Consider the following 54,023-nt stretch of genomic DNA (forward strand, 5'->3'; position numbering starts at 1 on the left):
GCCGCCCAGGCCGAGCCCAACCCCATCCGCGCCATCGGCCATCGCCTGGATGCCGAACAGTGGGAGCAGGCAGCCGCAGACATCGTGGCGGATGGCCGGGGATTGCTGGTGGCTGGCGCCTGGCGGGCGCTTGTACGCCTCATCCACCGTGTGCCTGCAGATGTCATCGAGGCGGACCCGGAGCTTTGCATCCTGCTGGCGTCTTGCGCCTGGTCCACGGGCGACCTCATCGAGGTGAGGCAGCAACTGCGAAGGGCGGCGGCCCTCTACCGCAGCCGGGAGGACGTGGCAGGTGAAGGGCGAGTCAACCTCCTCCTCGTCCTGCCGCTATTCGCCCTTGGTGACACCAGCGGCGCGAAGCGGCTGCTGGACTGGTGCGAGGCGGAACTTCCGCAAACGTCGCCGCTGCGCCGGCTTCTGCCGTACCACCAGCTTTGGCATGGCGTCGCGTCCGGCCGATTCGAGCACGCCCGTGATCGCTTCGAAAGCGTTCTCGATGTCGCCCGCTCACCGGATGCGGACGTGCTGTTCGATTGGATGACGCTGGTCGGCAGTGGCTTCCGCGGTCATTTCCTTGGATTGCCTGGCTGGAGCCGTTTCTATCGCGAGTTCGACGAACTCGCCACTTCGAACTTGCGGCTTGCGCATCGCCAGCCGCTGCTGGTCGCCACGCTGGCCCAGCGCGCTTGGGGACAGCTGTGGCGCGGCGAGGTGCAGCCGGCAGTCGTCACCGCGAAGCAGGCGCAAACAGAGAATGACAAAGCTGGCGGCCTGCGTGGCGCGCGCATCGACCTTCTCCAGTTGCATGGCTTGCTGGCGGCCATCTTGGGGCAAGCGGCCGACTTCGAAGCCCGCATGCGTGAACTGTTGGCCGAAGTCTCCGAATGCCGGGGCTACCGGGAATCCTGGCTGCCGACCTTCTTGCTGGTGAAAGCGAGGGGGTGGTGGATCCTCGGACGCCGGGAGCCGATGGTCGAAGCGTGCATGCAGGCTTTCCACTCCGACTTTTCGACGGCACTGCCCTTCTTCGAAGGCGCTCTCCATCTGGTGATGGCCTATGCCGCCTTGGAACGAGGTGATCTTGCCGCCGCGCGCAGCGAAGTGTCAGCCGCTTCGGCAGTGCGAGAGCTGCCACTTCCCTCTGTCTACGGCAGCGTCGATCTGATTCGCGCTTATGTCCATCTGCTGGAGGGCGAGAACGATCGCGCGATCGAGATCTTCACGACGCTGCTGGACCAGGTCGCGGCCGAACAGAGCCTGGGTATCCTGGTTGTCGAGCGCAAGGATGTCGTGCAAAAGCTGCTGAATGCGGTTCCCGTCGGTCACCCGGCGCGTGCGCTCGCTGATCGGTACAAGGAAATGCTGGTTCGCGCGCACTTGCCGCCAGCGTCCATCGTGCATGAGCCCTCTGGCCTAAGCTCCCTCTCGAGGCGCGAGCTTCAAGTGCTGGATTTGATCGCTGCCGGCGCGAGCAACAAGCGGATAGCCAACGAGCTTTTCCTGAGCATCCACACGGTCAAGCGTCACGTGGCGAACATCAACGCAAAGTTGAACTCCGATTCGCGCGGGGAAGCGGCGGCGATGTACCGGCGTGCCAAAGGTTGAGTCGACGGTAGACGCCGCTCCTTGCGTACCCGCGGCGTTCGGCTCGGACGCCACCAGGTCAGAGCGGAGTCAAGTCGGTCGAATACGTGCCACTTGGCAGCATCAACGGCGGAAGATCCGCCATCGAGCCTTGGCCTTCGCGCGCAGCGGCGCGGATGTCCCTGGCAAGAGCGACATAGTCGGCAAAAAGCTTTGCCTCTTCCGCGTTGAGCCGCGCATCGGGTACCGCGGGGTATTCCTCGGTGTCTGCGGCGATGCGCCAATAGACTTCCCGAACGAGCAAACCGAAGCAGTCGGCGGCCTCGTTGATGATGGCGCGTCCGATGTAAGTCAACCGCATGTGCTTGGCCAGCGCCGCGGTCAGGTACACCTTCGACAGTTCGATGAGCACCAGGTAGGAGTGGCCTCGCTTGTCGAGGGCGACCAGCCTGGCGCGGTAGCGACCCCGCGTGATGCCCCTTTCCTCCACTGCGGACTTCACCGCCTCGAAAAGCAGGGCCCGACGCAGAGCTTTCCTGTCTTCCAGCTCCATGGCAGGGAAATCCACGGACTTGGGATCTGCGCCTTTTTCCGGGAGCCTGGAAGGGCTCAGCAGTCGCTTGAGCATTTTCGTTCTTCTCCCTGCACCCTTACTCAGTCGTGGATGGCGCGCGCCTCTGTGTGCTGCCTGCCACCCTGAGGGATGTTGAGCCGGTTGTCCGGTTTGCGATTGAGAAAATCCGGCATGTCGTGCGCGACGCACCAGTAGACGTTGTTAACCTGCAGGCCGAATGTGGTTCTGGCGCTTTGGACGATGTGTTCCGCCAGTCTGGCCAGAAGGCCGTTGGGGCCAAAGCCTTCGGCCGCATGCCTTGCGCACAACGTGACTGTCACGATGTGCGCGTGACCCCGGCGATCCACCGGCACAACTGAAAAGCGATAGTGCTCCGGGTAAAAGCCGTGAGCCGTGAAGCTTGCCCGAATAGACTCATAGAGCATCTCTCGCCGCAACGCCTGCCGCTCGTCGGCAGACATGAGCTGCGTGTTCGTTGATGGTGCGAAGGCCGCCTTGCGGCCGGCGCGGATCAGACCCAGGATGTCCATGGATGTGGGAATCTAGGGGCAGCGATTGAAATGCTCTGCCGTCGAAAGAGCCATGCCTGTTAGCGGCATTTCGATGCGGCTGCACCTGAGTCGCCTTCAAAGGCGGGCACGTGGAAGCCATGTGAATTCCGGCTCGCCGTCTCGTGAAGCCTTGTGGCTCCGGCCCGCTGTGTCGTGCTGGCTCCTCCGGATGATCCTGAAGCCCTGCGCTGCCGGAACACTGATCCGGAGCGCGAGGTGCCGGCATCATGCCGTGCCCCGTCTAGCGCCCAGCTGGAAGGATCATGGAGTCAAGATTGAAACGCCATCGCGCGCAGTTCAAGCTGCGCCACGTCGCCGTTGCCGTCTTGCTGCTGTCCGGCGCATGGGTCCGTGAGAGTTGGGCTTTGCCGGCCGGCGGCCGCGTCGCCGGCGGCTCGGGCAACCTGCAGACATCCGGCTCCACGCTGGTCGTCAACCAGACGACCGACCGGCTGATCGTCGACTGGGACAAGTTCAACGTCGGCGCCGGCGAAACGGTGCGCTTCGTGCAGCCGGGCGCAGGCTCCGCGGTCCTCAACCGCGTCACGGGCAGCGACCCTTCCACCATCTTCGGCCGCCTTACCAGCAACGGCCAGGTTTTCCTCTCCAACCCCAACGGCATCCTCTTCGGCCGCACGGGCAGTGTCGACGTCGGCGGCCTGGTGGCCACCACGCTCAAGATCGGCAACGCCGACTTCATGGCCGGCAACCTCAAGCTCACCGACGGCGCGGCGGGCCAGTCGGTGGTGAACCAGGGCACCATCACGTCCAGTGCGGGGGGCTACGTCGCTCTCGTTGCGCCGGAAGCCAGGAACGAAGGCACCATCCGCACGCCCGGCGGCACCACGGCGCTGGCGGCGGGCAACGCCGTGACGCTGAGGATGGCGTCCAACCAGCTCATTGGCCTGACGATCGATCAAGGCGATCTCGGCACCTTGGCGGCCAACCACGACCTTATCGAAGCGGACGGCGGCAAGGTCATCCTCACATCGCGTGGGCGTGATGGTGTGCTCTCGGGAGTGGTGAACAACACGGGCATTGTTCGGGCCTCAACAGTTGGCAGCAAAAACGGCGTCATTCAGCTGATCGCCGCAGGCGGGACAGTCGAAGCAGACGGCACATTGAAGGCGAATGCGCCTGATGGCGGTCAGAGCGGGTCGGTGGAGACCTCCGGGACGAAGCTGCAGTTTGGCCCTTCCTTGCGCGTGGACACCACCAGCACGCAACCTGCCGCACTCAGTGTTTCGACGGCTGCGGCTTCCGGCGAATGGGCGATATCGGTTGCGGGCGACTTGATCGTGGGTTCGGGAGTGGGCGAAACGCCGGGCGATGTCGTCGCAGCCAACTTGAACACGACCAATGTGCGCCTGGAGACAACCGGCGCTTTGGGAGTTCAGCCCGGCGACATCGTGATCAAGGAATCCATCGGGTTCCCCGCCGCGGGACGCGTTGCATGGACGAGCAACAACAGCCTGACCTTGCGTGCGTTCCACAGCATCTACGTCAAGGATCACATCCAGACCACCGGCTCCGGGAACATCACGCTGCGCGCAGATTCCACAGGTACGTGCGTCGTGGGGGCAGGGGCCTCAGCCTGCGGCGTGGTGCAAATCGATCCGGGCAAGTACCTTGCCGTGAATGGCGGAAAGATTAGCATCCTGTACGACGCGGCGGGTGCGAACGGCACGCCAATCCCCCCAAGCACGAATCCTGGGAGCCAAGGCGGTGGAACTGGCAGCTCTGTGTTCGATTCGGAGGGGTGGATTTCCGGCTTGTACGCCACCCCTGTGTTCTACGGCAACAACGTCTCGCTGAACGGCGGAACGCTGTTCGATGCAATGCTGGTCAACGACGTGTACCAGCTGCAGTCGATGCGCAACGCTCAGGGCAACGGATGGAACTTCGCGTTGGGGCGGGACATCGACGCCTCGGTGACCAAGGCCTCGAATGGTGGCACTGGATGGAACAACGGCGCAGGATTCATTCCCATCTTGCCGACCGGATTCAAAGGGGTGCTGGACGGGGATGGACAGGATGGTTCTCCAAAACACTCCATCAGCAATCTTTACATCAACGATAACTCCACCGGGACCGGGCTTATATCGGCGCTTTTTGGGACTCTTAAGAACATCACGTTCGTCGACGCGGATGTCACCGGAACCAGCAAAACGGGGATCGCCGCCGGACGCGGGAACTTTCAGTTGCGGGTATCGAACGTCGACGTAGTTCACAGCCGCGTCGCAGCCAGCGGCGGCGTTTTGGGCGGAGTGGTGGGAGATGTTTTTGGGGGGCAGATTCTGAATAGCCGCAGCGCGGCGATCGTGGATGGCGGACCCGGCGTCACGGGCGGCGGGATCGCTGGAAGCCTCTTTTTTTCATCGGGCGGGTTGATTGATTCCTGCGTTGCCACGGGGGGTGTCAGGGGTTTTGGAGGAGGGCTGCTCGGGATCCTGAGCGGGGGGACCGTATCGAACTCTCACGCCACGGGCGCCGTGCAAGGCGGCACCGTATTTTTCGAGGATTCCTTACACAGCGTCGGTGGCTTGGTAGGTCGAGCGATCCAGTCTGCTGGGCGGACCGCCACTATCACGAACTCGTATGCGACAGGTGATGTCGAAGGCGGTGGCGTTGCAGGTGGACTGGTCGGCTACGCCGACGGGGCCGCTATCAGCAACGCCTATTCGACCGGCAACGTCATCGCGCATGGACTCGTCGCGGGCGGGGCAATCGGAGTAGTGGACACCGCACTTGGTTCGTCGATCACCAATGTTCATGCATTCGGAGATGTTCGTCTCGATAGCTCGGCGGCCTCCAACAGCACACGCCACGGTGTTGGGGGACTCATAGGGGTCGTCGCCGATGGCGGAACGTCGATTGCCGACGCGTCCTCACTGGGAAGTGTGTGGACGAATGGAACTGCGAGCTACATCTACGCGGGCGGTCTCATCGGCAGCGCCGGAACGGGAACCACCATGAACCGTGTCCTCGCTGCGGGTCTGGTTCAAGGCCAGGTGGCAGCTAACACGGGCGGCCTTTTCGGGGCGTGGACCGGGGCCGCGGCAAGCAACGCATTCTGGAACGTACCTGTCAGCGGGCAGGCGCGTGTCGTGGGCACCGGAACAGCTCCAGGAACTGGCAAGACAACCGCGGAGTTGATGCAGGCGTCCACTTACGCCGGCTGGGACTTCTCGAGCTTGTGGGACATCACGGGCGGTGTGTCATATGCGACGCCGAAAATCGCGTTCTCCTCCGGCGCGCAAATCCTCTCCGGAACTGGCGCGGGCCTGAGCGCTGGGAGCAGCGTCGGATTTGGACTGGATGGCACGGTCCTTTTGCCAAAGGCGACTGTGGGCGCGGACGGTTTTTTCTACAAACCTGTTGCACGAGGTACCGTGGGGGCGGGTGACCTATTCTCCTACTCGCTCGACGCTGCAACTCCGGCAGTCAACGTGCGGCGATTCGCCGGCGGCGATGCCACGAACCTGGATTTGACGGCCAAGTTCGTGCGCGGCAGCGGCTCCAGCTTGGGCGTCGCCGATTTCATTCAGGCCAAGGGTGCACTTAGTGACCCGCTGATAGCGTTCTCGGCGGCAGGGGGGAATCTTTTCACCAGTAGCAGCATCGGATTTGCTACCGACTCGGGGACATCATTCAGCCTGGCGGGCACTGTTCAGGCCGACGGAATCAACTTGCGCGGAACGACTGTCCTGACTGGCGCGAGTATCTTGGACGCGCGCTCCGGTATTCTGGCCATCGACGGCGCTGTGGCCGGCGGAACGCAGGACTTGACGCTGAAGACGACGGGCTCCGTTACGCAGTCCGCGGCGGTGGTGACAGGCGGCCTGCTGTTGCAGGGCGGGAACGTCGTGTTGACCGACGCCGGTAACGACTTCGCGACGATCGCGGGGAACGCGGCTTCCATCAATCTCACTGACGCCAACTCGCTGACGGTGGGCACCGTCCAGGGCACGCCGGGGCTGTCCAGTACGGGGCCGGTGACGTTGGTTGCCTTGGGCGGGGTCGGTGACTTGGTCCTGAATTCCGCGGTGAACAGCGGCGGCCAGGCGGTGCTCTCTGCAGGCCGCAACTTCGTGAATCACGCGGGCACGGCGGCGGTGAGTGCCGGCACCCGCTGGCTGGTCTACACGAGCGATCCCGGCAGCGCGGTGTTTGGCGGGCTCTCCAGCGGCAACACCGCCATCTGGGGCGCGACCTACACGTCCAGCCCCCCGTCCAGCGTTCCGCAGTCGAACAGCAACCGCTACCTTTTCGCTACCCGCCCGACGCTCACCGTCACCGCGGACGACAAGACCAAGGTCTACGGTGATACGGTTGTATTGACCTCTTCCTTCTCCGGGCTGGTTAACCCCGCTGCGTACGGCAACGTCTTCCTGGGAGACGTGGTCACCGGCGCACCGGGCCTGAGTTCGGCGGGTGCGGCGGCAACTGCCAACGCCAGCACCACGCCTTACATCATCACCGTTTCGGCGGGCGGCTTGACGGCTCCTACTGGGTACGCCGTCAGCTTCGTCAATGGCAATCTGACGGTGAATAAGCGGGGGCTGACGGTCGATGGTGCGACAGTGAGCTCCAGGACGTACAACGGCCAGACAGATGCCACGATCAGCAGCTACGGCACGCTCGGCGGGGTGCTCGCCGGCGATGGGATCAACGTCACGCTCAACACCATCGGCGTCACAGCCGCCTTTGGGGACAAGAACGTCGGCACGAAGACAGCCACGATCACTGGCTATTCAATCGGGGGCACCCAGGGCGGCAACTACACGATCACGTCGCCGGTGACCGCCACTGCCAGTATCAGCCCGGCCACGTTGACGGTCAGTGGTGTGACGGTGGCTGGCAAGACGTACAACGGCGACGGTGCGACCAGCGTTACGGGCATCGCCAGCCTGACCAACACAGTGACGGTGGGCGGCGAGATGGTGTCGCTCACCGCGAACTCGCTGTCAGCGACGTTCACTAATTACCACGTTGGCAATCGGACCGCCACGATCACGGGGTACGGGCTGACTGGACTGGACAAGGACAACTACGTGCTGGCGCCAGCGAGTGCGACGGCCAGCATCACGCCGAAGACGCTGAGTGTGCAGTCGGTGACGGTCGCCAGTCGCACTTACAGCGGCGACAACTCGGCCACGATCACCAGCTACGGCACGCTCAACGGTGTAGTGGGGCTGGATGACGTGTCGCTGCGCACGGTGACTGGCTCGGTGACGGTGTCGGCCTACTTCGACGACAAGAACGTGGGGCCCACCAAGGCCGTGACGGTGAGCAACTATGGCCTGGGCGGCTCGGCAATTGGCGACTACGTGCTCGCCTCGCCGACGGTGATCGTCACTGCGGCCATCACGCCTGCGACGGTGACCGTGGGCGGCGCGCGGGTGGCCGACCGGACGTACAACGGCCAGACGGACGCCACGATCAGCAGCTACGGCACGCTCGGCGGCGTGCTAGGGCTGGATGCGGTGTCGCTGAACACAGTGGGCGTGGCGGCCGACTTCGGGACCAAGAACGTCGGCATGAGGACGGCCACGATCACAGGCTACTCGCTCGGTGGGGCGGACGGCAGCAACTACATGATTGCGTCGCCGGTGACCGCCACTGCCAGTATCAGCCCAGCCACGCTGACGGTCAGTGGTGTGACGGTGGCTGGCAAGACGTATAACGGCGACGGTGCGACCAGCGTTACGGGCATCGCCAGCCTGACCAACACAGTGACGGTGGGCGGCGAGATGGTGTCGCTCACCGCGAACTCGCTGTCAGCGACGTTCACTAATTACCACGTTGGCAATCGGACCGCCACGATCACGGGGTACGGGCTGACTGGACTGGACAAGGACAACTACGTGCTGGCGCCAGCGAGTGCGACGGCCAGCATCACGCCGAAGACGCTGAGTGTGCAGTCGGTGACGGTCGCCAGTCGCACTTACAGCGGCGACAACTCGGCCACGATCACCAGCTACGGCACGCTCAACGGTGTAGTGGGGCTGGATGACGTGTCGCTGCGCACGGTGACTGGCTCGGTGACGGTGTCGGCCTACTTCGACGACAAGAACGTGGGGCCCACCAAGGCCGTGACGGTGAGCAACTATGGCCTGGGCGGCTCGGCAATTGGCGACTACGTGCTCGCCTCGCCGACGGTGATCGTCACTGCGGCCATCACGCCTGCGACGGTGACCGTGGGCGGTGCGCGGGTGGCCGACCGGACGTACAACGGCCAGACGGACGCCACGATCAGCAGCTACGGCACGCTCGGCGGCGTGCTAGGGCTGGATGCGGTGTCGCTGAACACGGTGGGCGTGGCGGCCGACTTCGGGACCAAGAACGTCGGCATGAGGACGGCCACCTTTAGTGGTTACTCGCTTGGAGGCACGGACCGCGACAACTACACGATCGCGCCGGTGACCGCCACGGCCAGCATCAGCGTTGCGACGCTGACGGTCACCTCCCTGGGCGTGGCCGACAAGACCTACGACGGCAGAACCACAGCCACGGTGGCCACGGTCGGCGGCTTGACCAACACGGTGACGGTGGGTGGCGAAATGGTGTCGCTCGTGCCTGGTGCGCTCACCGGAACGTTCGGCAACTACCACGTGGGCAACCAGACGGCCACAATCTCCAGCTTCGCGCTCGGCGGGAGGGACGCAGGCAACTACACAGTCGCCACCGCCTTGGGCACGGCCACCATCCGCCAGGCCACCGTGTCCGTCACGGGCGTGGTGGCGAACGACAAGGGTTACGACGGCACGGTGACGGTCAGTCTCTCCGATGCCGGCACGCTGTCCATCCCGGTGTCAGGCGAGACACTGCGGTTGGGAACCGGCGCCCTGACCGCCACCTTCCGCGACCCCGCGATCGGCAGCGGCAAGATTGTCGATGTCAGGGGCTACACGCTGGCGGATGGCAGCGGCCGCGCTTCCGACTACACACTGGCGCCCGTCACCACGGCCGCCAACATCACGGCGGCGCCTCCTCCTCCTCCTCCGCCACCACCGACGGCGCCCCCGCCCTCTCCGCCGCCTGTGACCGCGCCTCCGCCGGCACCCGTTCCCGCCCCAACGGCCGCGCCGGCCGTGCAGGAACCGCGCATCAATCGTGACCAGCTGATCGTCGTCGAAGCGGAGTCGGGGTTGACCTACCCGACATCCGACGTGAACTGTTCACGAAAGGGTGGCGAGCGCGGCGGAAGCCGCCCGCAGTCCATCGACCGGTCGGCCTGTTCTCCCATGACCGCGCGCAATGCGCCGCTTTTCCGCATCGAGGCACCCGGCCTTCGCCTCGCACAACAAAACCTCTGACGGAGTTTTCCCGGTATGACGAATTTCAAGCGGCGGCCGCTGGCCGCCTTGCTGGCCGCGCTCGGCTGCACGGCCGCCATCGCCCAAACCCCGCCCGATGCAGGCACCGTGCTGCGCGAAATCGAACAGCGGCCGCGCGTGCCCCTGGTGCCCATCGGCCCGCCGCCCACCATCTCCATCCAGGGCGAGAGCACCAAAAACCTGGCGCCCGAGGCAGCCGCAGCCACCCTGAAGTTGAACGGCGTGCGCGTCACGGACAGCACCGTCTTCCCCGCGGAGGAACTGGAAGGCCTGGTCGATGCGAGCCTGCATGGTGTCGTGTCATTGGCCGACGTCGAGCAGGCCGCCGAGCGTATCACCCAGCATTACCGCGAGCGCGGCTACATCCTGGCGCGGGCCTACGTCCCTCCGCAGGACATCGCCGACGGCCGCATCCGCATCGCGGTGGTCGAGGGCAGGTATGGCGCGATCCAGGTGGCCAACCAGAGCCGGGTTCGTGAGGCGACGCTGGAGCGCTACGTCGACCGCGCGCATCTCGGCGAGGTGGTCAACGAAGACGCCCTCAATCGCGCGCTCCTCGTGCTGCGCGAGGTGGTTCACGGCGCGCCGGTGACGGCGACGTTACGTCCTGGCGCCGAAACCGGCACCTCGGACCTCATCGTGCTGGTGGCCGGTGAACCGTTCGTGCAGGCACGCGTCGAGGCTGACAACTACGGCGGCCGTTCCACCGGCCGCTACCGCGTGGGCGGCGCGGTGCAGCTGAACGAGCTGTTCGGCTTTGGCGACCAGCTGGAAGTGCGCGTTCTGACGTCGACCCAAGGACAGGACTATCTGCGACTGGGCTGGAGCACGCCGCTGGGTAGCAGCGGCCTGCGAATGGAAGCGTCGTTCGCCCGCTCGCTCTATTCGCTCGGCGGCGATTTCGCGGCGCTGGATGCATCGGGCAATGCCGACGTCACGGGCGTCACTTTCAGCTATCCGGTGGTACGGGGTCTGGGCTGGAACGTCACTGCACAGGGCGGTGCCGAATACAAGTCGCTGGAGGACCGCGTTGGTGCACTCGGCACTGTCGCGCGCAAGTCAACCTCGGTCCTGTCGCTGGGCGCCAATGCCGAGAGGTTCGGGGACGAAGGGGATGCCACATCCGGCTCGCTGCGGCTGGAGTCAGGCCGGCTGAACCTGAAGGACGCGGTTTCCCAGGCAACGGACGCGGCAGGTCTTGGAACCCGCGGCAGCTTCTCGAAGCTGGCATTCGCGGCGCTCCACAGCATGCCGCTGGCCGACCGCTGGACCTTCCAGGCTTCCATTTCCGGCCAGTCCGCGGGCAAGAACCTGGATTCCTCGGAAAAATTCTCACTGGGCGGGCCCTTCGGCGTGCGCGCCTACCCGGTCGGCGAAGCGACCGGGGACTCCGGATGGGTGTCTTCAGCAGAGCTGCGGTACTTGTTGGCAGGGCTCTCGGGTGGCGTGGGGGTGACGTTGTTCGGCTTCCTCGATTACGGATCGGCCAAACTCAACGAAGACCCGCTGCCCACGGCCGCGGTGAACCGGCGTGATCTGAGTGCGGCAGGCGTCGGCGTGTCGCTGGTCCGCCCGGGTGACTATGCGGTTCGCGCGATGTACGCGCAGCGCCTGGGCAGCGAGCTGGCCACCAGCGATCGCCGCGGAGGCCGCGGCCAGCTGTGGCTGCAAGCGACCAAGAGCTTTTAAGTTGCTCGCTGCCCAGCAGCTTGCACCGGCCAGGCATGCCGAGGCACCGGCCGAGGCGCTGCCGATCGAGCGGTCGCATCCGGACGCGATGGCGTTGGTGGCGCGCTTATTCGGACTGCTCTCAGCCGCTCCCGCCACAGCCCGAATCCTGGAGATGGGTTGCGCGGATGGCGGCAACATCGTTCCGCTCGCTGCACTGCTTCCCCGGGCGCAGTTTGTCGGCATGGACACCAGGCCGAACGCGCTGCGGGAAGCAGCTGCCTTCGCCGCACGAGTCGGCGTCCGCAACGTCACCTTCCTGCCGCGGGGGCTGGAGAGCATGCCCGCCGAGATCGGCGAGTTTGACTACATCATCTGCCACGAACCGTTCTCGTCCTTGCCGGCGCATGTGCAGTACCTCGTCTTGCAGCAGCTGAAGCAGAGGCTGGCGCCTAACGGCGTCGGCTATCTCAGCTACCAATGCGGCGGGACTGGTCATCGTGGGCCTGCAAGCGCGAGCGGCCAGCGTCCTGTCACAACGGATCGTGGCTTGCGGTTCACCCAGGTGGCAGACCGTTTGATGAAAGCCGGCCTGCAATACCTTGGCGAAGCCGACTTCGTGACCATGCTGCCTTCCAACCTCGGCACCAGCGCCGAGCAGGTGATCAAGCGGGTATCGCAGCGCGGCATCGTTGCCGCGGAGCAGGCGATGGACTACCTGCGGCGCCGCTCCTATCGTGAAACGCTGGTCTGCCACGGCGACGTCCGCCTGAAGCGGCGGATATCGGTGGAAGACATCGCGCCGCTGTACCTGAGTGCGGCGACGCAGGAGATGCGTTCCAGCACACCTGGCGGTGCCGCCCGCTACCAAGCTGCGAACGGCGCGTACGTGACGACGTCAAGTCCTGCCTTGCAGCACGCGCTGAAGATCCTGCAAGCCAGATACCCAGCCCGGCTCACGATGCGGCAACTCATGGGTACCGTGGGACCTGTTCACGAAGCAGATCGCACGCGGCTGGCGTACTCCATCTTCTCGGCCTGCATGTCCGGCGTGGTTTCGCTCGCCTTGAGCCCATTGCCTGTCGGTGCCGCATCCTCCCACCCCGTCGCGTGGTCTGTGGCGCGTGACCAGGCCGTGCGCCAGCGATGGGTGTCCAACCTGCAGCATCGGCTCGTCCTGCTCGAGGATTTTCCGCTGCACTTGCATGCCATCTCGCTTCTCGACGGCAAGCTGGACCTTGACCAACTCGCGGCATCGCTTGCCGCGCTGGTCGCTTCCCGCGCGTCCACGCTGAGTACCGGAGAGCAAACATTTCGCAGCCATTCCGGGATCCGGGCGCAGTTGATGCGTGCGGGGCCGCTGCTGGTGCGTGACCTGGCCAAACTCGGCCTGATCGCCGACGAACCCGCGCGGCGGCTTTAGTCCGCAAGGTTCCGCTTCTATTCCGCTCGGGGCTCGGCGCCGGCCGACTTGGTGGAGCGGCAACCTTTCTGCAGGTACATGCCGACAAGGTGATCCTTTCGCGCTTCCGCGCGCGCGATGTCAGTCTGCATCAGCGCGGCACGTGCCTGCATCGCTTGCATCTTCCGGTTGTATTCGGCCGTGGCGTTGAGCCGGTTGCTGCTCGCCGATTGCGCCAGCAAGCTGCCTGCCACCGATCCTCCGGGCAGCATGCTGATCAGGCCCATCCCCGCGGTGGTTGGTACGGCGCTGCGCATTGCCGACACCAACTCTTCCTGCGACTTCCTGAATTCCGCATTGAGGGCATCGGACTGCTCGCGCTTGGCGGTCGCTTCTTGCTCCAGGGCGGCAACTTCCGTCTCCATCGCCGAGCAACTCAGCTCCGAGTCGGTGAGCTTTCTGACACCCGATGTCGTCGGCGTACCAGCCGAAGGCATTTGCGGAATGGTGAGCAGGCCTTGTGCCGTCACGTCAGCCAATGGAAGAAAAAGGACCGCGCACACGGCCGGAACAACAAGTGATTTCAACTGCATCGAGACATTGTTGAATCCGACCTGCCGCGATCGGAACTTCGCGAAGCGCCATCTTTGCAACAACCTTGTCGTGGCTCTTCCCGGTGATGGTGGCGCGCCAGCCCATCAAGAGACTGGGCGGGAGGAGATCGTTTGTGAACAGCGCCATTACCCCGCAACCGCGTCCCGTGCAGGACGTCGAACGAAATGCCAACCCATTCGCTGGCCAAGGCATCTGCATGAGCTGTGTCTTCTGCGGCAAGCACCGACCGAGGACAAGTCTTGTCGCCGTTCGTCGCGTCCAAAGAACGTTCTACCGATGCCGTGATGGCTGTGCACTGTCATGAACAGCAGCCTCGAAGCCCCTTGCCGTTCGCTGCATTGCCATTGCCTGAATCTGGTTCTCGCCAGGGTGACGGCGTTCTCCTGGGAGCTTTATCCGCAGCCGGCTCGCAACAGCGTCTTGACCATCATCGAGGCCATGGAGGACGTCTGTGCGGCCAGCGGCCCGGCGAGTGCGGAACAGGCTTCGCGACGCATGCTCGGATCGATCGGCAGCGCGGCCGTCGGTGCCTTTTTCGAGGCCGCTGAGCCGGTAGCGGGATTCCTCGTCGACGTGGTCCGCTGCGGCGAGCATTGGACGTGCATGGCTGCCTTGGCTGTCCTGAAGCAGTTGGGGGTCTGGTCGGTTTCCTCGCCGCCGCTGGATCGCGTGCGGCGAACCGCGGAAGGAGTTCCCTTGAACGTGGCGCTGTTGTGCGTGCTGGAAGAAGCCGAGCCCGTCTTCCGCGCCGCCGCGCTGGCGGACGCCTCCCATGCCGGCTTGGCAGCCGAATTGCTGATGCTCGTCGGCACCGCGCCTGAGGGAAAGTTTGCCCATGCCGGGTAGACGGCTTGCCTCACTGCTCAGTGCCCTGCTTGCGGGGTGGGCCCTGCTGGTCATGGGACCACCTCTGGCGCGTGCCGCAGGCGCGAACTTTCCCGAACGAGTCTCACTGGGGCAGCACGAAGTCATCCTGAATGGGGCGGGGGTGCGCTATCGCGCAATCTTTCAGGTGTACGCGGCGGCTTTCTATTCGTCCGACCGCAAAACGAAAGAGTCCGAGGTTTACTCGCGTGAACCACGCCGCATGGCGATGGTCATGCTGCGTGAAGTGACGAGCGACGAGCTCGGCCGTGCATTCATCAACGGTGTCTACCAGAACACCGATCGCGCCGAGGTGGCCCGGATGGTTGGTCCGATCGCCCGATTCGGTGCCATGTTCGGCACCGTCGCCAAGCTGCGGACGGGGGACACGTTGACGGTGGACTGGATTCCCGGGGCAGGCACTGTCGTGCAGCTCAACGGAAAATCGTTCGGCGAGCCGGTGCCCGACCCCGCGTTCTACAACGCGTTGCTCAGGATCTGGTTCGGAGAGCGTCCTGCCGATCCGTTGCTCAAGAAGGCATTGTTGGGTGAGCGCGCGGGCCAGGAATCATATTGAAATGGGCCATCGACGGCGCTGGCTCCTTGCGTCGATTCGAGCGTTCACCCGGGGGAACAGAGTGCGGCACGTAGTCGCGGCATCGGCCGCTCAGGAGCTAGCAGTATGTTCCACGCATCTTGTGATTCGGCGTCGAAACAGTTGACGGTCCTCGTGGCCGACGACAACAAGGACGCTGCCGACACTCTCTCCGACTTGCTGACCATCTCGGGTCACACCGTGCTGACGGCGTACGACGGGCTCGAAGCGCTTCTGCGAGCGGACGATCAGCCGGACGTCGCGATCCTCGACCTGGGCATGCCCGGCCTTGGTGGCTGGGAAGTGGCGCGAAGGCTGCGAGGCCGGAGACCGGACATGTTGCTCATCGCGGCAAGCGGCTGGGGTTCGACCGGGCATCAGGCCGAGAGCATCCGAAGCGGCTTCGACCTGCATCTGACCAAGCCCGTGGACCCGGTTCGGCTGCTGGCGCTCCTGGAGGCAAAGGCAGCCAGAGCGGTCGACGCCGAGGTGTCTCAGCGCTGCAGTGAGTGCGCTGGGATGCGCAACCTTGCTGAGCAACGGATGAACATCGAGGCAGATTCGCCGAGGATCGATTGCTAAGCGGAGACAAGCGCAGGCTTCTCGCGCTGCAGCACGAACTGCCGTTCCTCCTCTCCGGCCGAGGAAGGCATGCGTCCTCCGCGCAGGCGCTTGCCCTGCAGACGATCGCCGACGCCACGACCATCGGCGACGTCCGGCGCGCCGTCGGGCGCTCGCAGCAGGACGTGGCCGAGGCAATGAAAATCTCGCAGAAAGCGGTCTCGCAGCTGGAAAACCGGCGCGACCTCCGCCTGTCCACCGTGTGCCGGTATTTCGCGGCCCTGGGCATGGAGCTGCGGATGACGGTTGCTGCGGGTGGCACGGAAGTCAAGCTGCGCCGGCTCGCGATGCCTGACGACGGCTCGCAAGCGGCAACTGGAGAAGGCTCATCTGCCGCAGGACACGCGGTGGCCCCATCAGCCGATCATCCCTGAGCGGAGCGTTCCTAAGCTTTCGTGTTCTTGTCATTGAAAGGCTTGGAATGGGAATCGTGTTGAAAGGGGCGGCGCTGCTGGCCGCCGTCTTGCTGGCTGGGTGCGCTGCCGACACAACTGCGCGCGGGGCTCATTGGTCCCCCGAGCCGTCCATGCGTCCGTTGCTCATTTTCGCCGCCGATGGCCAAGGGCATGTGATCAAGGTTCCGGCGGCCGGCTCTCCAGGTGCTGCAGCCACTGCTGCTCGTTTGCACCAGGGTGTGGTCTACCTGGATTCGAAAAAGCCCGGCACGCAAGTTGCGCAAACGCCTGTCGATTGAGTGGCCGGAAGATCGAACGCTCAGCTGCAGTCCGTGCGCCGGCGCGGAGAGTTCAGGCACCGATCAAGCCGCAACGACGGGCCTGGTTCCTGGTCTTGTGCGATGGGTTTGGTGGGGGCGGTTCTTGCCGGCGCCTGCGCCGGCCGCTGCACACGCACCAGCCAGATTGCGGCGACAGTCCCCAGGCTGACGAGCAGCAACAACAGCGCTGGCCGGATCGATGGCCAGATGGATCGCGTTGTTTGCTGAAGCACGGGGAGCGGATCGGGCCTGACGGCGGCCCCGATCGATACCAAGCCGTGTGCCGCCCTTCGAATGGAACGCAGCGCCATCTCGGACCAATGGCTGCGTCGTAGCGCGTGCAGACCGTGAAGGCCGGTGCGCCGGGCTCTGAAGAGGTGACCTCTCATCGTCGCGTGGTGGTGAAGCTGCGCGATTCTTCTTTCCCGTGCGCACTTGCCGATGCCCGCAAGGAGCCAGCCGGCTCTCTGACGACGCGCAGCGCGAGGAGCATGCGAAGGGAAGGCACTGGTTCCAATTGGTCAAGATGCCTTGCGATCCTCTCGGTAGAGTTCCCGCCCTGACCGCCGGAAGGAACGTTCAAATGCAGCCTGAGCACTTCGTGAACGAGCTTCCGGCCGAGGTGGAAGCGTTGCGGCGCGAGGTGGAGCGCCTATCGCGCCGCATCGACCGGGGCAACGGCCTCCTGGACGCCATCCTGTCCGAAAGCCCTCACGGCATTCTCGTTTGCGATCGCGACGGCAAGCTGACCTTGCACAACCGTGCCGCGGAAAGCATCTGGGCGGGAAGTGCCACCACCCATGGCGTTCAGGACTGGAGCCGGTACCGGGCGTTCCATCAGGATGGCCGTCCCTTCGCGCCTGAAGACTGGTCCATGGCGCGCTGCCTGCGCGAAGGGGTCACCATCCAGGCGGAAGAAGTCCGGATCCAGAAGTTCGACGGCTCGCACGGGATGTTGCTCGGCAGCTGCGCGCCCATCCGGGATGCAGGCGGCGCCGTGGAGGGCGCGATCTCCGTCTTCGCGGACATCACCCGTTTCAAGCAGGTCGAAAGATTGCGCGACCAATGGGTCGCCATGGCCGGCCACGAGCTGCGATCGCCACTGCAGGTGCTGCAGAACCAGCTGCACGCGGCGCTGCGCAGCCGCCGGCCGGTCGACCTTGAGCAACTCATTCCATCCTGCATCGCGCAGGTTCGGCGCATGAGCCACCTCGTGGAGGACATGCTCGACGTGTCACGGGCCCAAGCCGGTTCCTTGCGAGTCAACGTCGAGAGCGTCGATCTGAAGTCGTTGATCCTCAAGGTGGGTGGCGACATCCTGGCGCCAGCTGCGCAGCACGTACCCCTGTACGAACTCGATGACGTCTTCGCGATGGCAGACGCCGGGCGCACCGAGCAGGTCCTGGCCAACCTCCTGACCAATGCCGTCCGCTACAGCCCTCAGGGAGGCCCGATCCGGGTGCGCCTGCGCGCGCTGCAGACCCACGCTGAAATCGTGGTGGAAGACCAGGGCATCGGGTTCGATCCGCAGATCGCGGAAACCCTGTTCGAGCCGTTCCTGCAGGTGCAGCCTGACACCCGGCGCGGCACGGGGTTGGGACTGGGTTTGCACCTGGCGCGCGAACTCGTCACACGCATGGGCGGTTCCATTGCCGCGAAGAGCGAAGGCCCCGGATCGGGCGCGGTCTTCACGTTCCAACTTCCGCTTGGGCCGAGGCCGGCGTGAACCTCCGTTCCCGCCGCGCTGACTCCAAGGCGCGATGGGTTCCGCCAGATGGCGCGGGACGATGCCCGATCACGTACCGCCAACCGACGCCATGACCAACAAGCTCAGCGGCTTTGTCGCTGCCATCCTGGGCGGTGAGCCCCCCTCTGAATCGCTCGAGCGCGCGCCACATTCGCAACCCGATTCCGGGGGCGGCGAAGACTTCCCTTTCGAGCGCCATGTCGAAGTCGAATTGCGTTTCTCTTCCACGGTGCGGCCGCCGGCCGGGCGCGACACATTCCATGGCCTCTTCGCCCTCGACGACTCGCGCTATTCGGTGCGCGTGCAATCCGCGGGCGGCCAGAGCTTTCGCGCTCCCGCCGAGTTCCTGATCCCATCCCGCGCCGTGCCCGCGTTCCGTCCGGGCACCAGGTTCAAGGTGGTGTCGGGTACCGGTGTATCCGGCACCGGTGAAGTCAAGGCGGTGTACGGCGCCAGCCGGTATTGACCCCGCTGGGCTGGCTCTTCCGCCCGATGCTTGCGTGCACTTGCACGGCGAAGCTGGCGTTTGCAGGCGGTATTTGCCTACTGTCCCTTTTGTCCTCACCGCTTGCATTCGGGCCCGGCTTTGCCGGGCCTTCTTTTTTTGCCCCCCGTCAATGTGGTGCGAGCACGCTCGTCGCTACCAGGGCCACCAGCGCCAGGCACTCGGCTGCGCAGATGCGGGTGGCTGCCCGCAGCGCGGCCATCGCGGCGCGCCGGTCCGTCGTGCCGCGAGCCACCGCCGTGAGAACGGCCGACAGCTTTCGCGTGGACGGCTTGGCCAGCCAGAGCGCCACCCCGCTCAACGCCAGAAACGCGACCGCCTTGGCAAGAAGCCAGCCCTTGCCCCAGTCACTCCAATCGCGAGCAGCCATGAGCAGGGCACCTGTCACCAGCATCAACAGCGCCGACCTGCTGGCCGCGTCGGCGAAGGTGGAGCACACGCGGCTCAACCCCGCCGCCTGCTGCACCGATTCGCGCATGACGCGTTGAATGCATATCAGCAGCAACAGCGCGCCGACCGCGCCTGCTGCGACTCCCAGCAGGGCGATGAGGTGCAAGGTGCGTGCGAGCGGATAGAGCATCGCGGCACCTTATGCACCGGAGGTGCGTCGAACTTCGCTCCATCGAGCCAGCGGCATTCCCCTTCGGATGGGCGAATCCGTTGAGACGATGAGTGTCGGGTTATGGCCCCAACGGCGCAGTACGAAACAAGAGGACCCTTCTAGATTCATCCAGTTGCAAGCGGGCGTCATGTCCGCGCAGAACGAGGAGGAGTCGAAGATGTCGTCAGCGTTGGAGCTGGAGGATCGGGGCATGCCGCAGGCCGGCATGCCTGCCCCGTCGGAGCGTTCCTCGGGGCGCACCGACCTGACGAGCCCCGTGCTCCAGGTGCTCTTCGACGTCCTGCCGGACGGCGGCTTGCCGGCGGGCACGTTCTGCGCGATGGTCACCAGCAGTGATCTGGAGCCCGGCACATGCGTCGTTCTCGTGCAACTGGCCCCCATGCACCTGCGTTCCCGGCCTGCCAAGCGTTCGCACCTTGCGCAACTGGCCGAGAAAATCCAGCACCTGTGCTTCCAGCGGCACCGGGTGAGCGTCACCGAAATCTACTGGTCCATGGCCGGCAGCACTTTCCAGCCCACGCAAGCGCCGCTTTCGCTCGACGAGCGGCAGCGTATCGACGACGCCACCTACCTCATGCTCGAGCGCGCCATCAAGGAAGGCCCGGACCGCCACAAGCGGGCCGAGGTGCGCTACGCGCGCCGCAGGCCGCGCTTCGCCTGAAGCAGCCCCGCGCGCCCGGCCGGGCGCCGCACCACCCGTTCGCTGAAACGCCAGGCGTGCGCATTGCGCACGCCTGGCGCCGTGATTTGCGCAACCACGGCTGACTGCGGCTCAATGTTCGATATGCGGCAACGTTGTGCGATATGCGCACAACGGCCGATATCGCCACCCAGGAGAGCCGAGGAACATGACCCGACCCAGCGAGATCAAGCCGCGCGAAGGCAGCGTGCGCGGCACGACCTACGACGACTACCAGGAAGGCCGCGAGCTCGGCCCCGTGCGCTTCCGCATCACGCCCGACATCTGCGAGGAGTACATCGGCGCGGTCGAAGCCGACCGCTCGCTGTACCTCGTCGATGGCCGCCAGGCCGCGCCGCCCAACGTGCTGCTGCCGTACATGACGGTGCCGATCTACCAGACCTACCCGCCCAACCAGGGCATCGTGATGGCGGAACTGGACATGCGCTTCCGCTCGCCCATCTGGGCCGACGAAACCACGGAAGTCGTCGCCACCGGCCGCGTGCTGCGCAAGTTCGAGAAGCGCAGCCGCCGCTACGTGCAGTGGGAAGCCACCTTCGCCCGGTCCGAAGGTCCCGTGCTGGCCACGCTGACCAACACCTTCCACATCCCCGAGTGAGGCACCAGATGTTCAAGCGCGAGATCCCCATCACGCAGGAAAAGATCGACGGGTACGGCCGCATCAACGGCGACAACGACATCATCCACTACGACCACGCGTACGCGCTGATGCGCGGCTTTCGCGGCACCCTGCTGCACGGTCCGCACATGACCGCTTTCGGCGCCGACCTGGGTGCGCGCAAGCACGGCAAGGACTGGCTCACGCGAGGCCGGCTGAAGACCAAGTGGGTCGGCCCTTCGTGCCCGGGCGATTCGTTCCGCGTGCAACTGGACGAAGGCGGCCAGCTCGAAGCCAGCTCCGGCGATGCAGTCGCGATGGTCGGCTCCGCCACGCTGGACGACGGGGCCGGCGCGTGATCCATCCGCTGCTGCCGGCGGAAGGGCCGCCCCAGCTGGCCGGCGCCGACCTGGTGCCCGGCACGGTCATGGCACGGCGCCAGGTGCACTTGACGCGCGAGGTGTTCCAGGGGTTCGCCGCCGTCAGCGGCGACGCGCACCCGCTGCACTACGACGCGGCCTATGCGAAGTCGCATGGCCTGCGCGCGCCCATCGCGCACGGGTTGCTGCTGGTGGCCATCACCGCACTGGGCGCCACGCCGCTTTCCGCGCAGCTGCACGACAGCATGGTCGCCATGCTGGGCACCCAGGCGCGGTTCATCTCGCCCGCGTACGAAGGCGACAGGGTCGACGTGTCGCTCACGGTCCTGGAGATCCAGCCCAAGAGCCGCAACCGCTGCGTCGCGGCCTTCGAAGTGAAGGTGGAACGGGGCGCCGAGCTGCTGGCTTCGGTGCAGCACCAGTTCATGCTGCGCTTCTCGCGCGAGGAGGCCGCCGCATGAACCCCGAGCTCCACGCTTACCCGCTGCCCGGCCGTTCCACTTTCTCGGCTGCCGTGCGTGCGGGCCCGCTGCTGTTCGTGTCCGGCATGACCGCGGTGGACGAGCAGCGCCGCATCGTCGGCGACGACCTCGCCGGGCAGGCCCGGTTCATCTACGGCAAGCTCGCCGCCGTGCTCGCGCAAGCGGGGGCGACGCTGGCCGACGTCATCGAGACCGTCGAGTACGTCACGACGTTCGATGGCTACGACAAGACCGCCGACGTCCGCCGCGAAGTGTTCGGTGGCGGCCCTTACCCGGCCGCCACCGGCGTGAAGGTGAGCGAACTGGTGCGTCCCGGCGCGCTGATCGAGATCCGGGCCACCGCCTGGTTGGGGAACCGCGCATGACGGCTTCCGTCGCCGCTCGTTACCTCGCGCGCATGCGCGAGCACGGCATCCGCCGCCTGTTCGGCAATGCCGGCACCGACTTCCCGCCGCTGATCGAGGCCATGGCGGCGGGCGAAACCGGCATCGAGCCGGTGCTGGTGCCGCACGAAAACGTGGCCATCGGCATGGCCTATGGCGCCGCGCTTGCCACCGGTGCGCCGCAACTGGTGATGGTGCACGTCGGCCTGGGCACCGCCAATGCGCTGTGCGGCCTGTTCAACGCCGCGCGCCAGCACGTCCCCATCGTGCTGACGGCGGGCCGCACGCCGGTGCTGGAACACGGCCGCCTCGGCGCGCGCAACAACTACATCAACTGGGCGCAGGAGATGTACGACCAGGCCGGCATGCTGCGCGAGCTGGTGAAGTGGGAGTACGAGCTGCGCGACCCCGCGCAAGTGGAAGCGGTGGTGGATCGCGCGCTCGCGCTATCGCAATCGTCGCCGCAGGGACCCGTCTACCTCGTCCTGCCGCGCGAAGTGCTTGCCGCGCCGGCGCAGCAGGTGCGCGATGCCGGCCAGGGTCGGCAGGCGCCCGCGCGCCCGGGGCTGCCGGCCGGCGACGACCTGGCCACCGCCGCGCGCTGGCTGTCCGAAGCGCGGCGGCCCCTCATCGTCACCGCCGACGCCGGCCGCACGCCCGAAGGCTTCCAGGCCCTCACGCGCCTGGCCGAGCAGCGCCAGGTGCCGGTGGTGCAGTACCGCCCGCGCTACCTCAGCCTGCCGTGCTCCTCGCCCGCGCACGCGGGCTACGACGCCGGCCCGCTGCTGCCGGATGCCGATCTCGTGCTGGTGGTCGACGCCGACGTGCCCTGGGTGCCGGACCATGCCGCGCCGCCTTCGTCGGCACGCATCGTGCACATGGGCATCGACCCGCTGTGCGCCGACTACCCCATGCGCGGATTCCGTTCCGACCTCACGCTGCAAGGCGACACCACCGCCATCCTCTCGCAGTTGCACGCGCGCTGCGAAGGCGATCCGCGCAGCGGCCCGTGGATGCGCGAAGCGCACGAGCGCTGGCGCGCCATGCGCGACAAGCCCGTGGGCAAGTCGCTGGACAACCGTGCTGTCTCGCGCTGCATCTCGCAGGTGCTGGGCGACGACGGCGTGCTGTTCAACGAATACACCTTCGCGCTCGAAGAGCTGTCGCTGGACGTGCCCGGCCGCTACTTTTGCCACAGCCCGGCCGGCGGCCTGGGCTGGGCGATGGGCGCGGCCATGGGCTTCCGCCTGGAGCGGCCCGACGCCGTGCCCTTCGCGGCGGTCGGCGACGGCACCTACATGTTCGGCAACCCCACGCCCGCGCATTTCGTGTCCGCGGCGCGCGGCCTGCCGTTCGTGACGGTGGTGTTCAACAACCGCCGCTGGGCCGCCGTGCACCGCGCCACGCTGTCGATGTACCGCGACGGCGCCGCGGCGCGCCGGCCCGAGCCCTTGCTGGCCACGCTGGAGCCATCGCCCGACTACGAGAAGCTGGTCGAAGCCAGCGGCGGGCTCGGCCTGAGGGTCGAGCATCCCGAGGAACTGCCGAGCGCCATCGAGCGGGCGGCGCATGCGGTCCGGCACGAAAAGCGCCAGGCCGTCGTCAACGTGCTGGTGGACATCGCCTACGAGCGCACCAGCTGAACCAGGAGACCAACATGTCGATCCAGCGCAGGATTCTCGCTTTCCTTCTCGGCTGCCTCGTGGCCGCCGGTGCCGCGGCCCAGGGCACCTGGCCATCGAAGCCGATCACCATCATCGTGCCGTACGGCGCGGGCGGCACCAACGACATCATCGCGCGCATGGTGGCGGCCAGGCTCACCGCCGCGCTCGGCCAGAGCGTGGTGGTGGAGAACAAGCCCGGCGCCGGCGGCAACCTGGGCGCGCAGTTCGTCGCCCGCGCGCCGGCCGACGGCTACACGCTGCTCACCGCGCCGGTCAGCCTGCTGTCCATCAACAAGTGGGTCTACCCCAACCTGGGCTTCGATCCGGAGAAGGACCTCGCGCCCATCACCATGGTCGGCCGCGTGCCCAACGTGCTGCTGGTCAACCCGGCGGTACCGGCGGCCAACGTCGACGAGCTGGTGCGCTATGCCAAGGCCAACCCGAAGAAGCTGTCGTTCGCGTCCATGGGCTCGGGCACCAGCGGGCACCTGTCGGGCGAGATGTTCAAGATGCTCGCCAACGTCGACATGCAGCACATCCCGTACAAGGGCAGCGCGCCGGCGCTGAACGACTTGCTGGGCGGCCACGTGCAGATGATGTTCGACAACCTGCCCACGGCGCTGCCGCAGGTCAAGGCGGGCAAGCTGCGGGCGTTTGCCGTCACCAGCACGCGCCGCAATCCGCTGCTGCCCGACGTGCCGACCCTCGCGGAAGCCGGCGTCAGGGGCTTCGACGCCACCGCCTGGTTCGGCTTCGTCGCACCGGCCGCCACGCCGCCGGCCATCCTGGACCGCCTGAACACGGAGATCGTGAAGGCGCTGAACGAGCGCACCTTCCGCGCCGAACTGGTCGCGCAGGGCGTCGAGGTGGAAGGCAACACGCGTGCCGAGTTCGCCACGCTCATCGCCGACGAATCGCGCAAGTGGAAACAGGTCGTCGACCGCTCCGGTGCAAAGGCAGACTGAACATGAAACTGGAATTCCCGAACCTGCTGTACGAGAAGCAAGGCCGAGTCGCCACCATCACGCTCAATCGGCCGCACCGGCTGAACGCGCAGGACTACCCGAGCAAATGGGACCTGAAATCCGCGCTCACGCACGCCGCCTGCGACGACGAGGTGCGCGTGGTGGCGTTCCGCGGCAACGGGCGCGCGTTCTGCGCGGGCATCGACCTGAAGGAACTGTCGCAAGGCCACCTGGACGAGCGCAACTTCGCGCTCTGGGAAGAGTGCCTGCGCATCGTCGAGACGATGGACAAGATCGCGGTGGCGCTGTTGCACGGCCACGTGCTGGGCTCGGGCGTGCAGCTGGCCATCGCGTGCGACCTGCGCATCGCCACGCCCGGCACGCAGCTGGGCTTGCCCGCCGGCCGCGAAGGCTTGCTGCCGGGGCTGTCCGTGTGGCGCCTCGCGCGCTTCATCGGCCTGGGCCGCGCGCTGGACCTGGCGCTGGTGGGCGACTCCATCGACGGCGCCGAAGCGCAGCGCATCGGCCTGCTCACGGCGCTGGTGGACGAAGCGGACCGCGACGCGGGCTTCGCCCGCTGGATCGACCGCGCCGTCGGGTTGTCGTCCTACGGCACCCGCGCCACGAAGCGCGCCATGCGCGCGATGGTCGGCATGGACTACGACGAAGCCTTGCGCGAATACCTCGCGCACCAGCGCTCGGGCCTCGCTTCGGCCGACTTCGCCGAGGCGATGACCGCCTACCGCGAAGGCCGCATGCCGAGATGGAACTGAGATGGACCGCCTGACGCATTTCGATCCCGCTGAAGTCGCGGTGCCTTCCGGCCACTGGGTCGGCGGCCGCGAGCTGGACGACGGCGTGGCCGCGCTCGACGTCACGCGGCCTTCCGATGGCACCGTGCATGCCCGCGTGATGGAGGCGGGCGCCGGCGTCGTGCGCGCCGCCGTGGCGTCCGCGCTGGCCGGCCAGCAGGCCTGGGCGAAGCTGCGCCCGCGCGAACGCGCGCAGCGGATGCGCCGCTGGGCCGACCTGGTGGACCGCGACCGCGACCGCCTCGCGCGGCTGGAGGCGGTGGTGTCCTCGCGCTGCTTCCACGAGGCGCGCGGGGCCGACGTGCCCGCCGTCGCCGAGTGGCTGCGCTTCTACGCCGAATATGCCGACAAGCTGGAAGGCCAGGTGACCGCCAGCGGCGACGACCGCCTGTCGCTGGTGCTGCGTGAGCCGTACGGCGTGGTGGGCGTCATCACGCCGTGGAACTTCCCGCTGTTCCTGGCCACCTGGAAACTCGCGCCCGCCATCGCTGCCGGCAACGCGGTGGTGGTGAAGGCTTCCGAGCTCACGCCCTGGTCGGTGCAGGCGCTGGCGCAGCTGGCGACGGAAGCCGGCCTGCCCGACGGCGTCATCAACGTCGTGCACGGCACCGGCCCGGTCACCGGGCAGGCCCTGGTGAAAGACCCGGACGTCGCGTACGTCACCTTCACCGGCTCCACCGCGACGGGGGCGCGCATCATGGCCGACGCCGCGGCCGCGAACATCAAGCCGGTGGCGCTGGAACTGGGCGGCAAGAGCGCCACCGTGGTCCACGCCGATTGCGGCGAGCTGGACCTGGTCGCCGACCACGTCACCTGGAGCATCACTCGCAACGCGGGCCAGCTTTGCTACGCGGGCTCGCGCCTGGTGGTGGACGAACGCGTCGCCGACGACCTGCTGGCGAGGATCGCCTCGCGCATGCGGGAACTCGTGGCCGGCCCCACCTGGTCGCCCGGCACCTCCATGCCGCCCATCATCAGCGAGCGGCAGTGGCGCCGCATCGACGAGCTGGTGCGCCGCACGGTGGACGAGGGGGCCTCGCTCGTGTGCGGCGGCCAGCCCTCGCGCCAACAGGCCGGCTGCTACTACCCGGGCACGATCCTGGATCGCGTGCAGCCGGGCATGACCGGTCACCGCGAGGAAATCTTCGGCCCGGTGCTCGCGGTGCAGCGTTTCGGTGCACCCGAGGATGCGCTGAAGCTGGCCAACCACCCGGTGTACGGCCTCTCGGCCGCGGTGTTCACGCGCGACGTCAACACCGCGCTGCACGCGGCTCGCGGGCTGAAGGCGGGCACGGTGTGGGTCAACCGCTGGGGCCGCACGCCGGAAATGATGACCAGCCCTTTCGGCGGCTACGGCCAATCGGGGTTCGGCAAGGAATCGGGCCGCGCGGGCATCGAAAACTTCCTGCGCAGCAAATCGGTGTGGATCGACCTGGCCGACAAGGCCGAGATGTCGCAAGGAGGGCGTCGGTGACGAGCGAAGTGGATTGGGTGCGGGCCGCGTTCTCGCCCGCGTCGGTGGCCGTCATCGGCGCTTCCGACAACCCCGAGAAGATCGGCGGCCGGCCGATCAAGTACATGCGCGCCAACGGATTCGCGGGCCAGCTGTGGCCGGTGAATCCGCAACGGGACGAAGTGCAGGGTTTGCGTTGCTACCCGGATGTAGCGGCATTGCCCGCCGCGCCCGAGCTGGCGGTCATCGCCGTACCGGGTGAAGCGGCGGTGCAGGCGGTGGAAGCCTGCGCGCGCCGCGGCACGAAACTGGGCGTGGTGATTTCCTCGGGCTTCGCCGAAACCGGCGACGAGGGCCGCGCGGCGCAGCAGCGCATGGTCGACATCGCGCGTGCCCACGGCATGCGGCTGGTGGGGCCGAACACGCAAGGCACGGTGAACTTCGCCACCGGCACCATCGCCAGCTTCGCCACGCTGATCGGCGAAGTGCCGCCGCAAATCGGGCCCGTCGCCATCGTCAGCCAGAGCGGCGCGATGAGCGTGGTGCCTTACGCGTTCCTGCGCGCCGAAGGCATCGGCGTGCGGCACGCGCATGCGACGGGCAACGAGTGCGACCTCACCGTGGCGGACTTCGCCTGGGCCGTCGCCGGCGATCCCGAGGTGCGGCTGATCCTGCTGTACATCGAATCGGTGCCGGACCCCGATGCGCTGGCACGTGCGGCCGCCCGGGCGCGCGAGCGCGGCGTGCCCGTGCTCGCGCTCAAGGCCGGCGTGTCCGCGCGCGGGCAGGCCGCGGCGAGTTCCCACACGGGCGCCGTCGCCACCGAGGACAAGGTGCTCGACGCGTTCCTGCGGCAGAACGGCATCGTGCGTGTGCCGGACATGCGTTCGCTGGTGCGCGCGGCGCGGCTGTGGCTGCAGCCCGCGCGGCCGGCCGGCGCGCGTGTCGCGGCCATCAGCAACTCGGGCGCCTGCTGCGTCATGGCCGCCGACGCCGCCGAGCGGCATGGCCTGGTGATGCGGCCGTTCGAAGCGCCGGTGCAGCAGGCGCTGGCCGACGTGCTGCCCGACTTCGCCGCCTATGCCAATCCCGTGGACCTGACGGCGGCGCTGCTGAGCAACAGCGGCTTGTTCGGCCAGGTGCTGCCGGTGCTGGCGCAGGCCGACGCGGCGGACTCGTACTTCATCAGCCTGCCGATGTCCGGCAAGGGCTACGACGTGCCGCGTTTCGGGCAGGACGCGCGCGAATTCGCGGCACGGACCGGCCGGCCGGTGGTGATCGCCAGTCCGCTCGCGAGCACCCGCGCAGCATTCGAAGGCACCGGCTTGCCTTGCTTCGCGCACGACGAGGATGCGATGGCCGCGCTCGGTGAACTGGTGCGCGGCCACCAGGCAGCGCAGGAAGCGAACCGCCTGGCGCGGCTGGATGGCGCGGCCTCTCGCGTCGCCACCTTGCCGCGAGCTTCCGGCTTCCTGTCCGAGCACGACAGCCTGGCGCTCATGAAGGAAGCCGGCATCCGCACCGTGCCGCACCGGCTGTGCGCCACCGCGCAGGACTTGCACGCGGCGCTGCGCGAAGTGCCGGGCCCGTGGGCGATGAAGATCTGCTCCGCCCAGATCCCGCACAAGACCGAGTACGGCCTGGTCCGCCTCGGCGTGGCCAACGAGGCGCAGGCGCGCGACGCGTTCGAAACGCTGATGGCGCGTTGCCGCGAACAGGGCCTGCCGGCGGACGGCGTGCTGATCGCCTCCATGTGCAAGGGCCCGCGCGAAGTCGTGCTCGGCGCGCGCTGGGACGACCGCTTCGGCGCGGTCGTGATGGCCGGCGATGGCGGCAAGTACGTCGAGGCCATGCCGGACGTCGCCACCGTCGTGTGGCCGTTCGACGCCGCGCACCTGCGCGACCGGCTGCAGGAACTGCGCATGGCGCCGCTGTGGCAGGGCGTGCGCGGCGAAGCGCCGCTGCCGCTACACGCGCTCGCGCAGGCGGGGCAGGCGCTGGGCGCATGGCTGCATGCGCAACAGGGCCGAGTCGCTTCGGTGGACCTGAATCCGCTGGTCTCCACGCCGGACGGACAATGGGTGGCGCTGGACGCGCTGGTGGAACTGGCGCCCGGTGCTTGACCCAGGAGCAGCCATGGCCAAGGCAGTGCGCGCAAAGCCGCAGGAGCAGGACGAGGGCGAGGACGAAGACGGCGGCGAAGCCGGGCGCTCGCGCCACTTCATCAACGGGCTGGCCAAGGGCCTGGCCATCATCCAGGCCTTCAACGACGAGGCGCACGCGCTGACACTCGCCGAGGCGGCCGCGCGCACCGGCCTCACCCGCGCCGCGGCCCGCCGCATCCTGATGACGCTGGAAGACCTGGGCTTCGCGGCCCGCCACGGCGAGCGCCACTTCGTGCTCACGCCCAAGGTGCTGTCGCTGGGATATGCCTACCTGTCCTCGATGCCGCTGTGGGCCTTCGCGGAACCGGTGCTGGAGAACCTGGTGGAGGAACTGGGCGAAACCTGCGGCATCGCGGTGCTGGACGGCACCGAACTGGTCTACGTGCTGCGCATCCCGGTGCATCGCATCCTCTCGCAGGGCGTCACCATCGGCTCGCGCCTGCCGTTGCATTGCCACTCCTCCGGGCGTGTCCTGCTGTCCGGCCTGAACGCCACGCAGCTGGATGCGTACTTCGCGCACGCGAAGCTCAAGCCCTACACCCCGCGCACCATCACCGACGAGGCGAAGCTGCGCCGCCTGGTGGCCGACGCCGCGCAGAAGGGCCATGCCTGGGTGAGTGGCGAACTCGAGCAGCACATCAGCGGCCTGTCGGTGCCCATCTTCCAGCCGGACGGCAGCGTGCTGGCCGCGATGAACGTCAGCCTGAACCGCGAAAGCGTTTCCGAGGCGTCCATCGTCAAGCAGATGCTGCCTCGGCTGCGGCGCGCGGCCGAGCGGCTGAATTCGTCGCTGGTGATGGCCGGCGCGCCCAAGAGCCGCGTGGTGCGAATGGGCCGCGCGCAGCGGTTGCGCCGCACCACATGACGCTGCTGCAACCACTCCAGCTCCGGGGCCTGCTGCTCGGCAACCGCATCGCGGTGGCCGCGATGTCGCGCATGCAGGCGAACGACGATGGCAGCGTGTCGGAAGACATGCCCGCGTACTACGCGCGGTACGCCGCCGAGGGCGCCGGCCTGGTCATCACCGAAGCCATCGCCACCGACGACGTCGCGGCGCGCGCCTATTGGCGGCAGCCCTGCCTGTCGCGCGACTCGCATGTCGAAGGCTGGCGCCGCGTGGTGGACGCCGTGCACGAGGCAGGCGGCACGGTGTTCGCGCAGCTGCAGCATGGCGGCCGGCTGTGCGAGCCGGGGCTGAACCCATCGCACCTGGCCGCCAGCGAAGGCGCGGCATCGGGGTCGACCTGGCAGACCGGCATCCCCAACGCATCGGCGCGTGAAGCGACGCGGCAGGAGATCGACGCCATCGTCGAAGGCTTCGCCGCCGCAGCGGCACGCGCATGCGCGGCCGGCTTCGACGGCATCGAGCTGCATGGCGCGCGCGGCTACCTGCTCGACCAGTTCCTCAGCGCCAGCACCAACCGGCGCACCGACGCCTACGGCGGCGATCTGGCCGGCCGCCTGAAGCTGCCGCTGCGCGTCGTGCGCGCAGTGCGCGGCGCGGTCGGCCGCCTGCCGCTGTCGTGGAACTTCTCGCTCTACAAGATGGACGATGCCGCCTACCAGCCGCCGGGCGGGCGCGAAGAGGTGCAGGCGATCGCGCGCGAACTGGTCGCGGCCGGCGTGGACATCCTGCACGTCACCACGCGCAAGCTGGTGCGGGCCGAGCCCTGGGGCGAGCCGCTCGCGCTCACGCTCGCGAAGGCCGTGGGCGGCACGCCGGTGATCGGCAACGGCGGACTGAAGACGCTGGAAGATGCCGAAGCGGCGCTCGACAGCACGGGTTGCGGCATGGTCTCGCTGGCGCGCCCCTGGCTGGCGAATCCGGATTGGCTGCGCCGCAATCAGCGAGGTGAAGACGTGCTCGCCTACGAACCGGGGATGGAGCGGCGGCCGCTGCTCTAGGCAGGGCGCGCGGGAAAGTGGCGCGGCTGGCGGGGATCGAACCCACGACCCTTGGCTTCGGAGGCCAATACTCTATCCACTGAGCTACAGCCGCTCTCGCGAAGAGCACGGATTATCGCCCATCGGCGGCGCCCGGCCGCCGCCGGGCAGGAGGGCGGGGGACGCCCCTCTATAATCGAAGGTTGTTTTGACCAGCCCAGCGCAGAAAAGCCAGAGGACGCCATGAGCGACAGCACGCAGGAAGAAGCCCACACCGGCCCCATCAAGACGCCCAAGCAACTGCTGGTGACGGTGTTCCTCGCCTTCGTCGTGCCGGTGGCCATCATCATGGGCCTGGTCGCGTACGTTTCTTCCGAGAACAAGCCGGCCGGCACGACCCAGGCCGAGTCCTATGCCCTGGGCGGCGTCACGGAGCCCGACGTCGAGCGCGGCGTGGCCGAGCGCATCCGCAAGGTCGGCACCGTCGAGATCCGCGACGCCAACCGTCCGCTCAAGAGCGGCGAGGAAGTCTTCAAGGCCCAGTGCTCCGCCTGCCATGCCACCGGCGCGGCCGGTGCGCCCAAGTTCGGCGATGCCGGCGCCTGGGGCGATCGCATCAAGCAGGGTCTCGCCACCCTGGTCGAACACGCGCTGAAGGGCAAGGGCGCCATGCCCCCGCAAGGCGGCGGCGATTTCGACGACACCGAGATCGCGCGTGGCGTGGCGTACATGGCCAACGCCGCCGGCGCCAAGTTCGCCGAGCCGCAGCGCCCCGCTGCGCAGGCTGCCGCGGGTGGCGCCAGCGCCCCGGCCGTCGCGACGGCTGCCGCATCGGCTCCGGCTGCTGCGCCCGCTGCTGCCGCGCCGGCGGCCGCGCCCGCTGCCGCCGCCGCCGGCAACGGTGAAGCCCTCTACAAGCAAGCCTGCTTCGCCTGCCACGCCACCGGCGCCGCCAACGCGCCGAAGTTCGGCGACAAGGCCGCCTGGGCGCCGCGCATCGCTCAAGGCAAGGACAAGCTGTACGAGGCGGCCCTCAAGGGCAAGGGCGCCATGCCGCCCAAGGGCGGCACCAGCGCGCCGGATGCCGACGTCCGCGCCGCCGTCGACTACATCGTGAACGCGGCCAAGTAAGCCGCCTCGCCCCAGAAGAAAAAGCCGGTCAGCGACCGGCTTTTTTTTCGGCCGGGCTGGCGACGAAGCCGAAGCGCGCGGGCAGCGCGGCCGAGTCCACTTCTTCCGGCGACCAGCGGCCCTGTTCCACCAGGTCGGCGGCCGCGTGCATGTCCAGCGTGTGCACCAGGCCCAGCCCGCGGTCGGTGTCCAGGAACAGGCGGCCCTGCTCGTCCACCAGGCTTGCGCGCGGTCGCGCGGGCAGGCCGCTGTGCGTTTCGACTTCCCCGCCGGCGCCCACGCGCAGGACCCAGGGCGCTGCTTCCAGCTCCACGTACACGCGCTGCGGCCCGTTCTGGAAGTACCAGCAGCCGTCGGCGTCGTGCTCGTAGTTGCGGTGGATGAAGTCCACCAGCTTGGCGTGGCGCAGCAGAGCGCCGCGCGATCGCGGGAAGGGGCCGGCCGCTTGCACGCGGTCGTCGCGCATGTACCAGGCGCCGCGGGCGTCCAGGCCCAGCCAGCCGTAGCAGTGCGGCACGTTGGGCCACTTGGCCATCGCCTGCCGGACGATGTCATCCACCATCGCGCGATTATCCGGCGCACCAAAACAAAAGGGCGCCGGTGTGACCGGCGCCCTGGGAATGCATCGACGATGCCGCGGCAATCGTTGTGTGGTTTTGTTTTGTCTCCTCGGCCCCTCGCCTGCCGCGGACCTTGTCCGCATGCAAGTGCCGCGACTGTAGGGCCTCGCACCGCGGCAGTGCATCGGGAGTTACCCGCCTCGGTGCCTGCATGGTTGAGTTCGGTGCGCCGGCTCTGCTGGCATGCCTTATGCGTTGCGAGGTGCGTCGAAGTTCATGAGGAAGTCGTCATGCGGTGGTTGGAGGCAAGAAGCCGGTGCGTCATGGCGCTGGCACTCGCGGCGGCGACGGCTGGCGCATGGGCACAGATGCCCGCGCCCATCAACGTCCCATCGTTGGCCAGGCAGGACACGCTCAACGGCGCCGACACCGCGTGGATGCTCACCTCCACCGCGCTCGTGCTGCTCATGACCTTGCCCGGCGTCGCGCTGTTCTACGCGGGCATGGTCCGCCGCAAGAGCGTTCTCAACACCATGGCCAGCGTCGTCGCCATCGCCGCGCTGGTCAGCGTCCTCTGGTTCGCGGCCGGCTACTCGCTCGCCTTCACGCCCAACCACCCCTGGATCGGCAACGGCAGCCGCCTGTGGTTCGCCGGCATGGACTACGCCAAGGACGCGGGCAAGGTGATGGTCAGCCACGTCGCGCCCAACGTGCCCGAGTCGGTGTACGCGATGTTCCAGCTCACGTTCGCGGTGATCACCGCCGCGCTCGTGGTCGGCTCGATCGTCGAGCGCATGAAGTTCTCGGCCCTGCTCCTCTTCATGGGCCTGTGGTCGCTGTTCGTCTATTCGCCGATCGCGCACTGGGTGTGGGAGCCCGGCGGCTGGCTGGCGCAACTCGGTGCGCTGGACTTCGCGGGCGGCTCGGTGGTGCACATCAACGCCGGCGTCGCGGGCCTGGTCTGCGCGTACTTCGTCGGCCCGCGCCGCGGCTACGGCCGCGAGCCTTTCGAGCCGTACAGCCTGGCACTCACCATGACGGGCGCGGGCCTGCTGTGGGTCGGCTGGTTCGGTTTCAACGCGGGGTCGGCGGTCGCGGCGGATGGCCGTGCGGGGCTCGCGATGGCGGTGACGCACATCGCGGCGGCCGCGGGTGCGCTGGCCTGGATGTTCTCGGAGTGGGTGATGCGTGGCCGTCCTTCGCTGCTCGGGCTGTGCTCCGGCGTGGTCGCGGGGCTGGTGGCCATCACGCCCGCGGCCGGCTTCGTCACGCCGCCCTCCGCGCTGCTGATCGGCGGCATCGCGGGCGTCGCCTGCTACTGGGGCGCGACGGGCCTGAAGCGCCTGCTGGGCGCCGACGATTCGCTCGACGTGTTCGGCGTGCACGGCATCGGCGGCATCGTCGGTTCGCTGCTCACCGGCGTGCTGGCCAGCAAGACCGTCTCCGGCGTGCAAGGCAACCTGGGCACGCAAGCCATCGGCGTCGGCGCGGTGCTGCTGTACAGCGTGCTCGCCACCGCTTTCCTGTTGCTGCTGACCCAGTGGCTGGTGGGCCTGCGCGTCGACGAGCACGGCGAGCAGACGGGCCTGGACATCGCGCAGCACCGCGAGCGGCTGGGCGGCTGAATACCCTGACGACGAGATCCATCGATTGCGGAGGTGTGGAGATGCTGGCCAGCGAGAAAGTTGCGATTGCCGCCCACCTGCACGTGCTGCTGCGTCGCAAGACCGGCCGCGTGACCGACACGGAGTGGATGGCGCAGAACGCGGAATACGCCGCCGAGATCGTGCGCTTCTCGCGCGTGAAGGCGCAGGAAGAAAAGGCGCCCGAGCTGGCCGAATGGGCCGCCAAGCTGGAGCTGGCTCTGGCCCAGCCCACCGATGGCGCGACCCGCCCGCTGGTGCAGGCCGCGGTGCAGGCGTTGAAGCAGCGGCCGGCCGGTGAGCCGGGGCCCGATTCGGTCAGCCCTGCTTCCGGCTTCGCCGATTCTCTGCTGGAGTCTTCACGCGGGCCGGCGCCCGCGCCGGCCACGTCGCGCTACGTCGGCGGCATCCGCTGATCGCGCTGCGATAATGCCGCGGCCCCGGCGCCTCGCCGGGATCGACCGCGGCGCCCGGCGCCGTCCCGCCGTTGCCCGCTTCCCGCATCACCGTCGCCGTCCTGCTCGCCTGCGCCAGTGCGGGCACGTGGGCGCAGCCATCGCCCTGGTCGTACGAAGTGACCGGGTCCGTCCTGCACCGCCGGCTGGTCGAGCGCACCGCCACGGGCGGCACGCTGCTCACCGAGACGGGGCCTCTCGCACGCGTGCAGCTGCAAGCCACGCATCCGCTGCCCGGCGATGGTGCGTTCGCGGTGCGTGGTGAGCTGGCCGGAGGCGATCTCGATTACGACGGCCGCACGCAAGCCGGTGCGCCGCTGCGCACCACCACGCGGCACGTCGAGGGCGGCGCCAGCTTCCTGGTGCGGCCGCATGCACCGGCGCCGTGGGGCGAGCTGTGGGCCGGCGCGGGCTGGCAGCGGCAGTACCGCGGCATCCGCGGCACGGCTGTCGCCGGCGGCCTGGCGGAAACCGCCGACGCCGTGTGGCTGGTGCTGCGCTGGCGCAGCCCCGAGTGGCAGGGCCCCGCGGGCTGGTGGATCCGGGCCGAGCCGGAAGTGCGCGCGAGCCTGGCGCACAACCTCAAGGTGGATTTCCACGGCGTGCTGGATACCACTTCGCTGGAAGCCGGTCAGCAGCGCGCGATCGTGCTGCGGCTGGTGGCCACGGCGCCGGACTCGCCGTGGTCGTGGGGCCTGGAATGGCGGCGCCTGTCGCAGGCTGCCAGCCTGCCCGTGCCGGTCTCGCTGCGCGGCGTGCCGGTGCCCGGCACCACGCTGTTCCAGCCGAAGCTGTCGACCCGCGACCTGGGCCTGACGCTCACGCGCCGCTTCTAGCGGCGTCCTGCAGCACCCACTCGGCGGCCTTCTCGGCCATCATCAGCGTCGGCGAGTTGGTGTTGCCGCTGGTGATGGTGGGCATCGCGCCCGCATCCACCACGCGCAACCCGGAGACGCCCCGCACGCGCAGGCGCGAATCGAGCACCGCCATCGGGTCGTCGTCGCGGCCCATCTTCGTCGTGCCCACCGGGTGGAAGATGGTGGTGGCGATGTCGCCGGCCAGCCGCGCCAGTTCCTCGTCGCTCTGGTACTGCACGCCGGGCCGCCACTCCTGCGGCTGGTACTTCGCCAGCGCGGGCTGCGCGCAGATGCGGCGCGTGAGGCGCAGCGAATCGGCCGCCACCTGCCGGTCTTCCGGCGTGCTCAGGTAGTTCGGCGCGATGGCGGGGGCTTCGTCGAACTTCGGCGAGCGGATGCGCACGAAGCCGCGGCTGGTGGGGTTCAGGTTGCAGACGCTGGCGGTGAAGGCATTGAACGAATGCAGCGGGTCGCCGAACGCGTCCAGGCTGAGCGGCTGCACGTGGTACTCCACGTTCGGCCACGCATGCTCCGGCGAGCTGCGCGTGAACGCGCCCAGCTGCGAGGGCGCCATGCTCATCGGCCCGCTGCGCGTCAGCAGGTATTGCAGGCCGATGCGCGCCTTGCCATGCCAGCTGTTGGCCAGCGTGTTGAGCGTCTGCACGCCCTGCACCTTGAACACCGCGCGGATCTGCAGGTGGTCCTGCAGGTTCTCGCCCACGCCGGGCAGGTCGTGCACCACGTCCACGCCGTGCCGGCGCAGCAAGTCCGCGGGACCGATGCCCGACAGCTGCAGCAGCTGGGGTGATCCGATGCTGCCCGCGCACAGCAGCACTTCGCGCGTGGCCTGCACGCTGGCCATCTCGTGCCCGGTCCACACTTCCAGGCCGGTGCAGCGTCGCGTGCCGTTCGCACCGCGCTCCACGCGCAGGCGCTTGACGTGCGCGTTGGTCCACATCTCGAAGTTCGGCCGGCCGTAGCAGGTGGGCCGCAGGAAAGCCTTGGCCGTGTTCCAGCGCCAGCCGTTGCGCTGGTTCACCTGGAAGTAGCCCACGCCTTCGTTGTTGCCGCGGTTGAAGTCTTCGGTGTGCGGCACGCCCGCTTCCTGCGCGGCTTTCGCGAAAGCGTCCAGCACGTCCCAGCGCAGCCGCTGGCGTTCCACGCGCCATTCGCCGCCCGCGCCGTGCAGTTCGTCGGCGCCCTGGTAGTAGTCCTCGTGCTTCTTGAAGTAGGGCAGGCAGTTGTCCCAGCGCCAGCCGGCGTCGCCCGTCATCTGCGCCCAGCCGTCGTAGTCGCGCGACTGGCCGCGCATGTAGATCATGCCGTTGATGCTGGAGCAGCCGCCCAGCGTCTTGCCGCGCGGGTAGCGCAGGGCGCGGCCGTTGAGGCCTGCGTCGGGCTCGGTGCTGTACAGCCAGTCGGTGCGCGGGTTGCCGATGCAGTACAGGTAGCCCACCGGGATGTGGATCCAGTGGTAGTCGTCCTTGCGGCCCGCTTCGATCAGCAGCACCCGGTTGGCCGGGTCCTTCGACAGCCGGTTGGCGAGCAGGCAGCCCGCCGTGCCGGCGCCGATGATCACGTAGTCGAACGTGGTGTCGCTCATGTCTCCTCCAGGCGCGGCGTCTGGGCGCCGCTGCCGCGGTGTCAGTTGGCGGTCGGCATGACGAACTCGGCGCCCTTGCCGATCGATTCGGGCCAGCGCTGCATGATCGACTTCTGCTTCGTGTAGAACCGCACGCCTTCCTCGCCGTACGCGTGCATGTCGCCGAACAGGCTCTTCTTCCAGCCGCCGAAGCCATGCCAGGCCATCGGCACCGGGATCGGCACGTTGACGCCGACCATGCCCACCTGCACGCGGCGCGAGAACTCGCGCGCGGTGTTGCCGTCGCGGGTGAACAGCGACACGCCGTTGCCGTACTCGTGCGAGTTGATCAGCGCGGTGGCTTCCGCCAGGTCCTTCACGCGCACGCAGCCCAGCACGGGACCGAAGATCTCTTCCTTGTAGATCTTCATGTCCGGCGTGACGTTGTCGAACAGCGTGCCGCCCACCCAGAAACCGTTGTCGCAGCCCGCGCCGGCCATCGCGCCCTTGAAGCCGCGGCCGTCGACGACCAGCTTCGCGCCTTCCTGCGCGCCGGTGCCGATGTAGCCGGTGATGCGGTCGGCCGCGGCGCGGCTGACGATGGGGCCCATCTCCGCGTCCGACTCGACGCCGTTCTTCACCTTCAGCTGCTTCGTGCGCTCGGCCAGCATCGGCATGATCCTGTCTGCGGCGTCGCCCACCAGCACGCCCAGCGAGATGGCCATGCAGCGCTCGCCGGCCGAACCGAAAGCGGAGCCGATCAGCGCGTCCACTGCCTGGTCCATGTCGGCATCGGGCATCACCACCATGTGGTTCTTGGCCCCGCCCAACGCCTGCACTCGCTTGCCATGCCGCGCGCCCGTCTCGTAGATCTTCTGCGCGACCGCGGTGGAGCCGACGAAGGACACGGCCTTCACGTCCGGGTGCTCCAGCAGCGCGTCCACGGATTCCTTGTCGCCCTGCACCACGTTGAAGATGCCGTCGGGCAGGCCGGCTTCCTTCAGAAGGCGCGCCATCAGGATCGACGCCGTCGGGTCCAGCGGGCTGGGCTTGAGGATGAAAGCATTACCCGCGGCGATGGCCACCGGGTACATCCACATCGGCACCATGCACGGGAAGTTGAAGGGCGTGATGCCGGCCACCACGCCCAGCGGCTGGCGCATCGTCCAGTTGTCGATGCCGGTGGACACCTGGTCGGTGTACTGGCCCTTGAGCAGCTGCGGGATGCCGCAGGCGAATTCCACGATGTCGATGCCGCGGGTGACTTCGCCCTGCGCGTCGGACAGCACCTTGCCGTGCTCGGCGGTGATGGCGGCGGCCAGCTCGTCGCGGTGCTGGTTCAGCAGTTCCAGGAACTTGAACATCACACGGGCGCGGCGGATCGGCGGCGTCTCGGCCCACTTCGGGAAGGCGGCCTGCGCGCTGGCCACGGCCTTGGCCACCTCGGCGTTGCTGGCCAGGGCCACCTTGCCGGTGACCTTGCCGCTGGCGGGATTGAAGACGTCGGCCGTGCGGCCGCTCTGGCCGGGGACGACCTTGCCGTCGATCCAGTGGTCGATGGAAGCGACGGTGCCTGCGGCGCGGGTGGAATCGGGTGCGTTCATGATCGGGGGTCTTGCAGGAGGCTCGAGGGCCGCCAGTCTACGGCGCGCCACACCCCCGCGCCACCGCTGGCCGGGATCGAGGCTTCCGGGCAGGCATGCCGTTAGCATTGCAACTTCTTACAACTCCACCATGCAGGAACCCACTCTTCCCCGCATCGAGACCGGCTCCGGGGAGGGCGGCCCTGTCAAGGTGCTGGGCCAGTGGACCGCGGCGCAGTTCGCGCGGCCGGGCCTGCTGGCGCAAGTGCGCGGCCAGCTGTCCGCGGCGGGTGGCGGCCAGGCGGCCTGGGATTTGCGCGGCGTCGAGCAGCTCGACCACGTCGGCGCGCAACTGCTGTGGGACCAATGGGGCCAGAAGCGCCCGGACCACCTGGACCTCCTGCCGGCGCAGAAAACCGTGCTGGAGCGGGTGGAGCAGTTCACGACTCCGCAGCCGCCGCGCCGGCGCCTAAGCTGGCGCCGCCAGTACCTGGCGCTGGGCGAAGTGGTGCTGGAGAAGACGCTCGCGGTGCGCGAGTTCGTGCGGCTGGCCGGCCAACTGCTGCTGGACGTGTTCCGGCTGGGGCGCGCGCCGCACGAAGGCCCGTGGCGCGACTTCTCGGGCCACCTGTACCACATCGGCGCCACGGCGCTGCCCATCACGGCGCTGGTCGGCTTCCTCATCGGCGTGGTGCTGGCCTACCTCACCGCCAAGCAACTGCGCCAGTTCGGCGCCGATTCGTACATCGTCAACATCCTGGGCGTGGCGCTGATCCGCGAGCTGGGGCCGATGCTGGCGGCCATCCTGGTGGCGGGCCGGTCGGGTTCGTCGATCACCGCGCAGATCGGCGTCATGCGCGTCACCGATGAGCTGGACGCCATGAGCGTGATGGGCATCTCGCACAGCTTCCGCCTGGTGTTGCCGCGCGCCATGGCGCTGGCGTTCGCCATGCCGCTGGTGAGCATCTGGACCACGCTCTGCGCGCTGGCGGGCGGCATGCTGGCGGCCGACGCCTCGCTGGGCATCACGCCCACGTTCTTCCTCAACGCGCTGCCCAGCGCGGTGCAGATCGGCAACCTGGTTCTGGCCACCTCCAAGTCCATGGTGTTCGGCGTGCTCATCGCGCTGATCGGCTGCCACTACGGCCTGGCCGTGGAGCCGAACACGCAGTCGCTGGGCCAGGGCACGACGGCTTCGGTGGTGAGCTCCATCACCGTGGTGATCCTGGTGGACGCGCTGTTCGCCATCGCCTTCCAGGAGGTCGGTTTCTGATGGCCGCGCGCCAGATGGCCGCGCCGCTGCTGCCCGCGCCGGGCACGCCGATGGTGGAGATCCGCGGGCTGCGCACCGAGTTCGAATTGCCCGGGCGCAAGTTCGTGGTGCACGACCACCTGGACTTCAGCGTGCAGCGCGGCGAGGTCGTGTCGCTGGTGGGCGGCTCGGGCACCGGCAAGACCGTGCTGCTGCGGCAGATCCTGGGACTGGAACGTCCCGCCGCGGGACGCATCGACGTGCTGGGAAGGCCGGTGGCGGAACTCGGCCAGCGCGGCGCGGCCAGCCGCGTGGGCATGCTGTTCCAGCATGGCGCGCTGTTCTCCGCCTTCACCGTGCTGGAGAACATCGCGTTCCCGCTGATGGAACTGCGCACCCTGCCCAAGGCGCTGATCTACGAAGCGGCGATGGTGAAGCTGCAGATGGTGGGCCTGAAGCCGGAGGACGGCGCCAAGATGCCGTCCGACCTGTCCGGCGGCATGATCAAGCGGGTGGCGCTGGCGCGCGCGCTGATCATGGACCCGCCGCTGCTGCTGCTGGACGAGCCCACCGCGGGCCTGGACCCGGAAAGCTCCGACGGCTTCGTGACCCTGCTGCGCGCGCTGCACCGCGACCTGGCGCTGACGGTGATCATGGTCACGCATGACCTGGACACGCTGTTCGAGCTGTCCACCCGCATCGCGGTGCTGGCCGAGCGCCGCATCATCATGACCGGCCCACCCAAACAGGTCATCGCGTTCCAGCATCCCTTTGTGCATGATTTCTTCCTCGGGCCGCGCGGCCAGCGGGCGATGGAACTGCTGCGCGAATACCCGTTCGCGGTCTGAAAGGCCCAAGGAGTACCGATGGAAAACAAAGCCCATGCCCTCGCCGCCGGCGTGTTCGTGGTCGTGGTCACCGGCCTGCTTCTCCTGCTGGGCGCGTGGCTCACCCGCGATTCGGGCGCGCACGACGCCTACGAGATCTCCACGCGCGAAGCGGTCACCGGCCTGCAGGCGCAGGCGCCGGTGCGCTACCGCGGCGTGGACGTGGGCAAGGTCACGAGCATCGGCTTCGACCCCAAGGCGCAAGGCAACGTGCTGGTGCGCCTGGACGTGGCCCGCGGCACGCCCGTCACCAGCGACACCTTCGCCACGCTGTCGTTCCAGGGCGTGACCGGCCTGGCCTTCGTGCAGCTGGACGACACCGGCAAGCCGGCGCAGAAGCTGCAGCCCAACGACGAGGCGCCGCCGCGCATCCCGCTCAAGCCGGGCCTGCTGCAGAAGCTGGCCTCGCGCGGCGAGGTCATCCTGGACCAGGTGGAGCAGATCACCACGAAGGTGAACACGCTGCTGTCCGATCCCAACCAGAAGAAGATCACCGGCGCCGTCGAGAGCGTCTCGGAGGCCGCGGCCAGCGTCACCAAGCTGGCGAACAACCTGGACGCGACGCTCACCGCGCAGTTCGGCCCGCAGCGGGTGGACATCCCCTCGCTGGTCAAGCGCACCGATTCCGCGCTGGCTTCGCTGCGCGACACGTCGGACGAGGCGCGCAAGACCATCGCGCGGCTGAACTCGAAAGGCGGCCCGATGGACCGGCTGGCCGAAGGCACCGAATCGCTGTCGCATGCGGCCGATGCCTTCAACGCCGCCACGCTGCCGCGCGTGAACAAGGTGACCGAAGAGACTTCGCGCGCGGTGCGGCAGCTCAGCCGCACCGTCAACGGCATCAACGACAACCCGCAAGCCCTGATCTTCGGCACCGGCCGCATCGATCCGGGACCGGGCGAGGAAGGCTTCACGGCGCCTGGAGGGAAACGATGAACCGCCCACTCATGGCCGCCGCGGCGGCGCTCGCGCTGGCCGCGCTCGCCGGCTGCGCCAACCTGATCGACAAGCCGCAGCGCCCCGCGCTGTTCGACATGGGACCGTTGCCGCATCTCACCACCCGCGTGGAACGGCCGGCGCCATACTTCGCGCTGGTGCTGCCGGAGATCGAGGCGTCGGGCGCGCTGGAAGGCTCGGCCGTGCTGTACCGCCTGGGCTACACCGACGATTACCAGCTGCGCGCGTATTCGCAGTCGCGCTGGAGCGCGCCGCCGCCGCAACTGGTGCGCCAGCGGCTGCGCCAGCAACTGGGCCGCGAGCGGCCGGTGCTGAACCTGGACGAGAGCGCCACGCTGGTACGCGACGACAGCCGGCCGCTGTACATCTTGCGCATGGAGCTGGAGGAATTCGCGCACGTGTTCGACAGCCCGGACCGCAGCCGCGGCGTGCTGCGCCTGCGCGCCACGCTGTTCCGCAGCACCGCTTCGGGCGAGCAGCTGCTGGACCAGCGCAGCATCGCGGTGCAGGGCAACGCGCCGACGCCCGATGCGTCGGGCGGCGTGCGTGCGCTGACCGAGGCCACCGACGCCGCGGCCGCCGACATCGGCCAGTGGCTGCAGCAGGCGAGGGCCGCGGCCCGATGAACGACAGGGCTGCCGCTGTCAACGGCGCCGCGCAGCTGGTCGACGGCGTGGCGCCGCGCCGCTCGGTGCGCGAGGAGCTGGAGGCCGCGGGGCTGGAAGTGGTCGGCCCGTGCGAACGCCTCTCGGCGCGCCGCGACCTGTTGCGGGAATCGGTGTTCCTGCAGGACTTCACGCCGGAAGAGGCCGACGTTCTGGGCGAAGCCATGGTGCAGATCCGCGCCCGCGCCGGGCAGGTGCTGATCGCCGAAGACGATGCCAGCGACTGGATGCTGCTGCTGCTGTCCGGCACGGTGGACGTGGGCAAGCGCAAGGTGGACGCGGAATACAACCCCGATGGCGACTTGAACGAAACCACGACGCGGCTGGCGGTGCTGCGCGCCGGCGCCGCGCTGGGCGAGATGTCGATGCTGGATGGCGAGCCGCGCTACGCCAGCTGCTGGGCGCTGAGCGACGTCGAAGCGGCCGTGCTCACGCGCGGCGCGGTGGCGAAGCTGATCACCGACAACCCCGCCGTCGGCGCCAAGGTGCTGGTGAAGCTGACGCAGCTGCTGGCCCAGCGCCTTCGCAACACCAGCAACCAGCTGATCCGCCACCTGGCGGACAAGGCCCCGCGGGCTAGTGGCCCAGGGCCGGAAACAGTTTGAGCAGGCCGACGGCCATCACTTCCACGGCCAGCGCGGCGAGGATCAGGCCCATCAGCCGCGTCATCACGCTGATGCCTGTCTTGCCCAGCACGCGCGCGATGGGCTCGGCCAGCGCGAAGCAGATCGCCGTCGCCAGCCCGATCACCACGCCGTAGCCCACCAGCACCGACAGCTGCCAGAACGTCTTGGCGCGCTCGGCGTAGATCACCACCGTGGAGATGGTGGCGGGGCCTGTGAGCAGCGGGATGGTGAGCGGCACCACCGCGATGCTGGCACCCATCGCCGCCTTCTGCGCGCCGTCTTCCAGGTCGTGCGTCGCCGGCTTGGCTTCCGCCGGCCGCGCGTTCAGCATGTTCAGCGAGCTGACCAGCAGCAGCATGCCGCCGCCCACCTGGAAGCTGGCCAGCGAGATGCCGAAGAACTCCAGCACCTGCAGGCCGAGCAGCGCGCTGATGGCGATGACCATGAACGCGGTGAACGACGAAGTGATCACCGTCTCGCGCCGCTGCCGCGCCGAGAAGCCTTCGGTGTAGTGGATGAAGAAGGGAACGATGGCCAGTGGGTTCACCACCGCCAGCAGCGTGATCAGCGGCTTGAAGTCCATGCGCTCAGGCCGCCGGCTGCGCCGGCGTGCGGCGGCGGAACATGCCATAGCCTTCCATGTGCAGTACCTGCTCGCCGCGCTGGTTGAACATCTCCCACACCGAGCGCACCAGCCCCAGGTCGGGCTTGCTGTTCAGCGGCCGCGATTCCAGCGTGCGGTGGCGCAGCGTGAGCGTGTCGCCGGGGTACACCGGCTTGAGCCACTTCACGTTCTCCAGCCCCGGCGAGCCCATGCTGCTGGACTCGCGCAGGAAGTTGTCGACCGTCAGCCGCATGGCCATCGCGCACGTGTGCCAGCCGCTCGCGCACAGCGCGCCGAACACCGAGTGCCGCGCTGCTTCCTCGTCCAGGTGGAACGGCTGCGGATCGAACTTGGTGGCGAAGTCGACGATCTCTTCGCGCGTCGGGGTGATCGTGCCCAGCTCGCGCACGCTGCCCGGTTGCAGGTCTTCCCAATACCAGCGGATCGCCATCACCGTCCTCCCGACACGTCGACCAGGCTCATGGTCGTGTAGCTGGCTTCCGGCGACATCAGCCACAGGATCGCCTGCGCCACTTCCTCGGCGGTGCCGCCGCGCGCCATGGGCACCTGGTGCGCGAGCTTCTGCACGCGATCGGGGATGCCGCCGGACGCGTGGATCTCGGTTTCGATCAGGCCGGGCCGCACCGCGTTGACGCGGATCCCCTCGGCCGCGACCTCCTTGGCCAGGCCGACGGTGAAAGCGTCGATGGCGCCCTTGGCCGCGGCGTAGTCCACGTATTGGCCCGGGGCGCCCAGGCGCGAAGCCGCGCTGGACAGGTTGACGATGGCGCCGCCGGGTCCGCCGCGCTTCGTACTCATGCGGCGGACGGCTTCGCGCGCGCAGAGGATGGAGCCGATGACGTTGATGCCGAACATGCGCTGCAGGCGCTCGCCGCTCATGTCCTCGACGCGCTGGGCCTGGTCTACCACGCCGGCGTTGTTCACCAGGTCGGTCACGCGGCCGAGCTGCGCGTCCACCGCCTCGAACATGCGCATGACCTGCGCTTCGTCGGCCACGTCGGCCTGGACCGCGATGGCGCGGCGCCCCGCCGCGCGCACCGCCTGCACCACCTCATCCGCTGCGGAAGCGTTCGAGGCGTAGTTCACCGCGACCGACCAGCCGCGCTGCGCGGCCAGTTTCGCGGTTGCCGCACCGATGCCGCGGCTGCCGCCCGTGACCAGGACCACCCGTTCCAATTGCCGACTCCTGCGCACTGATAACGGCGGCTACGATACAACACGCCCTTCTCAGGGCACCAGGAGACGGGATTGGCCGCGGCCATCGACTACTACTTCGCCACGCAAAGCCCGTGGGCTTTCCTCGGTCACGAGCGCTTCGTGCGCATCGCGCGCGAAGCGGGCGCCAAGGTGAGCGTGCGGCCGGTGGACTTCGGCCGCATCTTTCCCGCCAGCGGCGGGCTGCCCCTGGGCAAGCGGGCGCCGCAGCGCCAGGCCTACCGACTGGTGGAACTGCGCCGCTTCTCCGACCACTTGGGCGTGACGATGAACGTGCAGCCGCGCTTCTTCCCCGTCAACGGCGACGACGCCTCGCGGCTGATCCTTGCTGTGGCGCAAGCCGACGGCGACGAGGCGGCGCTGCGCCTGGCCGGCGCGGTGTCGTCTGCGCTGTGGCAGCAGGAGCGCGATATCGCCAGTGCCGAGACACTGGCGCAACTGCTCTCCGAGAACGGCCTCGCGGCCGAGCGCCTGGCGCAGTCGCGCGAGGCGGCCGCGCAGCAGCGCTACGACGAATACACCGCCGCCGCCCTCGAGGCGGGCGTCTTCGGCGCCCCCAGCTACGTCGTGGACGGCGAGATTTTCTGGGGCCAGGACCGCCTGGATTTCCTGCAACGCAAGCTTTCCGAACCGAAAGGAGACTGACATGGGCGCCTTCACCGACCTCCAAGCCGCCGACGGCTTCAGCTTTCCCGCCTACGTGGCGCAGCCCGCGGGCGCGCCGCGCGGCGCCATCGTGGTGCTGCAGGAAATCTTCGGCGTCAACTCGCACATCCGCTCGGTGGCCGACGGTTACGCGAAGGACGGCTTCCTGGCTGTCGCGCCCGCCACGTTCCACCGCGTGAAGCCGGGCGTGGAGCTGGGGTACTCGCAAGACGACATGGGTGCCGGCCAGGCGCTGAAGGCGCAGGTGGAAAGCCTGCCCGCGCCCGGCGTGCTGCAGGACATCCAGGCAGCGATCAGGCACGCCGCGCAAGGCGGCAAGGTGGGCATCGTCGGCTACTGCTGGGGCGGCCTCTTGTCCTGGCGTTCGGCGTGCACGCTCGACGGCCTGTCCGCCGCGGTGACTTATTACGGCGGCGGGATGACCACGCCGGAGGAGGCCGCGCGCAAGCCCAAGGTGCCGGTGATGTCGCACTTCGGCGAGAAGGACCACTGGATCTCCATGGAATCGGTGAAGGCGTTCGAGAAGGCGCACCCGGAGGTCGAGGTGCACGTCTACGCCGCCGACCACGGCTTCAACTGCGACCAGCGCGGCTCCTACGACGCATCGGCCGCCAGGACGGCGCGCGAGCGCTCGCTGTACTTCTTCACCAAGCACCTGGCGTGAAGGCGCCGCTCGCGCGCTTCGTCGCCGCTGCGACGCTCGGGCTGGCGGCGTGCGCGGCGCTGGCCGCCGACTACGCCGGCCCGCTGTTCGACGCGCACCTGCACTACAACGTCGAGGCGTACGACGGCCCGCATCCGCTGGACGACGTGCTGGCGCGCATGAAGCGCAACGGCGTGCGCGCCATCGTCGCCAACTCGCGGCCCAACGACGGCACGCACAAGCTGGCCGCGTCGCCGCAGACCCAGGCGGCGGGCGTGACGGTGGTGCCGTTCGTGCGCCTCTACCGCAACCGCGACGATTACAACAACTGGTTCCGCGATCCCGGCATCTACACGATGGTGCAGTCGGAACTGGCGAAAGGAACCGCCGCGGGACCTTTCCGCGGCATCGGCGAATTCCACCTGTACGACAGCGCCAACGCGAACGGACCCGTGGCGAAGCAGCTGATGCAGCTGGCCGAGGAGAAACAGCTCGCGGTGCTGGCGCACGTGGACGACGCGGCCATCGACCTGCTGATGGCCAACACGCCGTCGCGTGGGCAGAAGGCGCGCGTGATCTGGGCGCACACTGGCATCGGCGGGACGCCCGTGGCGCGTGTGGACCAGCTGATGGCGCGCTATCCGCTCCTGATGGGCGAGTTGTCGTACCGGCCGGGTCTGACCTGCGAGGACGGGCAGTTGTGCCCCGAATGGCGCACGCTGCTGCTGAAGTACCCCGGCCGCTTCGTGATCGGCTCCGACACCTGGGTCGTCCAGCGCTGGCAGTACTACGACGAGCTGATGAAGGGCTACCGCGCCTGGCTGGGCGGCCTGCCGCCGGACGTGGCGCAGCGCATCGCGTGGGGCAACGCCGCAGGCCTGTTCGGAGTGTCGCCACCATGATCGAACTGCACTACTACCCCAGCACCGCGGCCATGGTCCCGCACATCCTGCTGGAAGAAATCGGCGTGCCGTACCGGCGTGTGCTGGTCGATCGTGCGGTGGACGCGCACAAGCGGCCTGAGTACCTGCGCCTGAACCCGAACGGCCTGCTGCCGGTGCTGGCCGACGGTGACCTCGTGCTGTACGAAACGGCGGCCATCACGCTGCATCTGGCCGATCACCACCCGCAGGCGCGGCTTGCGCCCGCGCTGGGCAGCACCGCGCGCAGCCACTTCTACAAGTGGCTGATGTGGCTGACCAACACGCTGCAGGCCACGCTGATCCTGTACTTCTATCCGGAGCGCTGGGTGGACGAAGGGCACGAGGCGGCCGCGAAAGAGATCCAGCGCCATGCGCGCGCGAAGGCGACGGCGCTGCTGCAGCAAGTGGAAAAGGAGCTGGTGCGCAATGCCGGCCCGTGGTTCATGGGCGAGCACTACACCGCGCTCGACGCGTACCTCTTCACGCTGTGCCGCTGGACGCGCAATTTCCCCGAAGGCCGCGCGCGCGACCGCGAACGGCTGGGCGCCTACCTGCAGCGCATGCTGGACCGGCCCGCCGTGCAGCGCGTGCTGGCGGCCGAAGGGTTGAAGCCGCCCTACGTCTGAGCGAGCGGCGCGGCACGCTCAGCGCCCGCTGCGGGCGAGGTAGTGCTTGCGCCAGAACACCAGTCCCAGCAGGCCCGCGACCGCCACCATGAACAGGATGGCGGCCCAGAAGCCGAGCGGGTCGTGCAGCAGCGGCATGCTGCTGAAGTTCATGCCGAAGATGCCGGTCATCAGGTTCAGCGGCAGGAAGATGGCCGTGAGCGCGGTGAGCGTGCGCATGATGTTGTTGGTGCGATTGCTCTGCGCCGAGAAGTGGATCTGCACCACGCTCTCGGCGCCCTGCTCCATGCGGCGCACCTGGTGCACCACGCGCTGGATGTGTTCGATGACGTCGCGGGCGCGCGCGATCAGGCCGTCGCGCTCCGCCTGCGACAGCCCCGGCGGGGGCTGCTCGCGCGCGGTGTCCAGCCATTCCTGCATCGCGTCGTTCTGCTCCTCGCACAGGTCTTCGAGCGTGTGCAGCTCGCGCCGCGCGATCATCAGCGCGCTCCAGTTGCGGTAGTCCGAGCCCGGGCGCAGCAGCTCGTGCTGCCAGCGGTCAAGTTCGGTGCTGAGCTGGCGCCGCAGTTCCAGGTAGCTGTCCACCATCACGTTGACCATGCGCAGCATCAGGTCCGAAGGGCTGGTGGGCAGGCGGCTGCGGTTGGCGGCCGCGGCCAGGCCGTCGCTCTGCACCGCGTCCGACAGGTAGCGGCTGATGAACGAGCGCGAGGTGAAGCAGCCGCGCGGGTGCACCGTCACCAGCAGGCGGTCGTACACGACGAAGCCCACCGCGCGCGTGCGGATGCGGTAGAAGCTGGCCAGGCCGTCGGGCGCGGGGCCATCGCGGCCACTGCCCTTGCCCAGCTCGTGGTCCACTTCCTCGGGCGTGGCCAGGCGGCGGAAGATCACCAGGTCGTAGACCGAGGTGTAGTCGTACTGCGAAGGGTGCGTGGCGCTTTCCAGGTCGCGCAGGTGCAGGTCCAGCAGCGAGGAGCCGCCGAGGCGGAAGCAAGCCGACTGAAGTGCGGGCAGCGCTTCTGCGAGGTCTTCGCGGTCGAGGTAGATCCAGACGAATCCGCCTTCGGGCGCCTGCGGCGGCACCGTGTCCAGGAAGCGAAGCGTGCCCGGCGTGAATTCGACGATCTGCATCGGCGGCGGATCAGGCGCGCAGCTTGCGCGCGGCTTCCAGCGCGAAGTACGTCAGGATGCCGTCGGCGCCTGCCCGCTTGAAGGCGAGCAGGCTTTCCATCATCACCGCGTCGCCGTCCAGCCAGCCGTTGCGCGCCGCGGCCTGCAGCATCGCGTACTCGCCGGACACCTGGTAGACGAACGTCGGCATGCGGAATTCGTCTTTCACGCGCCGCACGATGTCCAGGTAAGGCATGCCGGGCTTGACCATCACCATGTCGGCGCCTTCGGCGATGTCCATCGCGACTTCGCGCAGCGCTTCGTCGCTGTTGCCCGGGTCCATCTGGTAGACCTTCTTGTCGGCCTTGCCCAGGTTGGAGGCCGAGCCCACCGCGTCGCGGAACGGGCCGTAGAACGCGCTGGCGTACTTGGCGCTGTAAGCCATGATGCGCGTGTGGATCGACTGCCGTTCTTCCAGCGCGCGGCGGATGGCGCCGATCCTGCCGTCCATCATGTCGCTGGGCGCCACGATGTCCACGCCGGCGTCGGCCTGCGAAAGCGCCTGCTTCGTCAGCACCTCCACCGTCTCGTCGTTGAGGATGTAGCCGGTGGGATCGAGCAGGCCGTCCTGGCCGTGGCTGGTGAAGGGGTCGAGCGCGACGTCGGTCATCACGCCCAGTTCGGGGAAGCGTTGCTTCAGGCCGCGCACCACGCGCGGCACCAGCCCTTCCGGGTTCCAGGCTTCGCGGCCGTCTTCGGTCTTGAGCGAAGGGTCGATCACCGGGAACAGCGCCATCACGGGCACGCCGAGCTTCACGCATTCCTCGGCCACCGGCAGCAGCAGGTCGAGGCTCAGGCGTTCGACGCCGGGCATCGACGCGACGGGCTCGCGGCGCTTGCTGCCGTCAAGCACGAACACCGGATAGATCAGGTCATGGGGCGACAGCGCGTTTTCGCGGACGAGGTTGCGCGTGAACGTGTCGCGCCGCAGCCGCCGCGGGCGGCCGTGGGGATAGGGAGCATGCAGGACCATGGCGAAAATTGTGCCGCATCGCCACCTGACTGCTGGCCATCGCGGTCAACGCATCGGCTCGGATCGGCCGAGCCAGCTTGTAAGGGCATGGGCCCCCTGTTAAATTACGGACCGGGCGGCTTGCCGCTCCCCGCTTTTCCTCCCTGAGCGGGTGCCTTAATGTGTGACAGCAAAAAGGCTTCCCAACCCCGGCTTGATCGCCGGGGTTTTTTTTCGTGCCGCCGCGTCAGCAACCGGTCGGCACCCCTTCCGTACACTCGGCGCCCATGCTCTGGGTCAAAGCGCTGCACATCGTGTTCGTCGCGAGCTGGTTCGCGGGCCTGTTCTACCTGCCGCGGATCTTCGTCAACCTGGCGATGGTGCCGGCGGGGTCCGACGCGGAGCGCGACCGCCTGCTGCTGATGGCGCGCAAGCTGTTGCGCTTCACCACGATGCTGGCCGTGCCCGCGCTCGCGTTCGGGTTGTGGCTGTGGCTGGGCTATGGCATCGGTCGCGGCAGCGGCTGGCTGCACGCCAAGCTGGCGGTGGTGGTGCTGGTGATCGGCTACCACCATGCGTGCGCGGTGCTGCTGAAAAAGTTCTCCGCGGGCGCCAATCAACGCAGCCACAAGTGGTACCGCTGGTTCAACGAAGTGCCGGTGCTGCTGCTGCTGGCCGCGGTGGTGCTGGTGGTGGTCAAGCCGTTCTGATCCGGGCGCGCATGGCGGCACGAAAGACTTCCGCCTGGCCGCTGTCGCAGGCCTACACGGCGCTGATCGTCTACGCCAGCCTGTACCCGTTCTCGGGTTGGCGCGCCCAGGGCGTCGCGTTCTGGGCTTTCCTGTTCAGTCCCTGGCCGCGCTACTGGACCGCCTTCGACTTCATCTCCAACACGCTCGGCTATGCGCCGCTGGGCTTCCTGCTGGCCTTGAGCTTCATGCGCCGGTCGCAGGCGGCGGCCCCGCGCCCGGGGCTGGCGGTCCTGGTCGCCGCGCTTTCCTCGGCCGTGCTGTCGTTCTCGATGGAATCGTTGCAGACCTACCTGCCCGAGCGCGTGCCGTCGAACGTGGACTTCGCGTTGAACGCGTTGGGTGCGCTGCTCGGGGCCGCGCTGGCGGCGGCCCTGGAAAAAGCGGGCGCGGTGGACCACTGGAGCCGCCTTCGCGTTCGATGGTTCGTGGACGACGCCCGCGGCGCGCTCGTGCTGCTGGCGCTGTGGCCGGTGGCCCTGCTGTTTCCCGCGGCGGTGCCGCTGGGCCTGGGGCAGGTGTTCGAACGGCTGGAAGCCGCGGTGGCCGAATGGCTGCTGGACACGCCTTTCCTGCAATGGCTGCCCGTTCGCGACATCGAATTGCAGCCCCTGGTGCCCGGGGTTGAATTGCTTTGCGTGGCGCTGGGCGGCCTCGTGCCTTGCCTGCTCGCCTATTCGGTGATGCGCTCATGGCGGCAGCGCGCCGTGCTGGCGCTGCTGGTACTCGCCACCGGCGTGGCCGCGACCGCGCTGTCGGCGGCGCTGAGTTGGGGACCTTCGCATGCGTGGGCCTGGCTCAGCCTGCCGGTGCGCGTGGGCCTGCTGGGCGCGCTGGTGCTGGCGCTGCTGGCGTTGCCGCTGCCCCGGCGCGGTTGCGCCGCGCTGGTGATGCTGGCCCTGGTGGTGCACCTGGCGCTGCTGAACCAGGCGCCGGCCAGCGCGTATTTCGCGCACACGCTGCAGGCCTGGGAGCAGGGGCGCTTCATCCGCTTCCACGGCGTGGTCCAGTGGCTTGGCTGGCTGTGGCCTTACGCCGCGCTGGTTTACGTGCTGGTGCGCGTCTCCACCGGCGAGCGCGCTCCTAGAATCCCGGCATGAGTTCCCCCGAGCGGCCCTCCTATTACGAGCGGCACATCTTCTTCTGCCTGAACAAGCGTGAGAACGGCGAGAACTGCTGCGCCGACCACGGCGCCCAGGCCGCGTTCGAGCGCTGCAAGTCGCAGGTCAAGTCGCAAGGCCTGGCCGGGCCCGGCCAGGTGCGCGTCAACAAGGCCGGCTGCCTCGACCGTTGCGCGGGCGGCCCCGTCGCCGTCGTCTACCCGGAAGCGGTCTGGTACACGTACGTCGACCAGCAGGACATCGACGAGATCGTCGAGTCGCACCTGAAGAACGGGCGCGTGGTCGAGCGCCTGCTCACCCCGCCGCACCTGGGTCGCTGATGAATTCGCAGACGCGCCGCCTGCAGGCGCGGGGCGCGGCCGGCGCGCTGGACGTGCTGCGCGACGACCCGATGGACGTGGCGCCGGTGGGCACCGCGTTCATCGCGCATCCGCATCCGCTGTTCGGCGGCACCATGGACAACAAGGTGGTGCAGACGCTGGCGCGCGCTTTCGTGCTTTCCGGGTGGACCGCCATCCGCTTCAACTTCCGCGGCGTCGGCGGCAGCGCCGGTACCCACGACGAAGGCCGCGGGGAAGCCGACGACATGCGCGGCCTGGTGCGCGAGTTCGCGCCGGAAGGGCCGATCGCCTTGGCGGGCTTCTCGTTCGGTTCCTTCGTCGCCAGCCACGTGCTGGAAACGTTCTGGAGCGAGCGCGACGTGCGCAAGGTGGTGCTGGTGGGCACCGCGGCGCAGCGCTTCTCCGTCGCCGTGATCCCGCCCGACGCGCACGACCGCACGCTGGTGGTCCACGGCGAGCAGGATGACACGGTCGCGTTGCAATCCGTCATGGACTGGGCGCGCCCGCAGTCACTGCCGGTGACGGTTATTCCCGGGGGCGGCCACTTCTTTCACGGACAATTGCCGCTGCTGAGAAACCTCGTGGTCCGCCACCTCCGTTCCTGAATTCCCTTCGCCTGATGAACCGATTTGCCAAGGCGCTGATCGCGCCCTTGTTCGCCCTGCTTTGCTTCGCCGCCGCCGCCCAGGTGCCGCAGCCGCCCGAGATCGCCGCCCGCAGCTACCTGCTGCTGGACGTCAGCGCCGCCAACCAGATCCTGGCCGCCCGCGACATCGACTCGCCGGTGGAGCCCGCGTCGCTGACCAAGCTGATGACGCAGTACCTGGTGTTCGACGCGCTGCGCGCCAAGAAGATCAACCTGCAGCAGACGCTGCCCGTGAGCGTGCGCGCCTGGAAGATGCCCGGTTCGCGCATGTTCATCGACCCGAGCATGCAGGTGCCGGTGGACGACCTCATCAAGGGGATGATCGTGCAGTCGGGCAACGACGCCACCGTCGCGCTGGCCGAGGGCGTGGGCGGCACGGTGGACCGCTTCGTGCAGCTGATGAACGACCAGGCCAAGGCCCTGGGCATGAAGTCCACCACGTACAAGAACCCGGAAGGCCTGACCGAGCCGGGGCACACGACCACTGCGCGCGACCTGAGCATCCTGGCGACGCGCCTGATGCAGGACTTCCCCGAGTACCTGCACTACTACGCGATCAAGAAGTACCGCTACCAGGGCACGCCGACGGCCAACGACACGAACCGCAACATGCTGCTGTTCCGCGACCCGACGGTGGACGGCCTGAAGACCGGCCACACCGATGCGGCGGGCTACTGCCTCATCGCCACGGCCAAGCGCGACTTCCCGAACCTCAAGGGCCGCCGGCTGCTGTCCATCGTGCTGGGCACGTCCAGCGAGCTGGCCCGTGCCAACGAATCGCAGAAGCTGCTGAACTGGGGCTACACGGCGTACGAGGGCATCAAGCTGTTCGACGCCGACCAGCCGGTGATCGCGCCCGAGGTCTGGAAGGGCACGGCCAAGACCGTGAAGCTGGGCCGGCCGCAGCCGGTGGTGGTGGCGGTGCCGGCCGGCACCGCTGCGCAGATCAAGACGGCGGTGGCGCGCCCGGACCCGCTGGTGGCCCCGTTCACCAAGGGCCAGCAGGTGGGCACGCTGAGGGTGCTGGCGGGCGACAAGCCGCTGGCCGAGGTGCCCTTGGTTGCCCTGGAAGCGGTCGAGCAGGCCGGGGTCCTGGGCCGCGCCTGGGACGCCGTCCGGCTCTGGATCAAGTGACCTGCCGCACGGGCGCGCAAGCGTCCGCAGCAGGTCTTTCCCGCGCAGGCGCACTGCTGTCCGGGATCGCCGTCATAGCAAGGAGCCCTGAACGCAGGCGATGTGCTCGCGCAGGAGCTGCCGTC

At 68.2% G+C, this 54,023-nt stretch carries 53 protein-coding genes and 1 tRNA gene; 41 read left to right on the forward strand and 13 right to left on the reverse strand.

Annotated features, from left to right (window positions below; translation table 11 throughout):
• Window positions 1–1,605 (forward strand): helix-turn-helix transcriptional regulator (locus tag EZ216_RS22035; RefSeq protein ID WP_275405171.1); only part of this gene is annotated, 1,605 nt, incomplete at its 5' end.
• 58 nt (window positions 1,606–1,663) lie between these two features.
• On the opposite strand, the gene EZ216_RS20235 is transcribed toward EZ216_RS22035, so the two are convergent.
• Both EZ216_RS20235 and EZ216_RS20240 read right to left on the reverse strand, forming a co-directional pair.
• Window positions 1,664–2,212: a hypothetical protein gene (locus EZ216_RS20235; RefSeq protein WP_135251613.1), complete on the reverse strand. Its 549-nt coding sequence runs from the start codon at window positions 2,210–2,212 to the stop codon at window positions 1,664–1,666.
• Between the two features lie 26 nt (window positions 2,213–2,238).
• Complete coding sequence (locus EZ216_RS20240) at window positions 2,239–2,688, reverse strand: hypothetical protein (RefSeq protein ID WP_135251614.1); 450 nt, start codon at window positions 2,686–2,688, stop codon at window positions 2,239–2,241.
• Between the two features lie 296 nt (window positions 2,689–2,984).
• Here EZ216_RS20240 and EZ216_RS20245 point away from each other — a divergent pair, with 296 nt between their 5' ends.
• From EZ216_RS20245 to EZ216_RS20255, 3 genes are read left to right on the forward strand one after another with little or no spacing between them, the layout of a single operon-like run.
• Window positions 2,985–10,028: a YDG domain-containing protein gene (locus tag EZ216_RS20245; protein WP_167773002.1), complete on the forward strand. Its 7,044-nt coding sequence runs from the start codon at window positions 2,985–2,987 to the stop codon at window positions 10,026–10,028.
• Window positions 10,029–10,043: 15 nt separating this feature from the next.
• Window positions 10,044–11,738 (forward strand): ShlB/FhaC/HecB family hemolysin secretion/activation protein, encoded by a 1,695-nt coding sequence (locus EZ216_RS20250; RefSeq protein ID WP_135251616.1) that lies wholly within the window; start codon window positions 10,044–10,046, stop codon window positions 11,736–11,738.
• 1 nt (window position 11,739) lies between these two features.
• A complete protein-coding gene (locus EZ216_RS20255; protein WP_167773003.1) occupies window positions 11,740–13,140 on the forward strand; it encodes a class I SAM-dependent methyltransferase in 1,401 nt (466 codons plus the stop codon).
• A gap of 17 nt (window positions 13,141–13,157) precedes the next feature.
• On the opposite strand, the gene EZ216_RS20260 is transcribed toward EZ216_RS20255, so the two are convergent.
• A complete protein-coding gene (locus tag EZ216_RS20260; protein WP_135251618.1) occupies window positions 13,158–13,712 on the reverse strand; it encodes a hypothetical protein in 555 nt (184 codons plus the stop codon).
• Window positions 13,713–14,034: 322 nt separating this feature from the next.
• Between EZ216_RS20260 and EZ216_RS20265 the strand changes: the two genes are divergently transcribed.
• The 7 genes from EZ216_RS20265 to EZ216_RS20295 all read left to right on the forward strand — a co-directional run bounded on the left by EZ216_RS20265 (window position 14,035) and on the right by EZ216_RS20295 (window position 18,742).
• Window positions 14,035–14,580 (forward strand): hypothetical protein, encoded by a 546-nt coding sequence (locus EZ216_RS20265; RefSeq protein ID WP_135251619.1) that lies wholly within the window; start codon window positions 14,035–14,037, stop codon window positions 14,578–14,580.
• 52 nt (window positions 14,581–14,632) lie between these two features.
• Window positions 14,633–15,175, forward strand: coding sequence for a chalcone isomerase family protein (locus tag EZ216_RS20270; protein WP_167773004.1), 543 nt, complete (start codon window positions 14,633–14,635; stop codon window positions 15,173–15,175).
• Window positions 15,176–15,280: 105 nt separating this feature from the next.
• On the forward strand, window positions 15,281–15,775 hold the full coding sequence (locus tag EZ216_RS20275) for a response regulator (RefSeq protein ID WP_135251621.1): 495 nt from the start codon (window positions 15,281–15,283) through the stop codon (window positions 15,773–15,775).
• Window positions 15,769–16,188 (forward strand): helix-turn-helix domain-containing protein, encoded by a 420-nt coding sequence (locus EZ216_RS20280; protein WP_135251622.1) that lies wholly within the window; start codon window positions 15,769–15,771, stop codon window positions 16,186–16,188. The genes EZ216_RS20275 and EZ216_RS20280 overlap by 7 nt, the downstream gene beginning before the upstream one ends.
• 47 nt (window positions 16,189–16,235) lie before the next feature.
• Complete coding sequence (locus EZ216_RS20285) at window positions 16,236–16,508, forward strand: hypothetical protein (protein ID WP_135251623.1); 273 nt, start codon at window positions 16,236–16,238, stop codon at window positions 16,506–16,508.
• Window positions 16,509–17,112: 604 nt separating this feature from the next.
• A complete protein-coding gene (locus tag EZ216_RS20290; RefSeq protein ID WP_167773005.1) occupies window positions 17,113–18,255 on the forward strand; it encodes a sensor histidine kinase in 1,143 nt (380 codons plus the stop codon).
• 91 nt (window positions 18,256–18,346) lie between these two features.
• Complete coding sequence (locus EZ216_RS20295; protein ID WP_135251625.1) at window positions 18,347–18,742, forward strand: hypothetical protein; 396 nt, start codon at window positions 18,347–18,349, stop codon at window positions 18,740–18,742.
• A gap of 148 nt (window positions 18,743–18,890) precedes the next feature.
• On the opposite strand, the gene EZ216_RS20300 is transcribed toward EZ216_RS20295, so the two are convergent.
• The gene (locus tag EZ216_RS20300; RefSeq protein ID WP_135251626.1) at window positions 18,891–19,361 is read right to left on the reverse strand and encodes a hypothetical protein; all 471 of its coding nucleotides are present in this window, start codon (window positions 19,359–19,361) and stop codon (window positions 18,891–18,893) included.
• 169 nt (window positions 19,362–19,530) lie between these two features.
• On the opposite strand from EZ216_RS20300, the gene EZ216_RS20305 reads away from it, so the two are divergent.
• The 12 genes from EZ216_RS20305 (at window position 19,531) to EZ216_RS20360 (ending at window position 30,910) form a co-directional block, all read left to right on the forward strand.
• A complete protein-coding gene (locus EZ216_RS20305) occupies window positions 19,531–20,064 on the forward strand; it encodes a hypothetical protein (RefSeq protein WP_135251627.1) in 534 nt (177 codons plus the stop codon).
• A gap of 187 nt (window positions 20,065–20,251) precedes the next feature.
• Window positions 20,252–20,701, forward strand: coding sequence for a hotdog family protein (locus EZ216_RS20310; protein ID WP_135251628.1), 450 nt, complete (start codon window positions 20,252–20,254; stop codon window positions 20,699–20,701).
• An 8-nt stretch (window positions 20,702–20,709) separates the two neighbouring features.
• Complete coding sequence (locus EZ216_RS20315) at window positions 20,710–21,060, forward strand: MaoC family dehydratase (RefSeq protein WP_135251629.1); 351 nt, start codon at window positions 20,710–20,712, stop codon at window positions 21,058–21,060.
• Complete coding sequence (locus tag EZ216_RS20320) at window positions 21,057–21,542, forward strand: MaoC family dehydratase (protein WP_239024462.1); 486 nt, start codon at window positions 21,057–21,059, stop codon at window positions 21,540–21,542. Before EZ216_RS20315 ends, EZ216_RS20320 begins: the two co-directional genes overlap by 4 nt.
• Window positions 21,539–21,928: a Rid family hydrolase gene (locus tag EZ216_RS20325; protein ID WP_135251630.1), complete on the forward strand. Its 390-nt coding sequence runs from the start codon at window positions 21,539–21,541 to the stop codon at window positions 21,926–21,928. The genes EZ216_RS20320 and EZ216_RS20325 overlap by 4 nt, the downstream gene beginning before the upstream one ends.
• Entirely contained in the window at window positions 21,925–23,589 is a 1,665-nt protein-coding gene (locus EZ216_RS20330) for a thiamine pyrophosphate-requiring protein (protein ID WP_135251631.1), read from the forward strand. Before EZ216_RS20325 ends, EZ216_RS20330 begins: the two co-directional genes overlap by 4 nt.
• Before the next feature lie 14 nt (window positions 23,590–23,603).
• On the forward strand, window positions 23,604–24,575 hold the full coding sequence (locus EZ216_RS20335) for a Bug family tripartite tricarboxylate transporter substrate binding protein (protein WP_135251632.1): 972 nt from the start codon (window positions 23,604–23,606) through the stop codon (window positions 24,573–24,575).
• Window positions 24,576–24,577: 2 nt separating this feature from the next.
• Window positions 24,578–25,348, forward strand: coding sequence for an enoyl-CoA hydratase/isomerase family protein (locus tag EZ216_RS20340; RefSeq protein WP_135251633.1), 771 nt, complete (start codon window positions 24,578–24,580; stop codon window positions 25,346–25,348).
• Window position 25,349: 1 nt separating this feature from the next.
• Window positions 25,350–26,861, forward strand: a complete 1,512-nt coding sequence (locus tag EZ216_RS20345) for an aldehyde dehydrogenase family protein (protein ID WP_135251634.1) — start codon at window positions 25,350–25,352, stop codon at window positions 26,859–26,861.
• Window positions 26,858–28,963 carry an acetate--CoA ligase family protein gene (locus EZ216_RS20350; protein ID WP_205959725.1) on the forward strand — a complete coding sequence of 702 codons (2,106 nt, stop codon included), beginning with the start codon at window positions 26,858–26,860 and terminating at the stop codon, window positions 28,961–28,963. The genes EZ216_RS20345 and EZ216_RS20350 overlap by 4 nt, the downstream gene beginning before the upstream one ends.
• A 13-nt stretch (window positions 28,964–28,976) precedes the next feature.
• Window positions 28,977–29,870: an IclR family transcriptional regulator domain-containing protein gene (locus tag EZ216_RS20355; RefSeq protein WP_135251635.1), complete on the forward strand. Its 894-nt coding sequence runs from the start codon at window positions 28,977–28,979 to the stop codon at window positions 29,868–29,870.
• The gene (locus EZ216_RS20360) at window positions 29,867–30,910 is read left to right on the forward strand and encodes an NADH:flavin oxidoreductase (protein ID WP_135251636.1); all 1,044 of its coding nucleotides are present in this window, start codon (window positions 29,867–29,869) and stop codon (window positions 30,908–30,910) included. The genes EZ216_RS20355 and EZ216_RS20360 overlap by 4 nt, the downstream gene beginning before the upstream one ends.
• A gap of 18 nt (window positions 30,911–30,928) precedes the next feature.
• On the opposite strand, the gene EZ216_RS20365 is transcribed toward EZ216_RS20360, so the two are convergent.
• Window positions 30,929–31,004, reverse strand: a tRNA-Arg gene (locus EZ216_RS20365).
• A 128-nt stretch (window positions 31,005–31,132) separates the two neighbouring features.
• On the opposite strand from EZ216_RS20365, the gene EZ216_RS20370 reads away from it, so the two are divergent.
• Window positions 31,133–32,020, forward strand: a complete 888-nt coding sequence (locus EZ216_RS20370) for a c-type cytochrome (RefSeq protein WP_135251637.1) — start codon at window positions 31,133–31,135, stop codon at window positions 32,018–32,020.
• 28 nt (window positions 32,021–32,048) lie between these two features.
• Here EZ216_RS20370 and EZ216_RS20375 read toward each other — a convergent pair whose 3' ends face one another.
• Window positions 32,049–32,579 carry a DUF2946 family protein gene (locus EZ216_RS20375; RefSeq protein ID WP_135251638.1) on the reverse strand — a complete coding sequence of 177 codons (531 nt, stop codon included), beginning with the start codon at window positions 32,577–32,579 and terminating at the stop codon, window positions 32,049–32,051.
• 324 nt (window positions 32,580–32,903) lie between these two features.
• On the opposite strand from EZ216_RS20375, the gene EZ216_RS20380 reads away from it, so the two are divergent.
• The 3 genes from EZ216_RS20380 (at window position 32,904) to EZ216_RS20390 (ending at window position 35,514) form a co-directional block, all read left to right on the forward strand.
• Entirely contained in the window at window positions 32,904–34,205 is a 1,302-nt protein-coding gene (locus tag EZ216_RS20380; RefSeq protein WP_439126750.1) for an ammonium transporter, read from the forward strand.
• A 41-nt stretch (window positions 34,206–34,246) separates the two neighbouring features.
• Window positions 34,247–34,639, forward strand: coding sequence for a hypothetical protein (locus EZ216_RS20385; RefSeq protein WP_135251640.1), 393 nt, complete (start codon window positions 34,247–34,249; stop codon window positions 34,637–34,639).
• A 71-nt stretch (window positions 34,640–34,710) separates the two neighbouring features.
• On the forward strand, window positions 34,711–35,514 hold the full coding sequence (locus EZ216_RS20390; RefSeq protein WP_135251641.1) for a hypothetical protein: 804 nt from the start codon (window positions 34,711–34,713) through the stop codon (window positions 35,512–35,514).
• Here the strand turns inward: EZ216_RS20390 and EZ216_RS20395 are convergent.
• Both EZ216_RS20395 and EZ216_RS20400 read right to left on the reverse strand, forming a co-directional pair.
• Complete coding sequence (locus EZ216_RS20395; protein WP_135251642.1) at window positions 35,498–37,138, reverse strand: GMC family oxidoreductase; 1,641 nt, start codon at window positions 37,136–37,138, stop codon at window positions 35,498–35,500. The genes EZ216_RS20390 and EZ216_RS20395 overlap by 17 nt on opposite strands.
• 41 nt (window positions 37,139–37,179) lie before the next feature.
• Complete coding sequence (locus EZ216_RS20400) at window positions 37,180–38,721, reverse strand: CoA-acylating methylmalonate-semialdehyde dehydrogenase (RefSeq protein ID WP_135251643.1); 1,542 nt, start codon at window positions 38,719–38,721, stop codon at window positions 37,180–37,182.
• 130 nt (window positions 38,722–38,851) lie between these two features.
• Here EZ216_RS20400 and EZ216_RS20405 point away from each other — a divergent pair, with 130 nt between their 5' ends.
• The 5 genes from EZ216_RS20405 to EZ216_RS20425 are packed head-to-tail and all read left to right on the forward strand — an operon-like array spanning window position 38,852 to window position 43,066.
• On the forward strand, window positions 38,852–39,973 hold the full coding sequence (locus EZ216_RS20405) for an MlaE family ABC transporter permease (protein ID WP_135251644.1): 1,122 nt from the start codon (window positions 38,852–38,854) through the stop codon (window positions 39,971–39,973).
• Window positions 39,973–40,800: an ABC transporter ATP-binding protein gene (locus tag EZ216_RS20410; protein WP_239024463.1), complete on the forward strand. Its 828-nt coding sequence runs from the start codon at window positions 39,973–39,975 to the stop codon at window positions 40,798–40,800. Before EZ216_RS20405 ends, EZ216_RS20410 begins: the two co-directional genes overlap by 1 nt.
• A gap of 18 nt (window positions 40,801–40,818) precedes the next feature.
• Window positions 40,819–41,775, forward strand: a complete 957-nt coding sequence (locus EZ216_RS20415) for an MlaD family protein (protein ID WP_135251645.1) — start codon at window positions 40,819–40,821, stop codon at window positions 41,773–41,775.
• Window positions 41,772–42,422, forward strand: coding sequence for an ABC-type transport auxiliary lipoprotein family protein (locus EZ216_RS20420; protein WP_135251646.1), 651 nt, complete (start codon window positions 41,772–41,774; stop codon window positions 42,420–42,422). Before EZ216_RS20415 ends, EZ216_RS20420 begins: the two co-directional genes overlap by 4 nt.
• A complete protein-coding gene (locus EZ216_RS20425; RefSeq protein ID WP_135251647.1) occupies window positions 42,419–43,066 on the forward strand; it encodes a Crp/Fnr family transcriptional regulator in 648 nt (215 codons plus the stop codon). Before EZ216_RS20420 ends, EZ216_RS20425 begins: the two co-directional genes overlap by 4 nt.
• Here EZ216_RS20425 and EZ216_RS20430 read toward each other — a convergent pair.
• The 3 genes from EZ216_RS20430 to EZ216_RS20440 are packed head-to-tail and all read right to left on the reverse strand — an operon-like array spanning window position 43,038 to window position 44,888.
• Window positions 43,038–43,670 (reverse strand): MarC family protein, encoded by a 633-nt coding sequence (locus tag EZ216_RS20430; protein ID WP_135251648.1) that lies wholly within the window; start codon window positions 43,668–43,670, stop codon window positions 43,038–43,040. The two genes, EZ216_RS20425 and EZ216_RS20430, sit on opposite strands and share 29 nt — an antisense overlap.
• Window positions 43,671–43,674: 4 nt before the next feature.
• A complete protein-coding gene (locus EZ216_RS20435; protein WP_135251649.1) occupies window positions 43,675–44,142 on the reverse strand; it encodes a MaoC family dehydratase in 468 nt (155 codons plus the stop codon).
• The gene (locus EZ216_RS20440) at window positions 44,142–44,888 is read right to left on the reverse strand and encodes an SDR family oxidoreductase (protein ID WP_135251650.1); all 747 of its coding nucleotides are present in this window, start codon (window positions 44,886–44,888) and stop codon (window positions 44,142–44,144) included. Before EZ216_RS20440 ends, EZ216_RS20435 begins: the two co-directional genes overlap by 1 nt.
• Window positions 44,889–44,960: 72 nt before the next feature.
• Between EZ216_RS20440 and EZ216_RS20445 the strand changes: the two genes are divergently transcribed.
• The 4 genes from EZ216_RS20445 to EZ216_RS20460 are packed head-to-tail and all read left to right on the forward strand — an operon-like array spanning window position 44,961 to window position 47,785.
• Window positions 44,961–45,572 carry a 2-hydroxychromene-2-carboxylate isomerase gene (locus EZ216_RS20445; RefSeq protein ID WP_135251651.1) on the forward strand — a complete coding sequence of 204 codons (612 nt, stop codon included), beginning with the start codon at window positions 44,961–44,963 and terminating at the stop codon, window positions 45,570–45,572.
• 1 nt (window position 45,573) lies between these two features.
• A complete protein-coding gene (locus EZ216_RS20450) occupies window positions 45,574–46,257 on the forward strand; it encodes a dienelactone hydrolase family protein (RefSeq protein WP_135251652.1) in 684 nt (227 codons plus the stop codon).
• Window positions 46,254–47,138: an amidohydrolase gene (locus EZ216_RS20455; protein ID WP_135251653.1), complete on the forward strand. Its 885-nt coding sequence runs from the start codon at window positions 46,254–46,256 to the stop codon at window positions 47,136–47,138. The genes EZ216_RS20450 and EZ216_RS20455 overlap by 4 nt, the downstream gene beginning before the upstream one ends.
• Complete coding sequence (locus tag EZ216_RS20460) at window positions 47,135–47,785, forward strand: glutathione S-transferase family protein (RefSeq protein WP_135251654.1); 651 nt, start codon at window positions 47,135–47,137, stop codon at window positions 47,783–47,785. Before EZ216_RS20455 ends, EZ216_RS20460 begins: the two co-directional genes overlap by 4 nt.
• 18 nt (window positions 47,786–47,803) lie before the next feature.
• Here EZ216_RS20460 and EZ216_RS20465 read toward each other — a convergent pair whose 3' ends face one another.
• Together EZ216_RS20465 and hemB are read right to left on the reverse strand one after the other, a co-directional pair.
• The gene (locus EZ216_RS20465; RefSeq protein ID WP_135251655.1) at window positions 47,804–48,916 is read right to left on the reverse strand and encodes a magnesium transporter CorA family protein; all 1,113 of its coding nucleotides are present in this window, start codon (window positions 48,914–48,916) and stop codon (window positions 47,804–47,806) included.
• 10 nt (window positions 48,917–48,926) lie between these two features.
• Window positions 48,927–49,928: a porphobilinogen synthase gene (hemB, locus tag EZ216_RS20470; RefSeq protein ID WP_135251656.1), complete on the reverse strand. Its 1,002-nt coding sequence runs from the start codon at window positions 49,926–49,928 to the stop codon at window positions 48,927–48,929.
• Between the two features lie 266 nt (window positions 49,929–50,194).
• Between hemB and EZ216_RS20475 the strand changes: the two genes are divergently transcribed.
• Genes EZ216_RS20475 through EZ216_RS20495 form a run of 5 tightly spaced genes read left to right on the forward strand, consistent with a single transcriptional unit; the run spans window position 50,195 to window position 53,898 of the window.
• On the forward strand, window positions 50,195–50,617 hold the full coding sequence (locus EZ216_RS20475) for a CopD family protein (RefSeq protein WP_135251657.1): 423 nt from the start codon (window positions 50,195–50,197) through the stop codon (window positions 50,615–50,617).
• 11 nt (window positions 50,618–50,628) lie between these two features.
• Complete coding sequence (locus EZ216_RS20480; RefSeq protein ID WP_135251658.1) at window positions 50,629–51,756, forward strand: VanZ family protein; 1,128 nt, start codon at window positions 50,629–50,631, stop codon at window positions 51,754–51,756.
• Complete coding sequence (locus EZ216_RS20485; RefSeq protein WP_135251659.1) at window positions 51,753–52,097, forward strand: (2Fe-2S) ferredoxin domain-containing protein; 345 nt, start codon at window positions 51,753–51,755, stop codon at window positions 52,095–52,097. The genes EZ216_RS20480 and EZ216_RS20485 overlap by 4 nt, the downstream gene beginning before the upstream one ends.
• Window positions 52,097–52,723 (forward strand): alpha/beta hydrolase, encoded by a 627-nt coding sequence (locus tag EZ216_RS20490; protein WP_135251660.1) that lies wholly within the window; start codon window positions 52,097–52,099, stop codon window positions 52,721–52,723. The genes EZ216_RS20485 and EZ216_RS20490 overlap by 1 nt, the downstream gene beginning before the upstream one ends.
• A 14-nt stretch (window positions 52,724–52,737) precedes the next feature.
• Window positions 52,738–53,898: a D-alanyl-D-alanine carboxypeptidase family protein gene (locus tag EZ216_RS20495; RefSeq protein WP_135251661.1), complete on the forward strand. Its 1,161-nt coding sequence runs from the start codon at window positions 52,738–52,740 to the stop codon at window positions 53,896–53,898.
• Window positions 53,899–54,023: the final 125 nt, after the last annotated feature.

The organism is Ramlibacter humi, assembly GCF_004681975.1.
Taxonomy (GTDB): Bacteria; Pseudomonadota; Gammaproteobacteria; order Burkholderiales; family Burkholderiaceae_C; genus Ramlibacter; species Ramlibacter humi.

Coding starts and splice junctions, on each gene's coding strand:
- EZ216_RS20400 (WP_135251643.1), bottom strand. CDS start 38,721: ATGAACGCACCCGATTCCACCCGCGCCGCAGGCACCGTCGCTTCCATC.
- EZ216_RS20325 (WP_135251630.1), top strand. CDS start 21,539: ATGAACCCCGAGCTCCACGCTTACCCGCTGCCCGGCCGTTCCACTTTC.
- EZ216_RS20485 (WP_135251659.1), top strand. CDS start 51,753: ATGAGTTCCCCCGAGCGGCCCTCCTATTACGAGCGGCACATCTTCTTC.
- EZ216_RS20475 (WP_135251657.1), top strand. CDS start 50,195: ATGCTCTGGGTCAAAGCGCTGCACATCGTGTTCGTCGCGAGCTGGTTC.
- EZ216_RS20290 (WP_167773005.1), top strand. CDS start 17,113: ATGCAGCCTGAGCACTTCGTGAACGAGCTTCCGGCCGAGGTGGAAGCG.
- EZ216_RS20285 (WP_135251623.1), top strand. CDS start 16,236: ATGGGAATCGTGTTGAAAGGGGCGGCGCTGCTGGCCGCCGTCTTGCTG.
- EZ216_RS20415 (WP_135251645.1), top strand. CDS start 40,819: ATGGAAAACAAAGCCCATGCCCTCGCCGCCGGCGTGTTCGTGGTCGTG.
- EZ216_RS20410 (WP_239024463.1), top strand. CDS start 39,973: ATGGCCGCGCGCCAGATGGCCGCGCCGCTGCTGCCCGCGCCGGGCACG.
- EZ216_RS20265 (WP_135251619.1), top strand. CDS start 14,035: ATGAACAGCAGCCTCGAAGCCCCTTGCCGTTCGCTGCATTGCCATTGC.
- EZ216_RS20370 (WP_135251637.1), top strand. CDS start 31,133: ATGAGCGACAGCACGCAGGAAGAAGCCCACACCGGCCCCATCAAGACG.
- EZ216_RS20495 (WP_135251661.1), top strand. CDS start 52,738: ATGAACCGATTTGCCAAGGCGCTGATCGCGCCCTTGTTCGCCCTGCTT.
- EZ216_RS20450 (WP_135251652.1), top strand. CDS start 45,574: ATGGGCGCCTTCACCGACCTCCAAGCCGCCGACGGCTTCAGCTTTCCC.
- EZ216_RS20355 (WP_135251635.1), top strand. CDS start 28,977: ATGGCCAAGGCAGTGCGCGCAAAGCCGCAGGAGCAGGACGAGGGCGAG.
- EZ216_RS20420 (WP_135251646.1), top strand. CDS start 41,772: ATGAACCGCCCACTCATGGCCGCCGCGGCGGCGCTCGCGCTGGCCGCG.
- EZ216_RS20430 (WP_135251648.1), bottom strand. CDS start 43,670: ATGGACTTCAAGCCGCTGATCACGCTGCTGGCGGTGGTGAACCCACTG.
- EZ216_RS20345 (WP_135251634.1), top strand. CDS start 25,350: ATGGACCGCCTGACGCATTTCGATCCCGCTGAAGTCGCGGTGCCTTCC.
- EZ216_RS20490 (WP_135251660.1), top strand. CDS start 52,097: ATGAATTCGCAGACGCGCCGCCTGCAGGCGCGGGGCGCGGCCGGCGCG.
- EZ216_RS20300 (WP_135251626.1), bottom strand. CDS start 19,361: ATGCTCTATCCGCTCGCACGCACCTTGCACCTCATCGCCCTGCTGGGA.
- EZ216_RS20425 (WP_135251647.1), top strand. CDS start 42,419: ATGAACGACAGGGCTGCCGCTGTCAACGGCGCCGCGCAGCTGGTCGAC.
- EZ216_RS20480 (WP_135251658.1), top strand. CDS start 50,629: ATGGCGGCACGAAAGACTTCCGCCTGGCCGCTGTCGCAGGCCTACACG.
- EZ216_RS20295 (WP_135251625.1), top strand. CDS start 18,347: ATGACCAACAAGCTCAGCGGCTTTGTCGCTGCCATCCTGGGCGGTGAG.
- EZ216_RS20250 (WP_135251616.1), top strand. CDS start 10,044: ATGACGAATTTCAAGCGGCGGCCGCTGGCCGCCTTGCTGGCCGCGCTC.
- EZ216_RS20315 (WP_135251629.1), top strand. CDS start 20,710: ATGTTCAAGCGCGAGATCCCCATCACGCAGGAAAAGATCGACGGGTAC.
- EZ216_RS20260 (WP_135251618.1), bottom strand. CDS start 13,712: ATGCAGTTGAAATCACTTGTTGTTCCGGCCGTGTGCGCGGTCCTTTTT.
- EZ216_RS20305 (WP_135251627.1), top strand. CDS start 19,531: ATGTCCGCGCAGAACGAGGAGGAGTCGAAGATGTCGTCAGCGTTGGAG.
- EZ216_RS20435 (WP_135251649.1), bottom strand. CDS start 44,142: ATGGCGATCCGCTGGTATTGGGAAGACCTGCAACCGGGCAGCGTGCGC.
- EZ216_RS20385 (WP_135251640.1), top strand. CDS start 34,247: ATGCTGGCCAGCGAGAAAGTTGCGATTGCCGCCCACCTGCACGTGCTG.
- EZ216_RS20235 (WP_135251613.1), bottom strand. CDS start 2,212: ATGCTCAAGCGACTGCTGAGCCCTTCCAGGCTCCCGGAAAAAGGCGCA.
- EZ216_RS20330 (WP_135251631.1), top strand. CDS start 21,925: ATGACGGCTTCCGTCGCCGCTCGTTACCTCGCGCGCATGCGCGAGCAC.
- EZ216_RS20240 (WP_135251614.1), bottom strand. CDS start 2,688: ATGGACATCCTGGGTCTGATCCGCGCCGGCCGCAAGGCGGCCTTCGCA.
- EZ216_RS20335 (WP_135251632.1), top strand. CDS start 23,604: ATGTCGATCCAGCGCAGGATTCTCGCTTTCCTTCTCGGCTGCCTCGTG.
- EZ216_RS20395 (WP_135251642.1), bottom strand. CDS start 37,138: ATGAGCGACACCACGTTCGACTACGTGATCATCGGCGCCGGCACGGCG.
- EZ216_RS20310 (WP_135251628.1), top strand. CDS start 20,252: ATGACCCGACCCAGCGAGATCAAGCCGCGCGAAGGCAGCGTGCGCGGC.
- EZ216_RS20405 (WP_135251644.1), top strand. CDS start 38,852: ATGCAGGAACCCACTCTTCCCCGCATCGAGACCGGCTCCGGGGAGGGC.
- EZ216_RS20270 (WP_167773004.1), top strand. CDS start 14,633: ATGGGACCACCTCTGGCGCGTGCCGCAGGCGCGAACTTTCCCGAACGA.
- EZ216_RS20465 (WP_135251655.1), bottom strand. CDS start 48,916: ATGCAGATCGTCGAATTCACGCCGGGCACGCTTCGCTTCCTGGACACG.
- EZ216_RS20380 (WP_439126750.1), top strand. CDS start 32,904: ATGGCGCTGGCACTCGCGGCGGCGACGGCTGGCGCATGGGCACAGATG.
- EZ216_RS20360 (WP_135251636.1), top strand. CDS start 29,867: ATGACGCTGCTGCAACCACTCCAGCTCCGGGGCCTGCTGCTCGGCAAC.
- hemB (WP_135251656.1), bottom strand. CDS start 49,928: ATGGTCCTGCATGCTCCCTATCCCCACGGCCGCCCGCGGCGGCTGCGG.
- EZ216_RS20340 (WP_135251633.1), top strand. CDS start 24,578: ATGAAACTGGAATTCCCGAACCTGCTGTACGAGAAGCAAGGCCGAGTC.
- EZ216_RS20460 (WP_135251654.1), top strand. CDS start 47,135: ATGATCGAACTGCACTACTACCCCAGCACCGCGGCCATGGTCCCGCAC.
- EZ216_RS20275 (WP_135251621.1), top strand. CDS start 15,281: ATGTTCCACGCATCTTGTGATTCGGCGTCGAAACAGTTGACGGTCCTC.